Below are 48,605 nucleotides of genomic sequence, written 5' to 3'. Positions count from 1 at the left end.
CACGCGTACCCAGCCGGACCACTCGCGTGTCGTCCACCCAGGTACGCGTGTCGTCCACCCAGGTACGCGTGTCGTCCTTCCAGGTACGGGGGCCGGCTCTTCGGGTGGAGTTAAGCGGCCGGTTCCGTCGGGTTTTTCTTTCGGACGAACCAATCCACGCACGTCGCCACCATGGCGGCCGCGGCGAGCAGGAGGGCGGCTTGGGTGACCGGGCCGTAGGCCCACTCCTGGCCGTGGCCCAGGATGCGGCCCGTCACCGACACCGCCGCCGCCACGGCCATGCCGCCGAACGCCAGGTACCTCGGCGCCCGCTCCGAGAACTGGCGGGCCAGCAAGCACGCGATCAGCAGCACCACGGGCAACATCCCGCCCAGCGCCACCAGCAACCCGATCAGCACCACCGGGATCCAGGAACCGCCGGGCGAGATCGTGAACCGGCGGCGGCGGGCCGGCCAGGCGACGCCCACCAGCAACAGCAGCACCGCCGCCGCGCCGATCAACAGGCTCGACCGGTAGTGCGCGTCCGGTGTGAACGACAGCGACACCACGCCGCCCGCTCCCGCCGGGACGATCCAGGCCTGCTGCCAGCCGTCCACCCGGGTGCGGGTGAGCTGCTGTCCGTCCAAAGTGGCCGTCCAGCCCGCGTTGGCGTTCTCCGGGACCGCCAGCACCGCCTCCGCGCCCGGCCCCACCGTCACCGACCGCGACGCCGCGTCCCACGCACCCACCTGGACCGCCCGGTGCACCGGCGGCGACGTGCTCCCCGCCGGCTTCAGCCACAGGTCCTGGACGACGAACGACTCCGACCGGTCCGTCCGCAGCTCGTGCCCGCCCGCCGGCAGCGCGATGCCACCCTCCGAATCGCGGCACATCCCCAGCGTCAGCGACCGGTGCTCGGTGATGTCGGACAGCTTGCCCTGCACCGACGTCCGGTAGTCGAGCCCGTCCAGGTGGATGTTCGGCCCGGACCCGCACGGCACCGTGAACGCCGGGTCCGGCGCCGGCAGCAGGCCGTCGCTGCCCGACAGCGTCAGGCTGCCGACGCCCACCACCGCGCGCGCCGCGGGATCGTCGTCGTCGCCCGGCAGCACGAGCTGCAGCTGGTCGGTGTCCAGGGGCTCGAAGGACGCCGACCCGCTCGCGTCGAGCTGCACCGTCCGCGTCCCGGACCGGCCGGTCAGCTCCACCTGCCGGGGTGCCCGCGCGCCACTGGCCGGCGAAACCTCGATGTGCAGCCCCGAAATCCGCTTCGGCGACGGCCACCCGAGGGTCAGCGTCGGCCGCAGGTCGGTGACGTCGGGGCGCCACGTCGTGCCCGGATCGCCGTCCACCGCCGCGAACCCGGCCGCCGCCGGGTCGCCGCCCAGCTGGGACGTCGACGCCACGGTGACCCCCGGCAGCGCCACCGGGTTGCGGCCGCCGCCCGCCGGCAGCACCGAACCGCCGACCAGGTACGTCTGCTCCGCCGGGGTGCTGAACAGCCGCCGGATCCCGTCGGGTTCCTCGCCGTCGCGGGCGGCCGTGGCGTCACAGCGCACGGCGGCACCCAGCGGCAGGCACGCGTACCGCGGCTGCTGACCGCGGGTGAACGCGAACCCGGGGGCGGGCCCGGTCGGCAGGTCCGCGGGCACTTCCAGGGCACGCTGCGGCTCGGTGCCCGGGATCGTCAGCTCCGCAATGCCGACGTTCCCGTCCTGCCGCCCCACCACCAGCGACAGCAGCGTGATCCGCACCTTGCGGGTCAGGCCGGCGGCGACGGCGTACTCGTGCGGCCCGGCCCCGCGGATCACCGGCTGGTCGACCGAACCGTTGTCGGTCGTGATCCGGATCCGCGTCGGCGGCCAGCCCACCCGCAGGTCGTCCACCATCTGCAACTGAATGGTGTTCACCAGCCGCGGGGTGTCCAGTTCGACCTCGAGCCACTGGCCGATCGGCCCGGTGAACGACGACGAGTGCCACGCCGTGCGCGGGTCGCCGTCGATCGCCGCGAACGGCTGGTGCGAGGGATCGGACCCGCCGAAGGCGTCGGCGAACGACGCCGCCGTCGACGCCGTCACCGAGCGGATCCCCCGGTACGCGGCCACGGTCTGGTGCTCCTGGCCCGGGAACGGCAGCAGATCGCCCGCCGCGCGCTGCTGACGGTAGGCCTCGCCCGCGGTCAGCGTCTGGCTGAGGTTGTCGCGGACGCCGCCGACGTTCCGCTCGGCCCGGCGGAGGCCGTCGGTCACCAGCCGCGGGCCGCCGGGCGACCCGCCGTCGCCGGTGAGCACGGTCGGCGTCGCCGGGTCGAGCTGCCCGGAGTCGATCAGCGGCAGCAGGTTCTCCGGGCCGCCGCTCACCGTCGGGACGTCCGTGGTGGACGTCGCGGTGGCCAGCGGCACCGGCTTCCGGACCTCGTAGACCTCGAGGGGGCCGAACGCGGCCGCCTTGGCGATCCCCGGCGACCCGGCCAGCCCGGCGCGCAGGGTCGCGATCGGCGGGGCCGCGGTCCGTTCGCGGTCGATGTCGTTGCGCAGCAGCAGGAACCGGTAGCCGGAGCGCGCGAGCAGCGCGGCGAGCCCGGGGTCGCCGCGGCCGTCGGCGAGCGCCGCGTCCACCGAGTCCATCAGCCGCGTGTTCCCCTCGGACCCCAGCGGCACCTGGTTGCGGACCGCCCACGGGCTGCGCGCGATCGCCTGCGCGGGCTCGTCGACCGTGCGGCCCCAGTCGTATTCGCCGAAGCCGGTGGCCGGCAGCAGCAGCGTCCGCGCGTTCGGGTCGGCCTTGGCGACGTACCCCATCGCGTCGTACCAGTAGCCGGGAACTTCGTTCCAGCCCGGGCCGGACCGCAGGTTCAGCAGCCACGCCGGCGCGGCCATCACCAGCACCAGCAGCAGGCCCAGCGCGGGCCGCAGGAACCGCCGCGCGGACCGCACCGGACGGGGGCCGGAGATGCCGTGCACGAACGCCAGCATCAGCGGCAACCGCAGCACCGGCTCGAACTTGTGCACGTTGCGCAGCGGCGCGAGCGGCCCGTCGAGCAGGTGCCGGACCTGCTCGGCCAGGGGGCTGTCGAGCGTGCCGACGTACCCGATGGTCAGCAGGGTCAGCCCGGTGACCACGCCGAGCACGAGGAACCGCCGGTCCGGCAGGCCGCGCCGGGTCAGCCCGAACAGGCCGACGCCGGCGACGAGCCCGGTGGCGAGCATCAGCACCGGGTTGTCGATCAGCGACCAGCCCCCGGGCCACCACGGCGTGCCCTGGACGACGTAGGCGACCCACTGGTTGGTGCCGCGCAGCACCTCGAACAGCGACATCGGCGCGGTCGTGTTCGTCGCGGACTCGATGTAGTCCAGGAACGGCAGGCTGTACTCGCCGAGCAGCAGCAGCGGCAGGATCCACCACAGGGTCGCGCCGACGACGAAGACGAACCACCACAGCACGAGCTCGACGTGCGCCCGGGTCCACCGGCGGGTCAGCAGCCAGAGCCCGGGGAGGACGAGCGCCATCACGACCATCGCGCCGTTGACCCCGCCCATGCACAGCACGGCGAGCGCGGACAGCCCGGCGGCTCGCCGCGGTGAGCCGATCGCCCCGGCCCGCACGAGCGGCACCAGCACCCACGGCAGCAGCACCGCGGGCAGCATTTCCGCGGACAGGCCGCCGATTTCGGTCAGCATGCGCGGCGCGAGCGCGTACCCGAGCGCACCGATCAGCCGGGTGCGCTCGGAGCCGATCTTCATCGCCCGCGCGAGCAGCAGGGCGCCGCCGAACGCGGCCGAAAGCAGGACCGCACCCCACAGCCGTTGCGCGATCCACGCGGGGACGCCCACGGCCTGGCACAGCGCGAAGAACGGGCCCATCGGGAAGAGGTAGCCGTACGCCTGGTTCTGCAGCTCCCCCGCGGTCGCCTCCGGGTTCCACAGGTGCAGCGCGCGGCCGAGGAAGGCGAGCGGGTCGACCGCGAGGTCCAGTTTGGTGTCGAACGTCGTCTTCCCCGGCATCTGCAGGAAGGACAACGTGGTCAGGGCCAGCACGATCCAGGTGCTGGGCCGGCGGAAGAACGCGCCCACCGAGAACTTCCGGGCGCCGCCGGAGGGCGGGGCGTCGTCCCGGGTGCGTTCGCGGGTGGCGGTTACCATCCGGTAGATACTAGGCCGAAACCTGGCTACCATGTGCCGACGATTTTCCCGAGTCCCCCGAACCCCTGGCAGGTGCGCCATCTCCTTCGAAGATGCCTGGGCTCTGGCCGAGCCGGTCAAGGGCTGGATGACGCGCGCGCAGGGCGAAGCGCTGTGGGACGCCGCGTGCCGCCTCGAAAAGGGTGACGTCGTCCTGGAAATCGGCAGCCACCAGGGCCGGTCCACGATCGTCCTCGGCGCCGCGGCCCGCACGGTCGGGGCCACGGTGATCGCCGTCGACCCCTTCGTGGACGGCCGGTTGTTCGGCGGATCGCCGACGCGGCAGCTGTTCGAGCGCAACATCCGGCGGGCCGGGCTGGACGACGTCGTCGAGCTGGTCGCCGGCTACAGCACGAAACTGCGCCCTGACTGGGACCGGCCCATACAGCTGCTTTACATCGACGGCAAGCACGACTACTGGACCTACACCGACGACCTGCGCTGGTCGGCGCACCTGCCGCCGGGTGCGGAAATCCTGGTCCACGACTGCTTTTCGTCCATCGGCGTCACGCTCGGCACGATCGTGAAGGTCCTCTTCGGACGGCGGTACACCTATCTGGACCGGGCCACGTCGCTGGCGCGGTTCCGGCTGGCGCCACCGTCCACGGCGGACCGGCTGCGCGTCCTGGCGCAGCTGCCCTGGTTCCTGCGCAACGTGGTGCTCAAGGTGCTGCTGCGCCTGCGGTTGCGGCCGGTCGCGCGGCTGCTCGGCCACGACAGCCCGTACGACCCCTACTGAGTCACCGGCTTCCCGATCTCGATCTTCGCGAGGCACACGGGCGCGCCCGGGCTGGACAGCTGCACGCCGATGTGGTCGTACAGGCCGTCCACCGGCAGGTACAGCGAGTGCAGCCCGGCCTGGAACCACACCGGCGTCCGCTCGACCAGGCCTTCGCCACCGTCCGAAGTGTAGTAATCGAGCTTCAGTAGGTGCCGGCCGAGCACCGGGGTGTCCAGCGGGATGCGCACCAGCGTCTCGCCGATCGTGTTCCCGCAGTTCGGCACCGGTCCGGGCCGGCTGCGGGAAACCGGTTCCACGCCGGTGATCAGGTGCGGGGTACCGGTGGCGTCGAGCTGGTGCATCCGGTTCGCCGGCTGGTCGAAGTGGGTGCCGGGCAGCAGGCCCGCCACGCGCGACGCCCGCGAGTCCGCCCCGAACCATTCGTGGACCACATCGGACGGCACGAAGGTGTCGTAGAACACCAGATCCGGGTCCTCGGCGACGGCCGCGCGCACATTTCCCAGGTACTGCCCGGAATGCTCGAACCGCAGCGCCGGGGCGAGCCGGGAAAAGCCGATCGCGGAACTGACGAGCAGAAGCACGCACACGATTACGGCGATCGGCCGCTCACGCTTTCCGCCGGACGGCGCACCCGGCGACAGAAAAGCGAACGCGCCGCACAACGCGGCCACCAGCGCCAGATCGGCGACGTACCGGGGGTCGTCACCCGCCCCGGGGCCGACTTCGCGCAGCCGGGTCAGCGCGAGCAGAGCGACGTCCACGGCGAACACCGCCGCGAGCAGCGCCCAGGCGCCCCACGCCCGCCGTCCACCGGTCCGCACGCCGGCGACCACCACGGCCACCGTGGCCGCCAGCAGCGCGACGACGACCACGAACGGCGACGGCGCCCAGGTCGCGCCCGCCCCCGGGCCCGACCACGGCCCGCCGGCCAGCCCGGGCAGCAGGGTGTCGCCGAGCATCCGGCCGGTCAGGTCGGCGACGGTGCCGGCCGACATCGGCTGCTCCCCCTGGCCGACCTGGCTCGACGTCGCCACGAAGAAGACGATCACGAACGCGGCCAGCAGCAGGGCGTGCGCCGCCCAGTACCGGACGTGCTCGCGCCACGACCGTCCGAGCAGGACGGTCACGCCGGCCAGCAGCAGCGGGATCACCGCGGCCTTCTCGTAGAACGCCAGGCCGAACAGCGTCCAGGCGAAGACACCGAGCCACCAGCGCCCGCCGTCCTGCAGGTACCGGACGTGGGCGTGCAGCGCACCGGCGGCGGCCAGCACCACCGGCACCAGCTGGATGCCGTAGGACCACCACAGCGTCGGGACCAGCAGCAACGTCGACGCGGTGAACACGGTGAACGGCACCAGGATCGCCCAGCGGCGGCCGAAGCAGCGCACCAGCAGGCACCAGAACAGCACCGTCGCGACGGCCCGCATGAGCAGCAAAGGCGCCATCAGCAACGGGAAGTTCAGCGGCGCCCACCAGGTCAGCACGGCGGCCAGGAAGAACCCGCCGGGCTGCAGGTGGCCGTGGTAGTCCTGGAACAGGTAGCCGAGGTCGAACGGGCCGGCCGCGGCCGCCTGGTGGGTGACGACGAAGTCGTCCTGCGCGAGGCTGCCGTGCAGGGCCGCCCAGACGTGGAACGCGAACGGCACCACTCCGGCGACGAACGCGGCGATGACCACTGTGGACGGTCTTCGGACCACCCGGGGCGCGGGCGGTTCGGTCTGCACCAACACGGGGGTCCTCACTTCTTGCAGGCGGGCGGCTGGCACATGAGCTTGCTCAGTGCCTGGTAGAAGACGTCGGAGATCTTGCGCGGGTCCGGCGTGGTGAAGGATTCGCCGCCGGTCGCGGCCGAGATCTGCTTGAGCTCGCTCGAATCGATGTCCGGGCCGATGCCGATCCCGATCACCGGCAGCGGTTTCCGCGGGTCCTGCAGCCGGCCCAGCTCGGACAGCAGGCCGGGCAGCCCGATCGAGTCGCTGTCCTCGTTGCGGCCGTCGGTGAGCACGACGACGACGTTGATCCGGCCGAGCTGCCAGCTCTGCCGGGCGTTCTGGTACGCGGCGAGGATCGAGTCGTACAGCCCGGTCGCACCGCCGGGCTTCGGCTTGACCGCCTGCAGGGTCGCCACCCCGCCCGCGGCCAGCTGCTCGGCGATCGACCGCATCGGCAGCAGTTCCTTGTAGTCCTTGGTGCCGTCGAGCTTGGTCGAGAACAGCCAGAGACCGATCTCGGTGGTCGGCTTGAACAGCCCGAGCCCCTGGGTCGCGGCTTCCAGGGTCAGCGACATCCGGCTGCGGCCGGTGCCGGGCACGGTGGCGGCCATCGAGCCGGACACGTCGAGCAGCACCTGGACGCGGGCGCTGAGGTTGGCCCCGGCCCAGGCTTGGAGCACGCCGTACATCGCTTCGGGCGCGGGCGGGCCGGCCGGGCGCGGCCCGGCGTCCGTGCGGGTGTCGCGCGGACGATCGCCGAGCAGCTGCCCGGACGGCGTCCGGAACCCGCCGTCCGCGAACGCCTTGGTGGCGGTCTGGTCGAGCAGCAGCCGCAGGAACCGTTCGGCCGCCGAGCGCGAGGCCTCCGAAGCCCGCGGGAGCACGACGTACGGGTAGTCGAAGCTCGGCACCCCGGCAGCCGGGTAGGCGGCGACGAGCTTGCGCGCCAGCACCGACTGCTCCGAGGCCGGCCACGCGGTGTACGGCTGCTTCACCGCCGAGAGCTTGCGGATCTCCTCGGTGAACGCCGCGGCCGGATCGGGCGCGTTCTTGGTCACCTGCTGCAGGCCGATCAGCGCACCGATGGCGGCCGGGTCCCGGGCCGGGTCGGGCAGCCCGACCGGGCTCCCGGCCAGGACGTCGGCCCAGGACGGCGACTTCCCGGGCCAGCCGGCCCGCTTGGCGACGTCTTCGGTCAGCGCCAGCACCACCGGCGAGCTCGCCACCGGCTGGCCGGACTCGGGGAGGTTCCACGCGCCGCCGTCACGGGCCTGCAGCAGCCAGGTGCTCGACTCCGGCACCCAGACGTCCGGGCCGTTCGCGCCGTTGGCCTCCAGCGCGGTCGCGGTGGCCGTCGACGGGCTCGCGGTGACGTCGACGGAGTAGCAGTCCCGCGCCGGGACGGTCCGGGCGAGCTCGGTCAGCACCGGCGCGATGTCCGGCGCGGCCGTGAGGTGCACCGCGGTCGTCGTGTCGCAGCCGCCGCCGGCCAGCCGGTTCTTCAGGTAGTCGAACCCGGCCCACGCCAGCAGCGCGACCACCAGCAGCGCGCTCAGGACGACGACCCGCGCGTCGATCCGCCGGGCCCGCGCCGGGTGTGCCGCCATGCACGTCCTTCCGTGGTGAGGTGGTGGCAGCTTGCCAGCCGGGTGAGCGGGAAGCCAGTACCGGAAGCGGAACGTCACCACGGGTGCGTGAGCGTCCGGTGAAGGAATGACGTGCTGCGGCCGTTTTGGTGATTGACCGTGCGGTGACGCGGTTCGTGCTTGACCGCCGTCCCACACGGGTAATTGCACGATGGCGAATCCCGGAACGAAAGGCCAGCCCGTGCGCACCATGTACGACGCGGTGACGGCCGCGAACATCCCCGCGGACGCCCGGATGGTCGCCGGCTACATCGACCGGATCAAGCTGCCGCCCTGGACGCCCGCCGACTGGGCGCGGTTTCCCACCGCGGTCAAGGTGACCATCGTCAAGAAGGCCGTGACGAACGACGGGCACGTCCTCGACGTCGAGCCCGGCGACGCCACCCCGGCCGAAGCGCCGGGCTGGGTCCGGATGCGCCGCGCGGCGGGCGCGGACCCGACGATCTACTGCAACCTGTCGACCTGGCCGTCGGTGCGGGCGGCGTTCTCGTCCGCCGGTGTCGCCGAGCCGCACTACTGGATCGCGCACTACAACGGCGATCCCGCCATCCCGGCCGGCGCGATCGCCAAGCAGTACCGCGGGAACGTCGCCCCCGGCTACGACGTGTCGTCCGTCGCCGACTACTGGCCCGGCGTGGACGGCTCCGGCCCTTCGAGTGGAGTGGAGATCATGGAACGCATCACCGTGACCCCGCCGAACGCCGCGGAGAACGCGGTGCGGGTGTTCCTGTCCGGCAGTTCCGCCGCGGCGGTCATCATCCGCCCGCGCCTCGGCGGCGACGGCTTCGCGAAGCCGATGTGGGTCGGCGACATCTACGCCTGGGGCAGCGACCACCAGGGTGTCGGCCACAACCCGACGAAGACGGGCGGGTACAACTCGAAGCTGACGTCGCACCGGCGGTACGACCTGCCGGGCGCGGTGTGGGCGGACATCAACTACAGCGCGGCCGAGCCGTTCGAGATCGACATCGTCGGGTAGGCCGGCTCGGGAGCGGTCCGGTGTCGCGGGTTCAGTGTCGCCAATGACTCATTCGGGACCGCGGAGGTCCCGAATGAGTCATTCGAGACAGTGCAGGTTCGCGTGGGCCCGCACCTGGCCGCCGGGTAGGTCTCACGCGGGCGGCAGCGCGCGGCACAGCGCGTCGACGGCCGCGGGGTAGGCGTGTTCCGGCGGGGTCGCGTAGCCGACCACCAACCCGTCCATTGTGGACATCGTGCTGTCCGGGTGCCGGAACGCGGCCAGGCCGTCCAGCGCCAGTCCCTGCCAGGCCGCGGCCTTCAGCGCGGCTTTCTCGGTGCCCGGCGGAAGCCGCAGCACGGCGTGCAGGCCGGCGGCGATCCCGGTCGGCGTCACGTGCGGTGCCCGCTCGGCGAGCGCGGTGACCAGGTGGTCGCGCCGGCGGCGGTAGTGCTGGCGCATCCGGCGGATGTGCCGGTCGTACCCGCCCGCGGTCAGGAATTCGGCCAGCGTGAGCTGGTCGAGCACACTCGCCCAGGCCTCGCGCTCGCCTTTCGCGGCCAGCACCGGGTCGACCAGGTGCCCCGGCAGCACCAGCCAGCCCAGGCGCAGCGCGGGCGAAAGGCTTTTGCTCACCGAGCCGACGTAGACGACGTGCTCGGGGTCGAGGCCCTGGACCGCGCCGACCGGCTTGCGGTCGTAGCGGAACTCGCCGTCGTAGTCGTCCTCGATGAGCACGCCCCCGGTCGCGCGAACGTGCCCGAGGACCGCGGTGCGGCGGTCGTGGTGCAGCGGGCCGCCGGTCGGGAACTGGTGCGCGGGCGTCAGGAGCACCCTCGGGACGTCGAGGTCCTCGACGCGCGCGCCGCGTTCGTCCAGGTCCAGCGGGATCGTCCGGACGCCGGCGGTGGCGAAGATCGAGCGGTGGAACGCGAGGCCGTAGGACTCGACGGCGAGCGGCCCGCGCAGCACGGCCGGGAACAGCAGCCACAGGGCGTGCGCGAAGCCCGAGCAGACGACGATCCGTTCCGGCGACGTCCGCACACCGCGGGCGCGCGCGAGGTACTGGACGAGGGCTTCCCGCAGTTCCGGGCGGCCGCGCGGGTCGCCGGGGCCGAAGGCGTCGTGGGGCGCCACGCCGAGCGCGCGCCGGGCGGCGGCGAGCCATTCGGTGCGCGGGAACGCCGTCGCGTCCGGCTGCCCTTGGCGGAGGTTGTACGCCGGTTTCGCCGCGGCCGGTCTCCGGGCCGGGGCCCGGACCGGTTTCAGCGGCTCGGCCCGCTCGGCGACCCGGGTACCGGAGCCCTGGACGGCGGTGAGCCACCCTTCGGCGACCAGCTCCGCGTAGGCGTCGGCAACGGTGTTGCGGGCCAGCCCGAGGTCGGTGGCGAGGGAGCGATAGGGCGGCAACCGGGTGCCGGGGGCGAGCCGTCCGGCGCGGACGGCGTCCCGCAGCGCGGCGATGAGCGCGGCCCGCTTGCTGCCGGGTCCCAGCTCCAGGTGGAGGTCGCGTTCGCCGGAATTGACCCAGTTTTTTGCCACGGAAATGCACCATACAGGTGGGTCAAACCGGCCGTAGATTTCTGGTCATGACGAACTCCCGCATCAACTTCGCCAAGACCGCCCCGAAGGCCTTCAAGGCCCTGATCGGCTTCGACGCCGCGGCTCGCGCCGGGCTCGACCCCGCGCTGGTCGAGCTGGTCCAGATCCGCGCGTCGCAGGTCAACCGCTGCGCGTACTGCCTGCACATGCACACCTCGGACGCCCGCAAGGCCGGCGAAAGCGAGGAGCGGCTGCACATGGTCGCGGTGTGGCACGAGGCCGGCCACTTCTTCAGCGCGAAGGAGCGGGCGGCGCTGGCGCTGACCGAAGCCGTCACGCAGATCGCGGGTGGCGTCCCCGACGACGTCTACGCCCGGGCGCTCGAGGAGTTCGGCGAGGAGGAACTGGCCCAGCTCCTCGCGCTGATCTTCACGATCAACACGTGGAACCGCATCGCCATCGCGACGGCGAAGGTGCCGGGCACGGACGAGCGGGTCGCCCGGTGAAGCGCCTGGCCTTGCCGGAGAAGGGCCACCATCCCCCCGGCTGGTGGCCCTTCCGCGGTCCCCTCGGCCGGCTCAGTCCGCGAGGGCCAGCAGGTCCTCCTGCGGCACGACCGGCTCCTCGGCCGGCCGCTTCCGGGCCACCAGGCCGCTGATCGCGATCAGCAGGCCCAGCACCGCGATCCCGGTGACCACGCTCAACGCCGGCGTCAGCCCGGTCAGCAGCGCGGCGGGCGAGGCTTCACGGCCGCCGTTGGCGGTCAGGACCGCCATCACCACCGCGAGCCCGATCGCGCCGCCGACCTGCAGGGACGTGTTCAGCAGGCCGCCGGCCAGACCCTGCTCGTCGTCCGCGATGCCGGCCGTGGCCTGGATGTTGAGCGACGAGAAGGCCAGCGTGAAACCGATGCCCAGCAGGATCATGCTCGGCAGCACGCTGCCCGCGTACCCCGAGTGCTCGTCGATGCGCAGGAACAGCGCGTACCCGATGACGTGGGAGACCACGCCCGCGAAGATCGTGCGGGGCGTGCCGACCCGGTCGATCAGCGGCTCGATGCGCGGGGAGCCGAACGCCACGATCAGCGCCGCCGGCAGGAAACCCAGCGCCGTCTGCAGCGCCGACCAGCCCAGGACCCGCTGCAGGTACAGCATCACGACGAACTGGAAACCGATGTACGCGCCGAAGAACAGGGCGCCACCGAGGTTCGCGCGGGCCAGCGGGCCCGAGCGCAGGATGCCCAGGCGCAGCAACGGGTGGCGGCTGCGCTTCTCGATGACCACGAACGTCACCAGCAGGGCGAGGGCGACGGCGAACGTGATCAGCGTGCGCGGGGCCGCCCAGCCGATCTCCGGCGCCTCGACGACGCCGAACACCAGCAGCAGCGAGCCGGCCGCGCCGGTGACGGCGCCCGGGAAGTCGTAGCCGCGGCCTTCTTCGGCGCGGTACGACGGGATCAGCTTCCACGCCGCCACCAGCGCGACCAGCGCGATCGGGGCGGGCAGCAGGAACGTCCAGCGCCAGCCGACCTCGGTCAGCAGGCCGGAGAACACCAGGCCGGCGGAGTAGCCGCTGGCGCCGAACACGGCGAAGATGCTGATCGCCTTGTTGCGGGCCGGGCCTTCTTGGAAGGTCGTGGTGATGATGGACAGCGCGGCCGGTGCAGTGAACGCGGCGGCCAGGCCCTTGATGAACCGGCTCGCGATGAGCAGGGCACCGTCGTCGACCAGGCCGCCGAGCAGCGAAGCCAGCGCGAACACGGCCACGGCGACGAGGAACACCCGGCGGCGGCCGAGCAGGTCGGCGGTGCGGCCGCCGAGCAGCAGCAGGCCGCCGTAGCCGAGGACGTACCCGCTGACGACCCATTGCAGCGCGTTGGTGGACAGGCCGAGGTCGGCCTGGATGGCCGGGAGCGCGACCCCGACCATCGACACGTCGAGCGCGTCGAGGCCGATGACGATCGAGACGGTGAGCAGGACACCCCAGAGACGTGCGTCCCACCGCGTTGAAGTGGTGGACAAGGACACGGAAGAGCTCATGGCGGCGACATTACATGCACGCGCATCTAATGTCCAAGCATTTAATGTGTTTGCATCTGATGTCTGCGCATGCTAAGTTGGTCGCCGTGAGCGACGTCGCCGAGAAGGAACTGGTCCAGGAGTGGCACGAGCTGCTGGCCCGCTACTCGGCCGTGTTCAGCAAGCTGGAGTGCCGCCTCCAAGAGCGCCACGGCATCGGCGCGAACGAGTTCGAAGCCCTGGAGCGCGTCGCGACCGGCGAGTCCAAGTGCCGCTCGGCGGACCTCACCGAGGCCATTCACCTGAGCCAGAGCGCCACGTCCAGGCTGGTCGCCCGCCTGGAGAAGGAGGGCCTGGTCGAGCGAGCCCTGTGCGAGATGGACCGGCGCGGCATCTTCGTGACGATCACGGAGGCGGGCCGGGAGAAGTACCTCGCGGCGAAGCAGACGCACCGCGAGGTACTGGCGGAATTCCTGCGCTAGCCGGTCGGGCCCGCCCCGGGCAATCGGCCCCCGCGCGGGCTGCCCACGAAAGTTGGCACCGCCACCTCGACGGCCTCGTCCCCACAGCGGCCACCGGCCCGCGAGCAGCCAGCGCGCGAAGCGGTCAGCCGGTCGGGCCCTCGATCGCCTTCACCTGGATCTGCTGCTGCCCACCCGTAGCCCGGGTCACCGTCAACGTCAGCTGGTCGCCCGGGTGGTGGGTGTCCATCACGTTCGTCAACGTCGTCGCCGAGGTGACCGGCTTGCCGTCGATGGCCGTGATCACGTCGCCCGCCGCGAGGCCGGCCTTCTGGGCCGGGCCGCGCTGGACCACCTCGCGGACCCTGGCCCCTCCCTGGCCGTCCGTCACCGAGACGCCGATGAACGCCGTCTTGCCGATGTGGATCTTGTCCGTGGCCTGGCCCGCGACGATCTTGTGGGCGATGTCGACCGCCTGGTTGATCGGGATCGCGAAGCCCTGGCCCGTGCCGCCGCTGCGGCGGCCGTTCAGCTGGTAGCCGGTCGATGCCGCCGTGTTGACGCCGATGACCTGGGCGTTCGCGTTGACCAGCGGGCCACCGGAGTCCCCCGACTCGATGTTCGCCCGGACCTGGATGAGCCCGGTGAGCTGCTCGGACGAGCCACTGGACTCGTCCGACGCCGTGATCGACTGGTCCAGGGCCGTCACCGTGCCCGGGGCCGGCACCGGGTCGCCGCCGCGGCCGCCCGCGTTGCCGAGGCCGAGGATCTGATCGCCCACCTGGGTCGTCGACGAGTCGCCGATCGACGCCGTCGGCAGGCCGGAGGCGTCCTGCAGCTGCAGGACCGCGACGTCCTCGGTGCGGTCGTAGCCGACGACCTCCGCCTGGTACGTGTCGCCGGTGCCGATGCTGGTCACCTTGATGCTGGTCGCGCCGGCCACGACGTGGTTGTTGGTCAGCACCTCGCCGTCGGCGGTGAGCACGATGCCGGTGCCCGCCGCGGCGGCGCCCTGCAGCCCGAGCTCGGTGTTGATGTTCACGATGGCCGGGTTGACCTTGGCCGAGACGGCGTCGACGTCCAGGACCGCCTTGGTCTCGCTCGGCTGCCCGGAGAAGCCGAAGTTCTGGTTGCCGCTCGCGGTGGGCGCGTTCGCCCCGGAGATCAGGTGCCCGATCCCGAGCCCGGCGACCACGGCCAGCGCGATCGCGACGATCGCGAAGCTCAGCGCGCGGAACGGGTGACGTTTGCGCGGCGGCGGCTGGTAGGCGGGCTGCGGGTAGGCGTAAGCCGGGTACGGGCGTCCCCACTGGTCACGCGGCTGCTCGTAGTAGCCCTGCTCCCCGGGCTGCCGGTACTGCTCGTAGCCGTGGTCCTGCGGATACCCGTTCCGGCCGTAGAAGTCCGGCGAGTACCCGCCCTGGCCGTAGCCGTACGGGTACTCGCCGCCGCCCTGCGGTCCTCGGTCGTACTCGCTCATGCACAGCTCCAGCTCTCGACAAGCCTCCGGCCTCACCAGGAAACGCCTCGATCCTGAGAATTTCCTGGTGCGCTTCCATGGACTTGCTGTGGATTACCCGTTCGAGAGCCGAGCGTGACCCGACGTGATCGGCGTTACGCCACTCAGCGCCGGATCCGTTCCATGCCGGGGTCGACCAGTGGCTCGGCGGCCACGGTGGCCGCGACCCGGCGGCCGAAGTACTCGATCTCCACCCGGCTGCCGATGTCCGCCGACGCCGGGAGCCACGCGTAGGCAATCGGCCGCCCGACGGTGTACCCGTACGCCGCACTCGTGACGTACCCCGAGGCCACGCCGTCGACGAACACCGGTTCCTTGCCGAGCACGACCGTGCGGCCGTCGTCGATCATCAGGCACCGCAGCCGCCGCGACGGTGTCCGGCCCTCGATCGCCTCCCGGCCCAGGAAGTCGCCCTTCGCCAGGCGCACGGCGAAGTCGACGCCCGCCTCGTACGGGTCGTGCTCGGTCGTCATGTCCGTGCCCCACAGCCGGTAGCCTTTCTCCAGCCGCAGGCTGTTGAACGCCGCCCGCCCGGCCGCGATGACGCCGAGGGGCTGCCCGGCCGCCCACAGCGCGTCCCACAGCCGCAGGCCGTTGTCCGCGCCGGTGTAGATCTCCCAGCCGAGTTCGCCCACATAGGACAGTCGCATCGCGACCACCGGCACCCCGGCGATCCGCGCCTTCCGGGCCCGGAAGTACTTCAGCCCGGTGTGCGAGAAGTCCTCGCGTGAGAGCGGCTGCACGAGGTCCCGCGCCAGCGGCCCCCAGACGCCGATGCAGCACGTCCCGCCGGTGGTGTCCCGGACCCGCACCCCGGCCGGCGCGTGCTTGACGAAGTGGTCGACGTCGATGTTGCCGTTGATGCCGACCTGGAACACGTCGGGCTCGAGCCGCGCCACCGTGACGTCGCTGCGGATGCCGCCGGCGTTGTCGAGCATCAGCGTGTACGTCACCGAGCCGACCGATTTGTCCAGCTGGTTGGTGGTCAGCGACTGCAGGAACCCCAGGGACCCCGGGCCGCTGATCTCCACGCGTTTGAGCGGCGTCATGTCGTAGAGCGCGACGCCGTTGCGCGTCTGCCACGCCTCGGCCGCCGCGATCGGCGAGTGGAACTGCGCCGACCACGCGTCCCGCGCCGGCGGGTGGGCCTCATGCGGCAGCTTCTTGAGCAGGGGCGCGTTCGCTTCGAACCAGTGCGGCCGCTCCCAGCCGCCCGCCTCCAGGAACACCGCGTCCAGCTCCCGCTGCCGGGCGTGGAACGGCGTCACGCGCAGGTCACGCGGGGACAGCTTGGGCTGCACCGGGTGCAGGATGTCGTAGACCTCGACGAAGTTCTGCTGCGCCGTCTCGCTGACGTACGACGGCGCGAGCTGCACCTCTTCGAAGCGGTGGACGTCGATGTCGTGGGTGTCCACTTCGGAATGCCCGTCGACGAGCAGTTCGGCGACCGCCTTGGCGATGCCGGCGGAGTGCGTCACCCAGATCGCCTCGGCGAGCCAGAACCCGCGGACGTCGGCCGACTCGCCGACCAGCGACTGGCCGTCCGGGGTGAAGGAGAAAATGCCGTTGAAGCCCTCTTCCACCTTGGTCTGACGCAGTGCGGGCAGGAGCAGCTGGCTCTGCTCCCACGAAGGCGCGAAGTCGTCCTCGGTGAAGGGCAGCATGGAGGGCATGGCCGTCTCGGTCACCACGGGATCCAAAGTGGACTCGTCGACGGGCATGGGCCGGTGGGCGTAGGAGCCGATGCCGAGCCGGTCGACGTGCTCGCGGAAGTACAGGTCCTGGTCCTGGTGCCGCAGGATCGGCAGGCTCGCTTCGACGTCTTCGGTGTTGCGCCCGGCGAGTTCCGCGACCTGCCCGGTCTTGACGTACTGGTGGGCCAGTGGCAGCAGCGGGACGTCCATGCCGGCCATCGCGCCGATCTCCCGGCCCCAGAACCCGGCGCACGAGACGACGACGTCGGCCGGGAAGTCGCCCTGGTCGGTCCGGACGCCGGTGACGCGCCCACCCTCTTGGAGCACGTCGGTCACCCGCGTGGAACCGATGAACCGGGCCCCCCGCGAACTCGCGCGTGCGGCCAGCACTTCGACGGCCTTGGCGGCCCGCGCGAGCCCGTCGGTCGGGACGTGCAGCGCCCCGAAGATCCGCGAACCGTCCAGGAGCGGCCAGCGCCGGACGCATTCGTCGGCGTCGATCAGCGAGCCGAGCACGCCCCACGACGTCGCCCAGCCGTGCTTGCGCTTGAGGTCCTCCCAGCGCGCCGGGGTGGTCGCCACCTCCATGCCGCCGACCTGGAGGAAGCAGTCCAGCTCCAGGAACTTCGACACGGTGTACTTCGCGAAGTCCGTCATCGCCTTGGACGCGTTGGTCTGGAACACCAGGCCGGGCGCGTGCGAGGTGGACCCGCCGGTGCGCGGCAGCGGGCCCCGGTCGAGCACGGTGACGTCGGTCCAGCCGCGGGCGGTCAGCTCGTCGGCCAGGTTCGCGCCGACGATGCCGGCGCCGATGATCACGACCTTCGGTGCACTCATGGCGGAACTCCTTCTACCGGAAGACGACGGTGCTGTTGCCGTTGAGCAGGACGCGGCGTTCGCAGTGCCAGCGGACCGCGCGCGAGAGGGCGAGCGCTTCGGCGTCGCGGCCGACGGTCACGAGCTCGCGCGGCGAGTACGTGTGGTCGACGCGCTGGACCTCCTGCTCGATGATCGGGCCCTCGTCGAGGTCGGGCGTGACGTAGTGCGCGGTCGCGCCGACGTACTTGACGCCGCGGTCGTAGGCCTGGTGGTAGGGCTTGGCGCCCTTGAACCCCGGCAGGAACGAGTGGTGGATGTTGATCGCGCGGCCTTCGAGCTTCTGGCACAGCTCGTTCGACAGCACCTGCATGTACCGGGCGAGCACGACGAGATCGGCGGAGTACGCCCCGACCAGGTCGAGCAGCCGCTGCTCGGCTTCCGGCTTGGTGTCCGGCGTGACCGGGACGTGCACGAACGGCACCCCGGCCGCCTCGGCCATCGGCCGGAGGTCCTCGTGGTTGGAGACGACCACCGCGATCTCGGCGCCGAGGCCGCCCGCGCGCCAGCGGAAGAGCAGGTCGTTGAGGCAGTGCCCGAACTTCGACACCATCACGAGGATCCGGGGCGGGGTGCCGTCGGAGAAGCCGAACTCCATGCCGAAGTCCCCGGCCACCGGGGCGAACGCGCGGGTCAGGTCGTCCACTGTGGCCGGTTCGGCGCAGGTGAAGGACGTGCGCAGGAAGAGCGAGCCGCGGACGTCGTCGTCGAACTGCTGGTGCTCGACGATGTCGCAGCCCTGCCCGACCAGGAACGTCGTGACGGCGTGGACGATGCCCGAGCGTTCCGGGCACTTCAGCGTCAGGGTGAAGGTCACGGGACGTACTCCAGGCTCGCGTCGGCCAGCCACGCCCGGAAGTAGTCCGAAAAGGACTGGCGCACGAGGATCGTGTAGCCGTCTTCCCGGACCATCAGCACGATGCCGGTGCGCGCGAACAACGTCTGGACGCAGGTGCCGGGCGGCGACACCTCCAGGTCGATCGAGCACCCGTGCGCCAGCACTTCAGCGGCGTGCGACCCGGTGAGCCGGTAGACGTTGCGCTGGGCCGAGACGTCCACCACGGCGTCGCATTCACGGGAGAGCGCCGCTTCCAGTTCGGCCTGGCGGCCGGGTTCGGCGAGGACGAGGTATTCGTCGGGGCCCATCCAGAGGATTTCGACGTCGTTGCCGCTGGTGAAGGTGCACGCACCGGGCAGCGGGACGCCGAGGAGCGACTCGCCCTCGCGGAGGCGGACGGTGAGCTGGGTGCGGAACTTCTCTTCGGTGAGGTCAACCGTCACGGCGGGCTCCTTCCTTGTCGAAGAGGACGGATTCGGTCACGGTCACCGGCACCACCTGGTCCCCGACCGGCACGTACAGCGTTTCGCCGATCCGCTCCCGGCCGGAGCGCACCAGGGCGAGCGCGAAGGTGCGGCCGAGGGCGGCGCTGTCGTAGCTGGAGGTGACGTGGCCGAGCATCCGCACCGGCGGCTCCGGCACCGTCTCGGATTCGATGATCTGCGAGCCTTCGGGCAGCAGCACCGCCGGATCGACCGGGAGCAATCCGACCAGGTGCTTGCGATCCGGCCGGTTGTTCTCCGCGCGGGCGAACGAGCGCTTGCCGATGAAGTCGGCTTTCTTCTTCGACACCGCCCAGGACATGCCGAGGTCCTGCGGGGTGACCGTGCCGTCGGTGTCCTGGCCGATGATCGGGTAGCCCTTCTCGGCGCGCAGGACGTGCATGGTCTCGGTGCCGTACGGCGTCGCCCCTTGGTCCACGACGGCCTGCCAGAGGGCGGGCCCGTGCCAGGACGGGACGTTGATCTCGTAGGCCAGCTCGCCGGAGAAGCTGATCCGGCAGACACGCGCCCGCAGGCCGGCGACCTCGGCGTCCTGCCAGGTCATGAACCCGAAGGCCTCGTTGGAGACGTCGAGGCCCGGGGCCAGGCGGCCGAGGACTTCCCGCGAGCGCGGGCCGACCAGCGGGATCGTGGTCCAGTGCTCGGTGACCGACGTCGCGAAGACGCGCAGCTGCGGCCACTCCGTCTGGAGCCACTCCTCCATCCACTCGAGGACCTTCGCCGCGTTGCCGGTGGTCGTGGTGACCAGGAACCGCTCCTCGCCGACGCGGATGACGGTTCCGTCGTCGAGCACCATGCCGTCGACGCCGCACATCACGCCGTAGCGGATGCGGCCGACCTTGAGGGTGCTCATCAGGTTCGTGTAGAGCATGTCGAGGAACCAGCCGGCGTCCGGGCCCTGGACGTCGATCTTGCCCAGGGTGGACCCGTCCATGCATGCGACGTCGTTGCGGGCCGCCCGGCACTCGCGTTTCACGGCGTCGGCCATCGGCTCGCCGGGCCGCGGGTAGTACCACGGCCGCTTCCACTGGCCGACGTTCTCGAACTCGGCGCCGTGCTCGACGTGCCACGGGTGGATCGTCGTGACGCGCACGGGATCGTGCAGGTCGCCGCGATTCCGCCCGGCCAGCGCGGCGAACGGCACCGGCGTGTACGGCGGCCGGAACGTCGTCGGACGGCGGTGGGCGAGGTCGACGCCCAGCGCCTCGGCGGTGATGCCGGCGGCGAGCATGCCGGACGTCTTGCCCTGGTCGTGCGCGGTGCCGATGGTCGTGTACCGCTTGACGTGCTCCAGCGAGCGCAGACCGGCACCGGTGGCGCGCAGGACGTCGGACACCGTGGCGTCCCGTTGCTGGTCGACGAACCGCGTGTCCACTTCGGACTCGGGTGCCGGCACCTGCCAGAGCACCTTGGTCTCCGGCAGTCCTTCGCCCGCGGCCGCGCCCACGACGGTCACGTCCGGCAGATCGCCGGCCGGGACGTAGGCACCGAGTTCCGGGGCGTACCGGAGGGTGCCGCGAGCCTGGCTGTAGAGGTGCACGGCCGGGTTCCAGCCGCCGGACACGAGCAGCAGGTCGCACGCGACGCGCTCACCCTGCAGCTCGCCCAGCTTGGCGACGTGGGCGGCCGTGATGTGGGTGTCGCCGTCGGTGCCGATGACGCCGTGGCCCTCGCGGGCGTCGACGATCCGCACGATCTCGGCTCCGGCCGCCGCCAGGTCGGAGGCGGCTTCGTAGGCGGAGTCGTTGGTGGTGAACACGACCACCCGCCGCCCGGCGAGAACGCCGTACCGGTTCAGGTACGTGCGCGCGGCCGAAGCGAGCATGATGCCGGGGCGGTCGTTGTCCGGGAAGACGATCGGCCGTTCGTGCGCACCGGTGGCGACGACGATCCGCTTCGCCCGGATCCGCCACACCCGCTGTCGCGAGATGCGCTCGGGAGGTTCGCCGCGGCGCTCGAGGGCGAGCACGAAACCGTCGTCGTAGACACCGAACGCCGTCGTGCGCGAGAGGAACCGGACTCCTTCCGGCGCCTCGCCGTCGGGCTGGTCGTCCACGAGCAGGACCCGGCCTTCCGCCGCAGCGGCGGCGGCTCGCCCGGCGGGGCCGGCGCCGATGACCAGGACGTCGCAGTGGGCGTGCTTGGCGTCGTACCGCGCCGGGTCCGGCTCGGTGGCGAGCCGTCCCTGGCCGCGCAGGCCGCGGGCTTCCAGACCGTCGTACAGCTCGACCGTCGTGGCCGAAAGCATCGGCTCGGGGAACGGCTTTTCGATCTGCACCAAGGCGTTCGAGTCCTCGACACCGGCGCCGACGATGCCTCGCGGCCGGCCGTACTTGATGCTGGTCGCGACGTGGTGGACGCCGTTGGCCAGCAAGGCGGACGCCAGGGTGTCGCCGAGGTAGCCGGTCAGCTCCCGGCCGTCGAAGGTGAACTTGAGCGGGACGCCGGACAGTCGGGTCACGGGATCACCGGCCTGGGCTCGTCGAGGCGGTAGACCGCCAGGAGGTCGTGGGTGCGGGTGTCGCGGACGGCGTTGAACCACCGGCGGCAACCCGCGGAGTGGCTCCACCGCTCGGCGAACGGCCCGCTCGGGTTCTCGCGGAAGAAGACGAACTTCGCCCACTCCTCGTCCGACAGCGCCGAGGGATCCGCCGGGTAGGCGACGTGCGCTTGGCCGCCGTAGTGGAACTCGGCTTCCTCACGGGGGCCGCACCAGGGGCAGGGGATCAGTTGCATGGCAGTACTCCTAGTGCGCGACGGCGGCGGCGCCGTGCTCGTCGACGAGGGCGCCGGTGGTGAACCGGTCCAAGCTGAACGGTTCGGCGTACTCATGGGGCTTGCCGCGCGCGATGGTCGCGGCGAAGACGTCCCCGACACCGGGGGTGGCCTTGAAACCACCGGTGCCCCAGCCGCAGTTGAGGAACAGGTTCTCGACCGGCGTGAGGCCGATGATCGGCGAGGCGTCCGGGCTGGTGTCGACGATCCCGGCCCAGGTCCGCAGCAGGTGCGCCCGTGCGAACACCGGGAACAGCTCCAGTGCGGCCGCCATCTGCTGCTCGATGATGTGGAACGAACCGCGCTGCCCGTATCCGTGGTAGCTGTCGATGCCCGCACCCATCACCAGTTCGCCTTTGTGCGCCTGGGAAACGTAGACGTGCACGGCGTTCGACATGACGACCGTCGGGTGGATCGGTTCGAGCAGCTCGGACACCAGCGCCTGCAACGGGTGCGACGTCAGCGGCAGGTCGAGACCCACCATGCGGGCCAGCACCGACGTGTGCCCGGCCGCGCACAACCCCACCTTGCCCGCGGCGATCCGGCCCCTCGACGTCTCGACGCCGGTGACCCGCCCGCTGCTCGTGGTGATGCCGGTGACCTCGCAGTTCTGGATGAGGTCGACGCCCATCTCGTGCGCCGCGCGGGCGAACCCCCAGGCCACGTAGTCGTGCTTCGCGATGCCCGCGCGCGGCTGGAAGGTCGCGCCGAGCACCGGGTAGCGGACGTCCGGCGAGGTGTTGACGATCGGGCAGATCTCCTTGACGCCGTCGGCGTCCACCCATTCGGCGTCGATGCCGTTGAGCTTGTTGGCCTCGACGCGCCGGACGCTGTCGCGGACGTCCTGCAGGCTGTGCGCCAGGTTCAGCACCCCGCGCTGGCTGAACAGGATGGGGTAGCCGAGGTCCTCTTCGAGGCCTTCCCAGAGCTTGAGGGAGTGCTCGTAGATCCCGGAGCTCTCGTCCCAGAGGTAGTTGGAGCGGATGATCGTGGTGTTGCGGGCCATGTTCCCGCCGGCCAGCCAGCCCTTCTCCAGCACGGCCACGTTCGTGATGCCCTGCTTGGCCAGGTAGTAGGCGGTGGCGAGGCCGTGCCCGCCGCCACCGACGATGACCACGTCGTAGCTCTTGCGAGGCTCGGGGTTGTCCCAGAGGAAGTCCGGGTGCTCCGGCAGATCGGTCATCGAGCGTCCTCCGAGGACTGGTCGACTTCTGATATATCAATCGTCGATGTAGGCTAAGCGCCATGCATCCGCAGGTCAATCCCCCGTCGCTGGCCGAACAGGCGTACCTGTTCGTCCGTGATCGCCTGGTCATGCTGGACATCCCGCCGGGCTCCCCGCTCAACGAAGAGGAGCTCGGCACCGCACTCGGCATGGGCCGGACGCCGATCCGCGAAGCGCTGAAGCGGCTGGAGTCCGAACGCCTGGTCGTCGCCTACCCGCGGCGCGGGACGTTCGCCACCGACGTCAACATCTCCGACCTCGCGCACATCTCCGAGGTCCGGCGCACCCTCGAACCGATGGCGACGGCCGCCGCGGCCGAACGCGCGACCGACGCCGACCGGGCCGCGCTGACCGAGCTGCGCGCGCAGCTCGACGCGGGCGCCCCGGACCGGGGCAACGCCGAGCTGCTGCGCACCGATCTCGCCCTGCACCGGGCCATTTACCGGTGCGTGCACAACCCGTTCCTCGAAGACACGCTGATCCAGTACGACAACCTGGCCACCCGGATCTGGTGCGTGTTCGTGCCCCGGCTGTCCGGGATGGCCGGCCACGTCGACGAGCACGTCCCGCTCCTCACCGCGATCATCGAGGGTGACGCCGAGAAGGCGGCCGCGCTGACTCATGCGCACGTCACCGGGTTCGAGGCCGCCATCCGGGCGCTGATCTAAGCCAGCCTCGCCCGGACCCAGTCGTGGAACGCGCCGATGTGGTGCTCGCTGGGCACGAGCACACCCCCGTTGGCGTACGACCGCGAGTCCATCGCCAGCTGGCAGCGTTCGCACGCCTCGAAGTCCTGCAGGTTGACGCGGTGGAACAGCTCGACCGACCGGCTGAGGTCGCGGCCCGATGAAACCACCTCGGGCAGGTAGAGCCAGTCGCAGCGGACCAGCGTCCGGTCCGGGGCCAGGGGGAACATCCGGTGCAGGATGACGTGGTCCGGGACGAGGTTGACGAAGACGCCCGGTTTGATGGTGATCGCGTAGTACTTGCGGTCCTGGGCTTCGGTGACGCCGGGGAGGCGGTCGACGCCTTCGCTGCCGTCGACGGTGAAGCCCTTGATGTCGCCGCCGAACTCGGCGCCGTGGCCGACGTAGTACTGCGCGGCGTACCCGTCGGCGAACTCCGGGAGGACCTCGGTGAGCTCGGGGTGGATCGTCGCGCAGTGGTAGCACTCCATGAAGTTTTCGATGATCTGCTTCCAGTTCGCCTTCACGTCGTACTCGATGCGCTTGCCCAGCGCCAGGCCGTCGATGCCGTAGGCGTCGATCTCGGCCGGGCCGCCGAGCCGCTCGGTGACCGCCCCGATCACGGTCTCCTCGAACGACGGCGGCTCGTCGGCCAGGCAGACCCAGGCGTAGCCGAGCCATTCCCGCAGGTGGACCTTGGTCAGCCCGAATTCGGTGCGGTCGACGTCCGGCATCCCGGTGAGGTTGGGCGCGGCGATCAGCTTGCCGTCGAGGCCGTACGTCCAGGCGTGGTACGGGCACTGGAAGGCGCGCTTGACGGTACCGGTTTCGGACGTGCACAGCCGGGCGCCGCGGTGGCGGCAGACGTTGAGGAACGCGTTGAGCTTGCCGTCGCGGCCCCGCGAAACGAGCACGCTCTCCTTACCGATCTGGACGGTCTCGAACGCCCCGGGCCCGGTGAGGTCGGCGCTGCGCACGGCGCAGAACCAGTCCGCCTCGAAGATCTTCGCCTGTTCGGCCGCGAAGATCGCCGGGTCGGTGTAGGCGGCGCCGGGCAGGGTGGCGAGCAGGCTCGGCGGGAGATCGATTGCGGTCACCGGCGTGGTCCTCTCCGCGGATCAGTTCGGGAGTAGTTGCGCAGAACGCGTCTTGTTGCTCACTCCGGAACAGAGTGACTGCCGCCACGCGCGGCTGTCAACAAGTTCAGGCCGCCGGTCCCTCGATCGCCCGCCGGAACAGTGTTTCGATCTCGTCGCGGGTGGGGCGCGGGTCGGCCAGGGCCGCCTGCATCAGCAGGCCGCAGAACAACCCGGCCAGCAGCCGCCCGGTGAGCGGGTCCGTCCGGGAGCCGAAGAACGCGATCAGGGCGTCGTCCCAGGCCGCGCTCGCCTTACGCAGGGCCGGCCGGTGCAGGGCCGCGACGTACAGGTCGTACTCGACGACGGTGTCCCGGTACTGCTCGTTGATGTAGCCCATCACCAGGTCGGCGAGCGCGGCGGCGAAGTCGGCGTCCGGCGGGAGCGCGGACTCCCACTCCTTCAGCGCGTGCACGTTCTTCTCGGCCGCCTCGTGCAGGGCGACCTCCAGAAGGTCGTCCAAGGTCGCGAAGTGGTAGGTCGTCGAGCCGAGCGGGACGCCCGCCGCGGCCGCCACCGACCGGTGCGTGACGCCGTCGATCCCGCGCTTGGCGACCACCTCGATCGCCGCCTTGGCGATCCGCGCCCGCCGCTCGGGATCGTTCGGACCGCGGCGCCGCGTCGCGCCGGGTTCGCTCTTCGCCATCGAGCCCCCTTGTGGACATCTGTACACACTTCGCGTACAAATGTACGCACTCTTGACGCGAAGCAGCCACCACCGCTCCGGGAAGGGCCGCATGTTCGATGTGCTCAACCCCGCCACCGGCCAGGTCATCGAGACCCTCGCCGAGGCGGGCGACCAGGAGGTCGGCGCCGCGGTCGAAGCTGCCCGAACGGCCTTCGACCGGGGTCCCTGGCGCCGGACCACCGCCGGCGAACGCGGCCAGCTCCTCCGCAGGACCGCCGATCTGCTGGTCCGCGACCGCGAGGAGCTGGCCCGCACGGAGAGCCTCGACACGGGCAAGACGCTCGGTGAAGGCCGGATCGACATCGACGACGTGACGAACGTCTTCCGCTACTACGCCGACCTCGCCGACAAGGAGGCCGGACGCCTGGTCGACGCGGGCAGCGCGACCGTCGTCAGCCGGATCGTGCACGAACCGGTCGGCGTCTGCGCCCTCATCGCCCCCTGGAACTACCCGCTGCTCCAGATGTCCTGGAAGGTCGCGCCCGCCCTCGCTGCCGGCAACACCGTGGTGCTCAAACCCAGCGAAGTCACCCCGCTGACCACCATCAAGCTGGTCGCCCTGCTGGACGAGGCGGGCGTGCCGGACGGCGTGGTCAACCTCCTGCTCGGCGACGGCCGCGTCGGCGCGGCGATGGTCGAGCACCCGGGCGTCGACCTGGTCTCGTTCACCGGCGGCTACTCGACCGGCGAGAAGATCATGACGGCCGCCGCGAAGGGCGTCCGCCGGGTCGCCCTCGAGCTCGGCGGCAAGAACCCGAACGTCGTCTTCGACGACGCCGACTACGAAACCGCCCTCGACTACGCCCTGATGGCCGCCTTCGTCCACTCCGGACAGGTGTGCTCGGCGGGCGCCCGGCTGATCGTCCAGGAGGGAATCCACGACCGGTTCGTCGCGGACCTCGCCGCGCGCGCCGACCGCATCCGCGTCGGCGACGGGCTGGACCCGAAAACCGAGACGGGCCCGCTCGTCTCGGCGCAGCACCGCGCCAAGGTCGAGGGCTATATCGAAAGCGCTCTCGCCGAAGGTGCGACGCTCCGGGCGGGCGGCCGGCGACCCGAGGGACCGGAGTACGAAACCGGTTTCTTCCTGCGCCCCACGGTGTTCTCCGGCTGCACCCGGGACATGACGATCGTCCGGGAAGAGGTCTTCGGCCCGGTCGTCACCGTGGAACGCTTCACCGACGAGGCCGACGCGATCGCGCTGGCCAACGACACCGAGTACGGGCTCGCCGGAGCCGTGTGGACGTCGGACGCGTCCCGCGCCCAGCGGGTCGCCGGGGCGCTGCGCCACGGCACCGTGTGGATCAACGACTACCACCCCTACCTGCCGCAGGCGGAGTGGGGTGGTTTCGGCAGATCGGGCATCGGCCGCGAACTCGGGCCGTCCGGGCTGGCCGAGTACCAGGAGAGCAAGCACATTTACCAGAACATCGATCCCGCTCCGCAGCACTGGTTCAAGGGCTGAGACCACCCCTTCCCCCACCACGTGAGGACGCACGCGATGACCACTCAGGAAAAACCGGCGGGCGGGGGGCCTGCTCCGGACGACAGCTCCGAACTCGAGAAGTTCGGCTACCGCCAGGAACTCGAGCGCTCGCTCGGCTCGTTCTCCAGCTTCGCCGCCGGGTTCAGCTACATCTCGATCCTGACCGGCGTGTTCCAGCTCTTCTTCTTCGGCTTCGGGTCGGGTGGCCCGGCCTTCATCTGGACCTGGCCGCTGGTCTTCATCGGCCAGTTCGCCGTCGCCCTGTGCTTCGCCGAACTCGCCGGGCAGTACCCGCTCGCCGGCTCGGTCTACCAGTGGGCCAAGCAGATCGCGAAACCGGCGACGTCGTGGCTGGCCGGCTGGATCATGATCATCGGTGCGATCGTCACGGCGGCGGCCGTCGCGGTCGCCTACCAGATCATCCTGCCGCAGGTCTCGACCGCGTTCCAGATCGTCGGCAGCGACGAAGACGCCGGCCTGACGTCGACCCCGGGCGGCGCGCAGAACGCCATCATCCTGGCCCTGGTGCTGGTCGTGTTCGCCACGATCGTCAACATCATCGGCGTCAAGCTGATGGCGAAGATCAACAACTTCGGGGTCGCGGTGGAGCTCGGCGCGAGCATCCTGCTCGTGATCGCGCTGGCCATCCACATCAAGCGCGGCCCCGGCCTGGTCTTCGACACCGCCGGTACCGGTGAGGGTCACTCGTTCGGGTACCTCGGGGCGTTCCTGGTGGCGTCGCTGATGAGCGCGTACGTCTTCTACGGCTTCGACACCGCGGGCTCGCTGGCCGAGGAGACCACCCAGCCGCGGCGGCACGCGCCCCGCGCGATCCTGCGCGCCATCACCGCGGCGTTCATCGTCGGCGGGCTGATCATGCTGTTCGGCATGATGGCCGTCGGCGACCTGAGCGCCAAGGAGCTGAGCACGTCCGGCATGCCGTACCTGCTGAAGAGCACCCTCGGCGAAGGGCTCGGCGACGCCTTCCTGATCTGCTCGGCGATCGCGATCACCGTGTGCTGCCTGGCCGTGCAGACCGCGGCGATCCGGATGACCTGGGCGATGGCCCGCGACGGCCGGCTGCCGTTCAGCACCGCGATGGCGAAGGTGTCGCCGCGGTCCAAGACGCCGGTGCTGCCCGCGCTGCTGACCGGCGGCCTCACCGTCGTCGTGCTGCTGATCAACCTCGGCAACCAGCGGGCGTTCTTCATCCTGACCTCGACGGCGATCATCCTGTTCTACATCCCCTACCTGATGGTCACCGGCCCGATGCTGGTGCGCCGCCTGCGCGGCCACTGGCCGCGGCCGGAGCACGGGCCGTACTTCAAGCTGGGCCGCTGGGGCACGCTGGTGAACCTGGTCGCGGTGCTCTACGGCGCGGCCATGACGATCAACCTGATCTGGCCGCGCGCCGAGGTCTACGGCGACGACCACTGGTACTTCCAGTGGGGCGCGGTGATCGTCACCGCGCTGATCGTGATCATCGGTGCGATCATGCTCTACGTCCGGCGCCGCACCTGGGGTTCGTCGCACACGAGCCCCGAGCACATGCCCGACAACGCCCCGGACACCCTGCCCGGCTAGGAGGCTCGATGAGTTCCGATACCTACGACTTCGTCATCGTCGGCGGTGGCTCGGCGGGCTGCGCGCTGGCGAACCGGCTCTCGGCCGACCCGTCGAACAAGGTCCTCGTCCTGGAAGCGGGCCGGTCGGACTACAAGTGGGACGTCTTCATCCACATGCCGGCCGCGCTGACCTTCCCGATCGGGTCGAAGTTCTACGACTGGGGCTACCGCAGCGAACCCGAGCCGTACATGAACCGCCGTCGCATCTACCACGCGCGCGGCAAGGTGCTCGGCGGGTCGTCCAGCATCAACGGGATGATCTTCCAGCGCGGCAACCCGATGGACTACGAGCGCTGGGCGAGCGATCCCGGGATGTCCACTTGGGACTACGCGCACTGCCTGCCGTACTTCAACCGGATGGAGAACTGCCTCGCCGACCCGCCGGACGGGCCGTGGCGCGGCCACGACGGCCCGCTCGAACTGGAGCGCGGCCCGGCGTCGAACCCGTTGTTCCAGGCCTTCTTCGACGCCGCCGAGCAGGCGGGCTACCCGCGCACCGACGACGTCAACGGCTACCGGCAGGAAGGGTTCGCCGCCTTCGACCGGAACGTCCGGAAAGGACGGCGGCTGTCGGCGGCGGGCGCGTACCTGCACCCGGTGCTGGACCGGCCCAACCTCACGGTGAAGACGCACGCGTTCGTGTCGCAGATCCTCTTCGACGGCACGCGCGCGGTCGGCGTCGAGTACGCGCAGGGCCGGGGCGTGCCGGGTGAGGTGTACGGCAAGGAGATCATCCTCTGCGGCGGCGCGATCAACAGCCCGCAGCTGCTGCAGCTGTCCGGCGTCGGGAACGCGGCGGAGCTGGAGAAGCTCGGCATCGACGTCGTGAAGGACCTGCCGGGCGTCGGCGAAAACCTCCAGGACCACCTGGAGGTGTACATCCAGTACGCCTGCAAGCAGCCGGTGTCGATGCAGCCGTCGCTGGCGAAGTGGAAGCGGCCCTACATCGGCGCCCAGTGGCTGTTCCTGCGGTCCGGGCCGGCCGCCACGAACCACTTCGAGGGCGGCGGGTTCGTCCGGTCCAACGACGAGGTGAAGTACCCGAACCTGATGTTCCACTTCCTGCCGGTGGCGATCCGCTACGACGGCTCGGCGCCCACCGAAGGGCACGGCTACCAGGTGCACGTCGGGCCGATGTACGCCGACACCCGCGGCTCGGTGAAGATCAAGTCGACCGACCCGCGGGAACACCCGGCGATCAGGTTCAACTACCTGTCGACCGAGACCGACCGCAAGGAATGGGTCGAAGCGGTGCGGGTGGCGCGGAAGATCCTCAACCAGTCCGCGCTCGACCCGTACAACGGCGGGGAGATCTCGCCGGGGCCGTCCGTGGAGACCGACGAAGAGATCCTCGACTGGGTGGCCAAGGACGCCGAAACGGCGTTGCACCCGTCGTGCACGACGAAGATGGGCGTGGACGACATGTCCGTCGTCGACCCGCAGAGCATGCGGGTGCACGGCACCGAGGGCCTGCGCGTGGTCGACGCGTCGGTGATGCCCTACATCACCAACGGCAACATCTACGCCCCGGTGATGATGACCGCCGAGAAGGCCGCCGACCTGATCCTCGGCAACACCCCGCTCGCCCCGATCAAGACGCCGTTCTACCGGCACGGGGAGAACTAGCCGCCAGCGCCGTCGCGCCCGTGCCACCATCCCCGGTACGGGCGTTTCGGCGTGCCCGGATACCCGTTATCCGGTAACGAAAACTACCGGGGCGTACCCCCTTGACGCACCCCGTCACGGAACTCAGACTTGTTGCGTATCGCAGTTGATGTTCCCCAATGCGCAACTTTTCCCGGAGGCGTCATGATTCGCGCGTGCACGGTGGACGAGCTGCCCCCCGGCGAGTCCGTCCGGATCCCCGGACCGCCCGCCATCGCGGTGTTCCGCACCGAGGAGGGCGAGCTGTACGCCATCGGCGACACGTGCACCCACCAGGACGCCTCCCTGGCCGACGGCTGGCTCGAAGGCTGTTTCGTCGAATGCCCGCTGCACGCGGCGCTGTTCGACCTGCGCACGGGCATGCCGACCTGCCTGCCGGCGAAGGACCCGGTGCCCACGTACGCCGTGGTCGTCGAGGACGGCGTCGTCTACGTCCGGGGCGTGGCCGGCGAGGACGCCGCGTGAAGCGGGTCGCGGTCGTCGGCGCGTCGCTCGCCGGGGTCCGCGCGGCGCAGGAGCTGCGCGCGCAGGGGTACGACGGCGGGATCGTGCTGATCGGCGACGAGGTGCACCTGCCCTACGACCGGCCGCCGCTGTCCAAGGGCTTCCTCGCCGGGACGGCGTCGCGGGAGTCCCTCGACCTGCTCGACGCCGGTGACCTGGCGTCGCTGGCCCTGGACTTCCGGCTCGGCGTCCGGGCGACGGCGCTGGCGCCGGCCGATCGGCGCGTGCTGCTGTCGGACGGCACGTCGGTGCACGCGGACGGCGTCGTGATCGCCACCGGCGGCCGCGCGCGCACGCTGCCGGGCTTCGAGGGCGCGTTCGTGTTGCGGACGCTCGACGACGCTCTCGCTCTGCGCGCCGCACTGGTCCCGGGGGTCCGCGTGGCCATCGTCGGAGCCGGGTTCATCGGGGCCGAGGTGGCGTCGACCTGCCGTTCGCTGGGCCTCGACGTGGTCGTCCTGGAAGCGCTGGCCGCGCCGCTGGCGCCGGTGCTGGGCCCTTCGCTGGCCGAAGTCTGCGCCCGGCTGCACCTCGACCACGGCACGGACCTGCGCTGCGGCGTCCAGGTCACCGGGCTCTCCCCGGCCGGCGTCTCGCTGGCGTCCGGTGCGGTCGTCCCGGCCGACGTGGTGGTGACGGGCGTCGGGATGACGCCGTCCACCGAGTGGCTCGAGGGTTCGGGTTTGAAGGTCGGCAACGGCGTCCACACGGACGAAGGACTGGTCACTTCGCTCCCGCAGGTGGTGGCGGTCGGGGACGTGGCCCGGTACGGCGGGCGGCGGCACGAACACTGGACGAACGCCTCGGAGCAGGCCCCGGTCGCGGTGGCCAACCTGCTGGCCGGGCACACCACGCGGACGTACACGCCGAGCGGGTACGTCTGGTCGGACCAGTATTCGGGGACGTTGCAGCTGGCCGGCCACCCACGCCCGGACGACGAGCTCACGTTCGTGGCCGGCGACCCTGCGTCGGCCTCGTTCGTGGCCACGTTCTCCCGCGACGGCGCCACGGTGGGGGTGTTCGCGTTGAACGACGCGAAGCTGTTCAACCGCCTGCGCCGCCAGGCCCTGCGCCGCCCCGAGTTTCAACCGGCGGTTCAAGGATAAGCTTCAGGGGCATGGAGCTGGACCTCGACGAACTGCGGGCCTTGACGAGCTGGGCCGCCGCCTGCGCCGAACGCGTGTTGCCGCTGATCCCGGACGACCCCCGCCCGGCCGCGGCGATCACGGCGGCCCGGGAGTTCGCCGCGGGCGGTCCGCGCACCAAGGCCCTGCGCACTGCGGCGTGGGCCGCACTGGCGGCCGCAGGCTCGGCCCCCGACCCGGCGGCTTCCGCGGCGGCGCGGGCCGCGGTCGGCGCGGCGGGTGCGGCGTACCTGCATCCGCTGGAGTCACCGCACCAGGTGAAGCACATCGTGGGCCCGGCCCAGCAGGCGGCGTTGGCGCGCGAACTGGCGGGCGGCTCCGCGGAGGCGGAGGTCGAGTGGGCGCTTTCGCAGGCCCCACCGGAGGTCCGCGTCCTCCTGCACAAGTTCCCGCCGGGCAAACCGGGCAAAACCCGCCTCGGCGAGCTGCACCACCGGCTGGAGTCGGCCCTCCGCGACTGAACCGCCTACAGCGAGAGGTCGTCCAAGTCGGACTCCAGCCTCGCCCGCCAGGTCCACCGCCGTTCCGTCGTGTCCGCGTCCTCGCCCGCGGGCGGGCCCAGCGGCAGGGCCGGGTCGGCGACCCCGAACGTCACCCGGTACGCCAGCACCGACGCGGCCGTCCGGATCCAGGCGTCACCCGATGTCCCCGACGGCGGCGCCACCCCCAGCGCGTGCCCGAACCACGTCGGCAGCAGCGCGTTCGAGCCCAGCGCGTCCGTGATCCGCGTCCGCAACCGGACCTGCAGGTCGTGCCACGCGCGCTCGGCCCGCTCCAGCTGCGGGACCACGCGCGCCTCGACCGCGTCCGCCTCGCGCAGCGCCAGCCGCGCCTTCTCCGCCGCCGCCGAGGCCGCCGGGATCTCCTCGTCCAGCAGCGTCCGGCGCCGCGTCGACAAGGCCCGCAACGACGACTCCGCGTCGCCCCGGGCCCGGGACGCTCGCTCCGTCGACGCCAGGACGCGCACCACCTCCAGCAGGTCGGTGTCGCACCGGGAAAGCGCCGATCGCACCGAGCCGAGGTGCGCGATCTCCTCCTCGTACCGCGCGCGCTGCTCCTTCGTGACCAGCTCCTTGTGCAGATCGTCCCAGCGCGCCGCCTCCGCCGCGAGGGCCCGCGTCTCCGGGCCGACGTCGTCGAGGTTCACCTGCGGGACGCCGTCGGACACGCGGACCGCGCGCTCCAGGACGCGGACCTGCTGCTGCAGCCGCTCCAGCTGCCGGCCGAGGCGGTCGATCCGGTCGTCCTGGCGGTCCGGGCCGCCGCTCTCGAGCCGCTCGGTCAGCTCGGCGACGTCCTGGCCCAGGCGGTCGCCGGCCTCGCGCAGCCCGTCGACCGCCGTGAACAGCTCGTCGAGGTCGCGCCGGGTGGGGTCGACGGCGTCCGGGTAGTCGTACTCCTGCGTGAACTCCGGGTCGTCGCCGTAAGTCGCGTAGCCGTGGCTCATGGCGTCCGGCTTTCCCGCCACAGCAGCGCGATCGTGCCCGCGGCACCCAGCGCCGCCAGGACCGTGCAGACCACCGCCCCGGACCACGGGACCAGGGCGAGCACCAGCACTGACGCCGTGACGCTGCCCGCCCACGCCGCCCGGGTCCGTTCGCGGATCACCGCCCCGGCCCGGCGGACCGGCGCGAAGCCGACCCACAGGCCCGCACCGAACAGCGGGGCCAGGACCAGCAGCCACACCGGCGAAAGCACTTCGAACAGCACCAGCGCCGCGGAAACCAGCGGCACCAGCACCGGCGCGGCCGCGAGCCAGACGACCGCACGCTGGGTCGCCGCGTGCCGGGATTCGAGCTCGGCGTCGGCGAGCCGCCGCTTGGCCTCGTCGAACGCCAGCTCGGCGTCGAGCAGCCGGTGGGCGTTCGCCACGAGCTCGTCCATCGCCTCGACGTCCCCGGGCGGGGTCGCGAGCCCGTCCCGCAGGTCCTGCTTGAGCCGGGCGACGCGCCCCTCCGCGAGGTCGCGGTCGTGCTGGGCCGGTGTCGTCACGCGACCACTGTAAGTGCCACGGCCGTCACGACCGGCCAATGCGCCCGGTGCGTCTACAAATCACCGAGGGCGGTGACCGGCGACTCCACGCAGTCGGCGACGAATCGCAGGAACCCGCCCGCCGTGCCGCCGTCGCAGACGCGGTGGTCGAACGCCAGGGTCAGCTCGCAGATCTTCCGCGCCGCCAAGGCGCCGTCGACCACCCACGGCCGGTCGATGATCCGGCCGATGCCGAGGATCGCCGCCTCGGGGTGGTTGATGATCGCGGCCGAGCCGTCGACGCCGAACACGCCGTAGTTGTTGACGGTGAAGGTGCCGCCGGTGAGGTCCGCGGGCGCGAGCTTGCCCTCCCGCGCGGTGCGGGCGCGGTCGCCGATCGCCGCCGACAGGTCCCGCGTCGACAGCGCCCCGGCGTCCCGCACCACCGGCACGACCAGGCCGCGGTCGGTCTGCGCGGCGAAGCCGAGGTGGATCTCGTCCAGCAGGACGATCTCGTCGCCCTCGACGCGGGAATTCAGCTCGGGGTACCGGCGCAGCCCCGCGACGGCGAACCGCGCGATCAGGCCGAGCAGGCTGACCGGCCGGTCGCTCTTGGCGTTCAGCGCGGCCCGCGCGGCGACCAGCTCAGTCGCGTCGACGTCCACCCAGACCGTGGCTTCCGGGATTTCGCGCCGGGACGTCGAAAGCTTGTCGGCGACGGCTTTGCGCACGCCGGTGAGCGGGATGCGCCGGCCCTTCGAGCCGGTCTTCTTCAGCGCCGCTTCGACGTCGGCGCGGCGGATGATGCCGTCCGGACCGCCCGGGGTGACCTTCGCGAGGTCGATCCCGTTGTCGGCGGCCAGTTTCCGGACGAACGGCGAGATCACGCCGGGCTGCTTCGGCCGCGTGGGCGCGGTGCCGCTCACCGGACGCCGGGCCCGCTTGCGCCGGGTCGTCGGCGCGGTGCCGTAGCCGATGAGGACGTTGCCGCTCCCGGAAGACGTCGTGACGCCTGGTTCCGCGAAGCCGCCGACGGTCAGCAGCGGCGCGCCGACCGGCAGCAGCTGCCCCGGCTCGCCGTGCAGCGCGGACACCACGCCGGCGAACGGCACCGGCACCTCGACGGCCGCCTTCGCCGTCTCGACCTCGACGACGACCTGGTCGACGGCGACGGTGTCGCCGACCTCGACCCGCCAGTCCACGATCGCCGCCTCGGTCAGGCCTTCGCCGAGGTCCGGCAGCAGGAAGTCAGGCACCGGCCACCACCGGCGTGTCGTCCCACTGCAGGCGCGCGATCGTGTCGAGGATCCGGTCGACGTCGGGCAGCTGGTGGCGCTCGAGCTTCGGCGCCGGGTACGGGATGTCGAGCCCGGTGACCCGCAGGACGGGCGCGTGCAGCTGGTGGAAGCACTGCTCGGTGACCCGCGCGACGACCTCGGCGCCGTACCCGCCGAACCCGGCGGCCTCGTGCACCACGACCGCCCGCCCGGTGCGGCGGACCGAAGCCGTGACGGTCTCGTCGTCGAACGGCGCCAGCGAGCGCAGGTCGACGACCTCGACGTCCCAGCCCTCGGCCTTCGCCGCTTCGGCGGTTTCCAGCGCGGTGGCGACCATCGGGCCGTAGGCGATGAGCGTGACGTCCTTGCCGTGGCGGCGGACCAGGGCCTGGTCCATGGCCGGGCCGGAGCGGGTGAAGGTGACCTCTTCGCTCGACCAGTAGCGGCACTTCGGCTCGAGGAAGATGACCGGGTCGGGTGACTCGATGGCGTCGCGGAGCAGGTCGTAGGCGTCCTGCGCGGTGCCCGGCGTGACGACGCGCAGGCCGGGTGTGTGCGTGTAGTAGGCCTCGCTGGAGTCGCAGTGGTGCTCGACGCCGCCGATGCCGCCGGCGTACGGGATCCGGATGACCATGGGCAGGTGCAGCGCACCCCGGGTGCGGTTGCGCAGCTTCGCGACGTGCGAGGTGATCTGCTCGAACGCGGGGTAGGCGAAGGCGTCGAACTGCATTTCGACGACCGGGCGGAAGCCGCCCATGGCCATTCCGACGGCGAACCCGACGATGCCGGACTCGGCCAGGGGGGTGTCGAAGCAGCGGTCCTCGCCGAAGTCGGCGGTGATGCCGTCGGTGACGCGGAAGACGCCGCCGAGGGTGCCGACGTCCTCGCCGAAGACGAGGACGCGGTCGTCGTCCTTGAGGGCGTCGCGCAGGGCGGCGTTGAGGGCCTGCGCCATGGTGGTCGTCATCAGGCCTCCAGTTCGGCTGCGAGGGTGGCGCGCTGGGCTTCGAGCTGACGGGTCGGTTCGGCGTAGACGTGGTCGAACAGCGACAGCGGGTCGAGCTCGGGCTCGGCGTTGAGGGTGTCGCGGACGGACTGGGCGAACACCTCGGCGTCGGCCGCGAACCGCTCGATTTCGTCGTCCTGGAGGACGTTTCGGCTCTTGAGGTAGGTCTCGAGCCGCTTGAGCGGGTCCGCTTCGCGCCACTTCGCGACTTCGTCGGCGTCGCGGTAGCGGGTGGCGTCGTCGGCGTTGGTGTGGGCGTCGATGCGGTAGGTGTGCGCCTCGACGAGGACGGGGCCGTGGCCTTCGCGCGCGTGCTTCACGGCGTCGTCGAGGACGGCCAGCACGGCGACGGCGTCGTTGCCGTCAACCTGCTCGGAGCGCATGCCGTAGCCGACACCCTTGTACGCCAGCGCTTCGGCGGCGCTCTGCTTCTCGAAGGGCACCGAGATGGCGAAGCGGTTGTTCTGCACGAAGAAGACGACAGGCGCCTTGAAGACGGCCGCGAAGTTGAGCGCTTCGTGGAAGTCGCCTTCGCTGGTGGCGCCGTCTCCGATGAAGGCCAGCGCGACGGCGTCTTCGCCGCGTCGTTGCATCGCGTGCGCGAGGCCGGCGGCGTGGAGCGTCTGCGTCGCGAGCGGAGTGCATTGAGGCGCTACGCGCGTCTCGACCGGGTTGTAGCCGCAGTGCGCGTCGCCGCGAAGGAGCGTCAGGACTTCGCCGGGCTTCAGGCCGCGGGCGACGAGGGCGACGGAGTCGCGGTAGGTCGGGAAGAGCCAGTCCTGGGTGTCGAGGGCCAGCGCGGCGGCGACCTGGCAGGCTTCCTGGCCGGCGCTGGAGGGGTACACGGCGAGGCGGCCCTGCTTGGTGAGCGCGGTCGCCTGCACGTCGAACCGGCGGCCCAGGACCATCAGCCGGTAGGCCTCCTTGAGCCGCTCTCCGGCCGGTTCGCCGTAGCCGCCGGCTTGGTCGGCACGGCTTCCGTCCTCGGCGACGAACCGCACCGGGGCAGCGGACGGCAGCAGGGTCTCCACAGCCATGACGCACACCACCTCTCCCAGACATATGATGCTGAAATGGTGGTTCGCGGCGGCGTTGTGTTCAAGGGTTGGCGGAAATGAGCGACAAAAGGTCTCCTGCGACGGCTTCTGGTGACCAAACGTCCACGGGGGTCCTGGCTCACGGGGGTCTCCCGGGACGAACGGTCCCGGCGCTGGACGACGTCGACCGGGCGATGCTGGTGGAGCTGTCGGCGGACGGCCGCCTGGCGGTGCGCGCGCTGGCGGAACGGCTCCACATCTCGCGGACGAACGCGTACGCGCGACTGGAGCGGCTGATGGCGGAGGGGGTGATCACGGGCTTCGGCGCGCGGATCGATCCCCGCCGGGCGGGTCTGGGGACGTCGGCGTACATCATGGTGACGGTGGAGCAGACGTCCTGGCGCACGATGGCGACGGACCTGCACGAGATCCCGTACGTGGACCACGTGGCCCTGGTGGGTGGCGACTTCGACATCCTGCTGCTGGTCCGGACGCCGGACAACTCGACGTTGCGGGACGTGGTCCTGGAGCGGCTGCAGGCACTGGAGGGGGTCCGGTCGACGCGGACGTGGCTGATCTTCGAGGAGCTGCCGGGCTCGGTGCTGAGCTGAGGTCCGCGCGGCCGAATTCGTCGATTTCACCACCGCACCTCCGCCGAACGGGCAAAACCCCTGCCCGCAAGCACCCTTGCCGCCGAAACCGCCGAGAGCTAGACAGGACAGCAAGTCACCAGGTCGCCGGACGACTCTTATTTTATGTCGAGAAATAACTACCCCGAAACCTATTGACTCCCTCCCCGTCGCCCGGTGAGGATCGGCCGGTCCGCCGTTCATCGCAGAATGGACCAGACCTATGGCCAGAAGATCCCGCGCGTGGTCCCGTGCGCGCCGAAGTTCGCTCGTCACACTGGTGAGCCTGAGCCTGCTGGGCGGGGTCGCCCAGGCGGCGCCCGTCCAGGCCGCCGAGCCGCCGCAGCCCGTCATCGGGCAGCCCGCCAAGGACAAGGACGGCTGCGCCCGGATCGAGAAGAGCCTGCCGACCCTCGCGGACTGGCCGAAGGTCGACAGCCGGTTCAAGGGGAAGGCCGGCGACGAGCAGCGGATCGCCGAAATCCTCAAAGGCATGACTCTGGAGGAAAAAGTCGGGCAGATGACGCAGCCCGAGATCGCCGCCATCACGCCCGACGAGGTCCGCCAGTACGCCATCGGCTCGGTCCTCAACGGCGGCGGCTCGTGGCCCGGCGGCAAGAAGAACGCCACCCAGCAGGACTGGCTGAACCTCGCCGACGCCTTCTGGAACGCCTCCAAGACCAGCCGGACGAAGATCCCCGTGATCTGGGGCATCGACGCCGTGCACGGCAACAACAACGTCTACGGCGCCACCGTCTTCCCGCACAACATCGGCCTCGGCGCCGCGCACGACCCGTGCCTGGTCCGGGACGTCGCCGGCGCCACCGCCCGGCAGATCCGCGCCACCGGCCAGGACTGGGCCTTCTCGCCCACCCTCGCCGTCGTCCAGGACGACCGCTGGGGCCGCACCTACGAGGGCTTCTCCGAGGACCCGCGCATCACGCGCTCCTACGGCTTCGAGGCCATCAACGGCCTCCAGGACGGCGCCACCAAGCGCATCGGCTACAACGGCGTCATCGCCACCGCCAAGCACTTCATCGGCGACGGCGGCACGCTGAAGGGCCAGGACCAGGGCGTCAACCCGTCGTCCGAAGCGGACATGATCAACATCCACGGCCAGGGCTACTACGGCGCGCTCGCCGCCGGCTCCCAGACCGTGATGGTGTCGTTCAACAGCTGGACCAACGCCGACCTCGGCATCAACGAGGGCAAGCTGCACGGCAGCGATAAGGCGCTGAACCAGATCCTCAAGGGCAAGATGGGCTTCGACGGCCTGGTCGTGTCCGACTGGAACGGCATCGGCCAGGTCACCGGCTGCACGAACTCCTCGTGCCCGCAGGCGATCAACGCCGGCATCGACATCGTGATGGTGCCGAACGACTGGAAGGCGTTCATCACCAACACCGTCGCCCAGGTGCAGAGCGGCCAGATCCCGATGTCCCGGATCGACGACGCCGTCACCCGCATCCTGCGCGTCAAGCTGCGTGACGGCCTGTTCGAGTCGCAGAAGCCGTCCGACCGGTCCTACGCGAACTCCGACGAGGCGCTGAAGGACAACTGGCTGGCGCGCGACGCCGTCCGCGAGTCGCAGACGCTGCTGAAGAACAACGGCAACGTGCTGCCGCTCAAGCCGGCGTCGAAGGTCCTGGTGGTCGGCAAGAGCGCCGACAACATCCAGAACCAGACCGGCGGCTGGACGCTCAGCTGGCAGGGCACCGGCAACACGAACGCCGACTTCCCGAACGCCACGTCGATCCTGACCGGCATCAAGCAGAACCTGGGCGACGCCAACGTCACCTTCGACGCCACCGGCAACGTCGACCCGAAGGGCTTCGACGCGGTCATCGCGGTCATCGGCGAGACGCCGTACGCCGAGGGTGTCGGCGACCTGACCCGCAAGTCGCTCGAAGCGGCGCGGCTCTACCCCGAGGACCTGGCCGTGCTGGACAAGGTCAGCGGCAAGGGCACCCCGGTCGTCACCGTGTACGTCGGCGGCCGCCCGCTGTACATGAACAAGGAGATCAACCGCTCTGACGCGTTCGTGGCGGCCTGGCTGCCCGGCACCGAGGGCGGCGGCGTCGCGGACATGCTGGTCAAGGGCAAGGACGGCACGGGCTACCAGGGCACGCTGTCGTACTCGTGGCCGAAGAGCGCCTGCCAGTCGCCGCTCAACCCGTGGTCGCCGGACTACGACCCGCTGTTCAAGCTGGGCTACGGCCTGAAGAGCGGCCAGCGCGTCACGGTCGGCCAGCTGGACGAGACGTCCGGCCCGGCGTCCTGCGGGGCGACCGGTGGCGGCGGGACCGCGACCGAGGACCTGTCGATCTACGACCGCACCGACGTGCCGCCGTACACGAGCCAGATCGGCTCGGCGGAGAACTGGGGCGGCACGGTGATCGGCCCGGACGGCACGGCGTCGCACACCGAGATCAACGTCGTCCCGACGGACGTCAACGTGCAGGGCGACGGCCTGAAGGCCACCTGGACGGGGGCGGGAGCGGCCCAGCTGTACATGCAGAACACGGCGGGCACCAACGACCTGCGCGGCTACCTCAACGCGAACGCGGCGCTGGAGTTCGACACGACCGTGCAGCAGGCCCCGGCCAATAGGACGGTGATCAGCATGCACTGCGTGTACCCGTGCTTCAGCGAGGTGAACGCGACCAAGCTGTTCACCGATCTGGCGGGCGGCCCGAAGACGACGGTGAAGATCCCGGTGTCCTGCTTCGACAACGGGCTGGACTTCGAGCACATCAACACCCCGTTCCTGGTGTACACGGACGGCCCGTTCCAGGCGTCGTTCGCGAACGTGCGATGGGTGCCGCAAGGGGCGAAGGATCCTGATGCGAGACCTTGTTCGAGCTTGACCTGACGGCGACCGGGCCGGGAGCGATCCGCTCCCGGCCCGGTTCGTTTCCGGCACGATGAAGAAGTGACCCTCGCCGACGAGCTCCTCCACGTCCTGGCCACCTGGTCCCCCCTCGAAGCGACCTACGCCGGTATCCCCGGGTACGACCACGAACTCCCCGACCCCAGCGAACCCGGCCACGCCCGCCTGCGCGCGGAAGCCGCCGGCATCCTCGACCGGGCCCGGGCCGCCACCGACCCCGATCGCGTGACGCTGGGCGTCGTCGTGCAGCAGGCCGAAGCGCTCATCACCCGGATCGACACCCGCCTCGTCGAGTGCACCCTCGCCGATCCCCTGTACGCCGCCGGCATGTCGCACCTGGCCTTCCTGCCGCAGCTCGAGCCCGCCGGCGCGCAGGCCGAGGAGGACTTCCTGACCCGGCTCGCCGCCTTCCCCGCCTTCTACGGCGCCCTCGCCGAACGGCAACGCGGCGGGCGGCCGCCCGTCGACCGCATGGCGCGGAACGCGATCGGCTTCCTCGACCGGTTCCTCGCGCTGGACACGCCCTTCCCCCAGGAGCTCGGTGCGCGCCGCGACGAACTGGTCGACGGCGCGGTGCGGCCGTCGCTGGCCCGCTACCGCGAGTTCCTCGCCACCGAGGTCGCCGGCCGCGGCCGGTCCGACGAGGAGTCCGGCCTCTGCTGGCTCGAAGACGGCGAAGCGGACTACGCCGCCCTGGTGCGCATGCACACGACGACCGGCCACACCCCCGCCGAACTGCACCAGCTGGGCCGGGACGTGCTGGCGGAGCTCGATGCCGAGTACGCCGAGCTCGGCGGCCGGGTGTTCGGGCTGACCGACCCGGCCGAGGTGCGCCGCCGGCTGCGCAGCGACGAGAGCCTCCGCTGGCGCGACGCCGAGGAGATGCTCGAAACCGCGCGGAACGCCGTCGCCCGCGCGACCGCCGCCGCGCCCGGCTGGTTCCCGCGCGTGCCGAAGGCCGAGTGCGTCGTGAAGAAGGTGCCGGACGCCGAAGCCCCGGTCGCCGCGGCCGCGTACTACATGCCGCCCGCACCCGACGGTTCCCGCCCGGGCGTCTACTTCACCAACACCCACGACGTGCACACGCGCGACCGGTTCATCGCCGAGACCGTCGCGTTCCACGAAGCCGTGCCCGGCCACCACTTCGCGGAGTCGCTGGCGCTCGAGCTGCCCGGGCTGCCGCGGCTGCGGCGGATCGCGCTGGTCACCGCCTACGACGAAGGCTGGGCGCTCTACACCGAGCGGCTCGCCGCCGAAATGGGCCTGTTCTCCAGCGATCTGATGCGGCTCGGCATGGTCGCCGAGGAGTCGGTCCGCGCGGCCCGGCTGGTGGCCGACACCGGCCTGAACGCCCTGCGCTGGACGCGGGAGCGGTGCACCGCGTTCCTGCGCGCGCACACCGTGCTCAGCGAGGTCGAAGTGCAGTCCGAGGCGGACCGGTACGTCGAAGAGCCCGGCCAGGCCCTGGCCTACCTGACCGGCCGGCGCGAGATCCAGCGCCTGCGCCGGTTCGCCGAAGAAACCCTCGGCGACGGCTTCGACCTCAAGGAGTTCCACGGCGTCGTGCTCGGCAGCGGGAAGCTGCCGCTCACCGTGCTGGACGACGTCGTCCGCGGCTGGGTCGGCCGCGCCAAGGTGTGAAGATCCGGTCAGGATGCGGTGGCCGCGGTGTCAAGACGCCTACCCTCGACGCCGTGTGCGCACGTGTACTGGTCGCGGAGGACGACGAGAAGCAGGCCGAGGTCCTCCGGCTCTACCTCGAAAGCGAAGGCCACACCGTGGTGCTGGCCCCCGACGGCCGGGCGGCGCTCGACGAGGCCCGCCGCGACCGGCCCGACCTGCTGGTCCTCGACGTGATGATGCCGAAGGTCGACGGCCTCGACGTCTGCCGGATCCTGCGGCAGGAGTCCGACGTCGCCGTGCTGATGCTCACCGCCCGCGCCACCGAGGACGACCTGCTGCTCGGCCTCGACCTCGGCGCCGACGACTACCTGACCAAGCCGTACAGCCCGCGCGAGCTGATGGCCCGGGTCCGGACGCTGCTGCGGCGCACCGCCGGCCGCCGCGAACCGCCCGACACGGCGTTGCGCGCCGGCGGCCTGCGGCTCGACCCGGTGCGGCACGAGGTGTCGGTCGGCGGCCGCCCGGTCGAGACGACCCCCGGCGAGTTCCAGCTGCTGGAGACGCTGATCCGGCAGCCGGGCCGGGTGTTCACCCGCCGCCAGCTGCTCGAGCTGACCCGCGGCGACGACCGGTTCGTCAGCACCCGGATCATCGACGTCCACGTGCTCAACCTGCGCAAGAAGCTCGAACCGGACCCGCAGAAGCCGGTGTACCTGCGGACCGTCTTCGGCGTCGGCTACAAGCTGACGGCGGAAAATGACACGTAGCTTCCCCCGCCGGCGCAGTCTCGTCGTCCGGCTCACCGCCGTCTCGCTGCTCATCGCGCTCGCCTCCATCGCGGCGACCGCGTGGCTCGCCGTGCAGACGACCACCCGGGCGATCCAGCAGGAGCAGGGCCAGGCGCTCTCCGGCGACGCGACGATCTACACCGAGCTGCTCGGCTTCGCCGCGGTGAACCACACGTGGGACCAGGTCGGCCCCCGGCTGCGGGCGCTGTCGGAGCAGACCGGCCGCCGGGTCGTGCTGACCACCCTCGACCGGCACGTCCTCGGCGACTCCGGCGGCGCGCCGGTCACCCTGCCGGTCAAGGCGACCGCGTCGGTCGACCCGCTGCACGTCGACCCGGTGCTGCTGCCCCAGGCCGGGACGAGCGGCATCGACCCGCGCGCGGTCGGCCCGTTCAAGCTGCCGCCGTCCGAACGCGAGGAACTGACCGCGCTGGCCAGGAAGGCCACCGCCTGCCTCGCCTCGCTCGGCCTCCCCGGCCAGGTGCAGGACTCACCGAGCGGGCGGCCGCAGCTGGCCGGGCTCGACCCGCTGTCCGCCCGCTACTACGCGGCCAAGTGCGGGCTGTTCGAGCTGGCCTTCCCCACCCCGACCGAGCAGGCCGCGCTCACGAGCCTGAACGAGGCCGTCAACCGCTGCCTGCAGAACCAGGGCGGCGGAGAGGTGAAACTGGACCTCGACCTGCAGGCTCGCGACGTCCCCGACCAGCGGCCCACTCAGGGCTGCCTCGACTCGGCCCGGCGCGATCAGCTCACGCCGTACGTCGCGCCGCCGGCGCTGCTGTTCACGCTCGGCCCGGGCGGGTCGCCGCTGCCGACGTTCACGCTGTCGAAGGAGAACCTGACCCGGATCCTCGCGGTGACCGGGGGCGTGCTGGCGCTGGCCGTCGCGCTCACCGCGCTGGTCGCGCTCCGGCTGTCCCGCCCGCTGCGGGCCCTGACCGAGGCCGCGAAGCAGGACCGGCCGGCGCCGGTGAAGTCCCGCGACGAGGTCGGCTACCTCGCCGCCGCGTTCAACGACCTCACCGCGCGACGTGAACGCATCGAGGAGCAGCGCAAGGCGATGGTCAGCGACATCGCCCACGAGCTGCGCAACCCGCTCAACGTCATCCGCGGCCGGCTGGAGGCCGCCGAAGACGGGCACCTGCCGTTCGATCGGGCCCTGACCGCGTCGCTGCTCGAAGAGACCGTGCTGCTGCAGCACATCGTCGACGACCTGCAGGACCTCGCGGCGGCCGACGCCGGGCAGCTGCGCCTGCACCCCGAGCCCGTCGACGCGGCGGAGCTCGCGGGCCACGTCGCCGCGGCACTCGCCGACCGCGCCGCCGCGGCCGGGGTCACCCTCACCGTGTCCGCCACCGGCGACTGCGCGCTGGAGGCCGACCCGGTGCGGCTGCGGCAGGTCGTCGGCAACCTGGTGACGAACGCGATCCGCCACACGCCGGCCGGCGGCCGGGTGACGATCCGGGTTTCGTCCACTGTGGACGAGGTGACGCTCGCCGTGGCGGACACCGGGACCGGCATCGCCGCCGAGGACCTGCCGCACGTGTTCGACCGGTTCTGGCGGGCCGAGAAGTCCCGCAGCCGCCAGACCGGCGGCAGCGGGCTCGGCCTCGCCATCGTGCGCCACCTGGTGCAGGCCCACGCCGGGACGGTGACCGCGGAGTCCGAAGTGGACGCCGGATCGACGTTCACCGTCCGGCTGCCGGTGTCCTACAGGGGCAGGCCGGCGTAGTTCTCGGCCAGCTCGGTCTTCGCGGCCGCCGAGGTCACCGTGCGGTGCAGCTGCGAGAGCTGGAGCTGGGCGTCGAAGTCGTCGCCGTGGCGGTGCAGCATCGAGGTCATCCACCAGGAGAAGTGCGTGCAGCGCCAGACCCGCCGCAAGGCCGTCTCCGAATAGGCGGCCACGAGTTCGTCGTTCCCGCGGAAGGACGCCGTCAGCGCCTTGGCCAGCAGGGCGACGTCCGCGACCGCCAGGTTCAGCCCCTTCGCCCCGGTCGGCGGCACGATGTGCGCCGCGTCCCCGGCCAGGTAGAGGTTCCCGTGCCGCATCGGGGTGGTCACGAAGCTGCGCATCGGCAGGACGCTCTTCTCCGTGATCGGCCCGGTTTCCAGGGTCCACCCCGGGACGCCGAGCCGTTCGGACAGCGCCGTCCAGATCCGGTCGTCGCTCCACCCGGCGATGTCTTCGTCCGGGGCGACCTGCAGGTAGAAGCGGCTCACCCGCGGCGAACGCATGCTGTGCATCGCGAACCCGTCCGGGTGCCAGGCGTAGATCAGCTCGTCGGTCGACGGGGCGACGTCGGCCAGCACGCCCAGCCACGCGAACGGGTAGGCCCGCTCCCAGACCCGCGGCTCGGGGATCGACGCGCGGCTCGGCCCGTGGAAGCCGTCGCAGCCGACGACGACGTCGGCGTCGATCCGCCGCGCCCGGCCGTCACTGTCCACAAAGGTCACGTGCGGTTCGCCGGTGACGTCGTGGAGCGTGACGTCGGCGGCCGAGTAGTACGCCGGGCGGCCGGCCTTTTCCCGCGCCGCCATCAGGTCCTTGGTCACCTCGGTCTGCCCGTAGACGGTCACCGACCGGCCGATGAGGTCGGTGAAGTCGACGTGGTGCCGGTTTCCCGGCCACTGGAGGTGGATGCCGCGGTGTTCCATGCCCTCGACGTCGAGCCGGGCGCCGAGACCGACCTGCCGCAGCAGTTCGACCGTGCCGGCCTCGAGGATGCCGGCGCGGATGCGCGCCTGGACGTACTCGGCGGTCTGCCGCTCGAGCAGCACCGAGTCGATGCCTTCGAGCCCGAGCAGGTGGGACAGCAGCAGCCCGGCCGGGCCGGCGCCGACGATGACGACCTGGGTGCGCACTGGAGGAGGTCCTTTCCCGCGGGAGAGCCCGAGCATGGATCGGCGGCCCCGCCCGACACTACGGCATTCTCATTCAGTGAGAGAAATTCCCCATCGCCCGTGAAATGCCCCGCGCGGCGGCCTGCAGGGCGGGGATCGGCGCCCGCGCGTTCCGGTCGTTGGGCACGATCACCGACAGCGCGGCGACGACGTCCCCGCCGGGCCCCCGCAGCGGGACGGCGATGCCCGTGGTCTCTTCGTCGATGAAGCCGGCGCAGAACGCGTAGCCGGTGCGCCGGACGTCGGCGAGGAACCGGCGCAGCCGCGCGGGCTCGGTCAGCGTCGTCCGCCGGAACGCTTCCAACGGGCCGGCCAGCACCTGTTCCTGCAGGTCAGCGGGCGCATGGGCGAGCAGCACGAGCCCGGACGAGGAGGCGTGCAGCGGCAGCCGCCCGGCCACCCGCGTCACGTTGAGCGTCGCCCCGGGCGCGGAGAGCCGCTCGACGAACAGCACCTCCCGGTCTTCCAGCACGGCGAGCTGGGTGTGGTGCCCGACGACGGCGTGCAGGTCCTCCATGAACGGCATCGCGGCTTCGCGCAGCCCGAGGGTCGGTGAGGCGCGGGAGGCCAGCTCCCACAGCCGCAGGCCGACGCGCACCCGCCGGTCGGGATCGCGCCGCAGCCAGCCGTGCCCGACGAGCTCTTCGACCAGCCGCGACGCCGTGGCGACGGGCAGGCCGGCCCGCCGGGCGATGTCGGTGACGCGCAGGGCGGGCGTGTCCGGCCCGAAGGTCTCGAAGATCCGGACGACGCGGCTCAGCACGGATTCGCCCTGCGCCGGCTTGACCACGTCGGACAGTGTGCCCCACCCGGGCGGCGGGGCACACTGCCCGCGTCAGGGAAGCGCGTTCAGGAACGGTTCGTGGCTGTTCTGGAACTCCCAGCCGTAGTACTTGTCCCAGTTGATCGACCACGTCATCAGCCCGCGCAGGGCGGGCGAGGTGCCCCCGCGCAGCGTGTACGAGCCACAGCCACTGCCCTTGACCAGGCAGTTCACCGCCGTCTGGACATCGCCGGGCGAGGTGTAGCCGTTGCCGGCACTGACGGCGGCGGGCAGCCCGATGGCGATCTGATCGGGTCGCAGCCCGGGGAAGAACTGCCCGGTGTTGGCCACCGTGAAGCCGGCCTTGAGCATGTCGGTCATGGCGATGTGGAACTCGGCGCCGCCCATGTTGTGGTACTGGTTGTCGAGCCCCATGACGGGGCCGGAGTTGTAGTCCTGGACGTGCAGGACGGTGAGCGAGTCCCGCAGGGCGTGGATGACGGGCAGGTAGGCGCCGGTGCGCGCGTCACCGGCGCCCGAGCCGCCGTAGAACTGGTAGCCGACCTGCACGAAGAAGGTTTCCGGCGCCATGGTGAGCACGAAACCGGAGCCGTACTTGGCCTTGAGCGTCTTCAGCGCGGAGATCAGGTTGACGATGACGGGCGTGGTCGGGTTCCGGAAGTCGGTGTCCCCGGCGTTGAGCGACAGCGAGTGCCCCTCGAAGTCGACGTCGAGGCCGTTGAGGCCGTACTTGTCGATGATGGCGGAGACGGAGCTGACGAACTTGTCCCGCGCGGCGGTGGTCGTCAGCTGCACCTGGCCGTTCTGCCCGCCGATGGAGATGAGCACCTTCTTGCCCTGGGCCTGCTTGGCCTTGATGGCGGCGATGAAGTCGGCGTCGCTCTCGACGTTCGGGCATTCGCCGGCGGGGCACCGGGTGAACCGGATGTCCCCGGAGGTGACGGAGGTCGGTTCCCCGAAGGCGAGATCGATGATGTCCCAGGCCGAGGGGACATCGGCCATCCGGACGTAGCCGGAGCCGTTGGCGAAGCTGGCGTGCAGGTAGCCGACGAGCGCGTGCTTGGGCAGGCCGGTATCGACGCAGCCGGCGGTGCTCCCGGTGGCGGCGGGGCTGCGAGGTGATTCACCGGCACTGTTGTAGGCGGCGACGGTGTAGGTGTGGGTGGTGCAGGGGGTGAGTCCGCCGACGGTGGCGCTGGTACCGGTGACCGTGGCGACGGCGGTGGAGCCTTCGTAGACGCGGTACCCGCTGACGGTCCCGGTGCTTGCCGCCCAGCTCAGGGCGATGGAACTGGTCGTGACGCCGGTGACTTGTGGCGCACCGGGTGAGGAGGGGGTCCCGGGAGTGTTGCCACCGGGGCCGTCGAAGACGACGTCGTCGGCGTAGTAGGTACCGGCGCCGTACCAGCCGTGGAGGTAGAGCTGGGCGGAGGTCTGGTTACCGGTGGTGAAGGTGAGCTGGAGCTGGTTGTAGCCGGAGTTGCCCGACCAGGTCGAGGGGCCGCCGGTGACACCGAGGTAGACGGGATTCCCCCGAACCCAGGCGGAGACGGAGTAGCTGGTGTTGGGTTGAACGGCAACGGTCTGCGAGCACTGAGCGTAATCGGCCCCGACGGGGGTCCCAGCGAGGGCATAGCTGCCGGAGTGGACGGGCGTGCTCACGGCGGTGGCGTTGGCGCAGGTCCAGCCGGAGAGAGAGCCGCCTTCGAACCCGGGGTTGGCGAGAAGGTTGGCGGCCTCGGCCGGGACGGCGAGAAGCCCGGAGAGGGCAAGCAGCAAGGCGGCGAGGATGGCGGAAAGTCGGGAACGCCTCATCGGTCCTCCAGTCGAGGGGAGGCCCTAATTGTCTGGACCAATACGCAAGTTGTCCAGACCAAAAGGAAGGGTTCGCCGCAGGACCGGCCCCCAGCCCGACGCACCAGCCGCCGCCAGGCGGCCGCACAAACCCGCCGCCAGGCGCCCCACCAACCCGCCGCTCGGCGGCCCCACCACCAGGCGCCACCGCCACCCCCGGCACCCCTCCGGCCACACCCCCCTGCCGACCCGATACGCAGCCGCCTCAGCGGCCGGCACGCCGTGTCAAGGCACGCTTTCC

General features: G+C 71.3%; 38 protein-coding genes. 16 read left to right on the top strand and 22 right to left on the bottom strand.

Translation table 11 applies throughout. The features are described 5' to 3' along the window. Positions 1-110: 110 nt before the first annotated feature. Positions 111-4,121, bottom strand: a complete 4,011-nt coding sequence (locus ACWDN5_RS25010) for an alpha-(1->3)-arabinofuranosyltransferase domain-containing protein (RefSeq protein WP_449677946.1) — start codon at positions 4,119-4,121, stop codon at positions 111-113. 127 nt (positions 4,122-4,248) lie between these two features. Here ACWDN5_RS25010 and ACWDN5_RS25005 point away from each other — a divergent pair, with 127 nt between their 5' ends. Next, positions 4,249-4,899, top strand: a complete 651-nt coding sequence (locus ACWDN5_RS25005; RefSeq protein ID WP_310967330.1) for a class I SAM-dependent methyltransferase — start codon at positions 4,249-4,251, stop codon at positions 4,897-4,899. On the opposite strand, the gene ACWDN5_RS25000 is transcribed toward ACWDN5_RS25005, so the two are convergent. Then, complete coding sequence (locus tag ACWDN5_RS25000) at positions 4,893-6,629, bottom strand: hypothetical protein (protein WP_449677945.1); 1,737 nt, start codon at positions 6,627-6,629, stop codon at positions 4,893-4,895. The genes ACWDN5_RS25005 and ACWDN5_RS25000 overlap by 7 nt on opposite strands. An 11-nt stretch (positions 6,630-6,640) precedes the next feature. After that, on the bottom strand, positions 6,641-8,221 hold the full coding sequence (locus ACWDN5_RS24995; protein ID WP_310967329.1) for a substrate-binding and VWA domain-containing protein: 1,581 nt from the start codon (positions 8,219-8,221) through the stop codon (positions 6,641-6,643). Positions 8,222-8,441: 220 nt separating this feature from the next. On the opposite strand from ACWDN5_RS24995, the gene ACWDN5_RS24990 reads away from it, so the two are divergent. Then, positions 8,442-9,239, top strand: coding sequence for a glycoside hydrolase family 25 domain-containing protein (locus tag ACWDN5_RS24990; RefSeq protein WP_310967327.1), 798 nt, complete (start codon positions 8,442-8,444; stop codon positions 9,237-9,239). 132 nt (positions 9,240-9,371) lie between these two features. On the opposite strand, the gene pdxR is transcribed toward ACWDN5_RS24990, so the two are convergent. Continuing rightward, entirely contained in the window at positions 9,372-10,760 is a 1,389-nt protein-coding gene (gene pdxR / locus ACWDN5_RS24985) for a MocR-like pyridoxine biosynthesis transcription factor PdxR (protein ID WP_449677944.1), read from the bottom strand. A 47-nt stretch (positions 10,761-10,807) separates the two neighbouring features. Between pdxR and ACWDN5_RS24980 the strand changes: the two genes are divergently transcribed. After that, the gene (locus ACWDN5_RS24980) at positions 10,808-11,266 is read left to right on the top strand and encodes a carboxymuconolactone decarboxylase family protein (RefSeq protein ID WP_449677943.1); all 459 of its coding nucleotides are present in this window, start codon (positions 10,808-10,810) and stop codon (positions 11,264-11,266) included. A gap of 72 nt (positions 11,267-11,338) precedes the next feature. On the opposite strand, the gene ACWDN5_RS24975 is transcribed toward ACWDN5_RS24980, so the two are convergent. Beyond that, positions 11,339-12,799: an MFS transporter gene (locus tag ACWDN5_RS24975; RefSeq protein WP_449677942.1), complete on the bottom strand. Its 1,461-nt coding sequence runs from the start codon at positions 12,797-12,799 to the stop codon at positions 11,339-11,341. Between the two features lie 86 nt (positions 12,800-12,885). Here ACWDN5_RS24975 and ACWDN5_RS24970 point away from each other — a divergent pair, with 86 nt between their 5' ends. Further along, the gene (locus ACWDN5_RS24970) at positions 12,886-13,260 is read left to right on the top strand and encodes a MarR family winged helix-turn-helix transcriptional regulator (protein ID WP_310967321.1); all 375 of its coding nucleotides are present in this window, start codon (positions 12,886-12,888) and stop codon (positions 13,258-13,260) included. Between the two features lie 124 nt (positions 13,261-13,384). On the opposite strand, the gene ACWDN5_RS24965 is transcribed toward ACWDN5_RS24970, so the two are convergent. The 7 genes from ACWDN5_RS24965 to ACWDN5_RS24935 form a co-directional block, all read right to left on the bottom strand. Continuing rightward, entirely contained in the window at positions 13,385-14,719 is a 1,335-nt protein-coding gene (locus tag ACWDN5_RS24965) for a S1C family serine protease (protein WP_449677941.1), read from the bottom strand. A 143-nt stretch (positions 14,720-14,862) separates the two neighbouring features. Next, positions 14,863-17,289, bottom strand: coding sequence for a GcvT family protein (locus tag ACWDN5_RS24960; RefSeq protein WP_449677940.1), 2,427 nt, complete (start codon positions 17,287-17,289; stop codon positions 14,863-14,865). Positions 17,290-17,302: 13 nt separating this feature from the next. Then, a complete protein-coding gene (purU, locus tag ACWDN5_RS24955; RefSeq protein ID WP_449677939.1) occupies positions 17,303-18,145 on the bottom strand; it encodes a formyltetrahydrofolate deformylase in 843 nt (280 codons plus the stop codon). Continuing rightward, the gene (locus ACWDN5_RS24950; RefSeq protein ID WP_449677938.1) at positions 18,142-18,609 is read right to left on the bottom strand and encodes a sarcosine oxidase subunit gamma; all 468 of its coding nucleotides are present in this window, start codon (positions 18,607-18,609) and stop codon (positions 18,142-18,144) included. Before ACWDN5_RS24950 ends, purU begins: the two co-directional genes overlap by 4 nt. Further along, complete coding sequence (locus ACWDN5_RS24945) at positions 18,599-21,130, bottom strand: 2Fe-2S iron-sulfur cluster-binding protein (RefSeq protein WP_449677937.1); 2,532 nt, start codon at positions 21,128-21,130, stop codon at positions 18,599-18,601. The genes ACWDN5_RS24950 and ACWDN5_RS24945 overlap by 11 nt, the downstream gene beginning before the upstream one ends. Continuing rightward, on the bottom strand, positions 21,127-21,405 hold the full coding sequence (locus ACWDN5_RS24940; protein WP_310967313.1) for a sarcosine oxidase subunit delta: 279 nt from the start codon (positions 21,403-21,405) through the stop codon (positions 21,127-21,129). The genes ACWDN5_RS24945 and ACWDN5_RS24940 overlap by 4 nt, the downstream gene beginning before the upstream one ends. Positions 21,406-21,415: 10 nt before the next feature. Then, entirely contained in the window at positions 21,416-22,627 is a 1,212-nt protein-coding gene (locus ACWDN5_RS24935; protein ID WP_449677936.1) for a sarcosine oxidase subunit beta family protein, read from the bottom strand. A 62-nt stretch (positions 22,628-22,689) separates the two neighbouring features. Between ACWDN5_RS24935 and ACWDN5_RS24930 the strand changes: the two genes are divergently transcribed. Next, entirely contained in the window at positions 22,690-23,337 is a 648-nt protein-coding gene (locus ACWDN5_RS24930; RefSeq protein ID WP_449677935.1) for a GntR family transcriptional regulator, read from the top strand. On the opposite strand, the gene ACWDN5_RS24925 is transcribed toward ACWDN5_RS24930, so the two are convergent. Both ACWDN5_RS24925 and ACWDN5_RS24920 read right to left on the bottom strand, forming a co-directional pair. Further along, entirely contained in the window at positions 23,334-24,452 is a 1,119-nt protein-coding gene (locus tag ACWDN5_RS24925) for an aromatic ring-hydroxylating oxygenase subunit alpha (protein WP_449677934.1), read from the bottom strand. The genes ACWDN5_RS24930 and ACWDN5_RS24925 overlap by 4 nt on opposite strands. A 106-nt stretch (positions 24,453-24,558) precedes the next feature. Then, complete coding sequence (locus tag ACWDN5_RS24920; protein WP_310967307.1) at positions 24,559-25,137, bottom strand: TetR/AcrR family transcriptional regulator; 579 nt, start codon at positions 25,135-25,137, stop codon at positions 24,559-24,561. A gap of 91 nt (positions 25,138-25,228) precedes the next feature. Between ACWDN5_RS24920 and ACWDN5_RS24915 the strand changes: the two genes are divergently transcribed. The 6 genes from ACWDN5_RS24915 to ACWDN5_RS24890 all read left to right on the top strand — a co-directional run bounded on the left by ACWDN5_RS24915 (position 25,229) and on the right by ACWDN5_RS24890 (position 32,065). Next, a complete protein-coding gene (locus ACWDN5_RS24915) occupies positions 25,229-26,644 on the top strand; it encodes an aldehyde dehydrogenase family protein (protein WP_449677933.1) in 1,416 nt (471 codons plus the stop codon). A 36-nt stretch (positions 26,645-26,680) separates the two neighbouring features. After that, complete coding sequence (locus ACWDN5_RS24910; RefSeq protein ID WP_310967303.1) at positions 26,681-28,249, top strand: amino acid permease; 1,569 nt, start codon at positions 26,681-26,683, stop codon at positions 28,247-28,249. 8 nt (positions 28,250-28,257) lie between these two features. Next, complete coding sequence (betA, locus tag ACWDN5_RS24905; RefSeq protein WP_310967301.1) at positions 28,258-29,916, top strand: choline dehydrogenase; 1,659 nt, start codon at positions 28,258-28,260, stop codon at positions 29,914-29,916. 183 nt (positions 29,917-30,099) lie between these two features. Continuing rightward, complete coding sequence (locus ACWDN5_RS24900) at positions 30,100-30,420, top strand: bifunctional 3-phenylpropionate/cinnamic acid dioxygenase ferredoxin subunit (RefSeq protein WP_310967300.1); 321 nt, start codon at positions 30,100-30,102, stop codon at positions 30,418-30,420. Beyond that, positions 30,417-31,565 carry an NAD(P)/FAD-dependent oxidoreductase gene (locus tag ACWDN5_RS24895; RefSeq protein ID WP_449677932.1) on the top strand — a complete coding sequence of 383 codons (1,149 nt, stop codon included), beginning with the start codon at positions 30,417-30,419 and terminating at the stop codon, positions 31,563-31,565. The genes ACWDN5_RS24900 and ACWDN5_RS24895 overlap by 4 nt, the downstream gene beginning before the upstream one ends. A gap of 11 nt (positions 31,566-31,576) precedes the next feature. After that, the gene (locus tag ACWDN5_RS24890; protein ID WP_449677931.1) at positions 31,577-32,065 is read left to right on the top strand and encodes a putative immunity protein; all 489 of its coding nucleotides are present in this window, start codon (positions 31,577-31,579) and stop codon (positions 32,063-32,065) included. Positions 32,066-32,070: 5 nt separating this feature from the next. Here the strand turns inward: ACWDN5_RS24890 and ACWDN5_RS24885 are convergent, their stop codons facing one another. Genes ACWDN5_RS24885 through pdhA form a run of 5 tightly spaced genes read right to left on the bottom strand, consistent with a single transcriptional unit; the run spans position 32,071 to position 36,895 of the window. Beyond that, positions 32,071-33,072: a hypothetical protein gene (locus tag ACWDN5_RS24885; RefSeq protein WP_449677930.1), complete on the bottom strand. Its 1,002-nt coding sequence runs from the start codon at positions 33,070-33,072 to the stop codon at positions 32,071-32,073. After that, on the bottom strand, positions 33,048-33,596 hold the full coding sequence (locus ACWDN5_RS24880) for a hypothetical protein (RefSeq protein ID WP_449677929.1): 549 nt from the start codon (positions 33,594-33,596) through the stop codon (positions 33,048-33,050). Before ACWDN5_RS24880 ends, ACWDN5_RS24885 begins: the two co-directional genes overlap by 25 nt. Before the next feature lie 53 nt (positions 33,597-33,649). Beyond that, the gene (locus tag ACWDN5_RS24875; protein WP_449677928.1) at positions 33,650-34,831 is read right to left on the bottom strand and encodes a dihydrolipoamide acetyltransferase family protein; all 1,182 of its coding nucleotides are present in this window, start codon (positions 34,829-34,831) and stop codon (positions 33,650-33,652) included. Next, positions 34,824-35,819: an alpha-ketoacid dehydrogenase subunit beta gene (locus tag ACWDN5_RS24870; RefSeq protein WP_449677927.1), complete on the bottom strand. Its 996-nt coding sequence runs from the start codon at positions 35,817-35,819 to the stop codon at positions 34,824-34,826. The genes ACWDN5_RS24875 and ACWDN5_RS24870 overlap by 8 nt, the downstream gene beginning before the upstream one ends. Beyond that, positions 35,819-36,895 carry a pyruvate dehydrogenase (acetyl-transferring) E1 component subunit alpha gene (gene pdhA, locus ACWDN5_RS24865; protein WP_449677926.1) on the bottom strand — a complete coding sequence of 359 codons (1,077 nt, stop codon included), beginning with the start codon at positions 36,893-36,895 and terminating at the stop codon, positions 35,819-35,821. Before pdhA ends, ACWDN5_RS24870 begins: the two co-directional genes overlap by 1 nt. A 134-nt stretch (positions 36,896-37,029) precedes the next feature. Between pdhA and ACWDN5_RS24860 the strand changes: the two genes are divergently transcribed. The 5 genes from ACWDN5_RS24860 (at position 37,030) to ACWDN5_RS24840 (ending at position 44,557) form a co-directional block, all read left to right on the top strand. Next, the gene (locus tag ACWDN5_RS24860; RefSeq protein WP_449677947.1) at positions 37,030-37,506 is read left to right on the top strand and encodes an Lrp/AsnC family transcriptional regulator; all 477 of its coding nucleotides are present in this window, start codon (positions 37,030-37,032) and stop codon (positions 37,504-37,506) included. A gap of 298 nt (positions 37,507-37,804) precedes the next feature. Next, a complete protein-coding gene (locus tag ACWDN5_RS24855; protein ID WP_310967289.1) occupies positions 37,805-40,396 on the top strand; it encodes a glycoside hydrolase family 3 protein in 2,592 nt (863 codons plus the stop codon). Positions 40,397-40,456: 60 nt separating this feature from the next. Further along, complete coding sequence (locus tag ACWDN5_RS24850; protein ID WP_449677925.1) at positions 40,457-42,055, top strand: DUF885 domain-containing protein; 1,599 nt, start codon at positions 40,457-40,459, stop codon at positions 42,053-42,055. A 53-nt stretch (positions 42,056-42,108) separates the two neighbouring features. After that, the gene (locus tag ACWDN5_RS24845) at positions 42,109-42,804 is read left to right on the top strand and encodes a response regulator transcription factor (RefSeq protein WP_310967286.1); all 696 of its coding nucleotides are present in this window, start codon (positions 42,109-42,111) and stop codon (positions 42,802-42,804) included. Further along, on the top strand, positions 42,794-44,557 hold the full coding sequence (locus ACWDN5_RS24840; RefSeq protein WP_449677924.1) for a sensor histidine kinase: 1,764 nt from the start codon (positions 42,794-42,796) through the stop codon (positions 44,555-44,557). Before ACWDN5_RS24845 ends, ACWDN5_RS24840 begins: the two co-directional genes overlap by 11 nt. On the opposite strand, the gene ACWDN5_RS24835 is transcribed toward ACWDN5_RS24840, so the two are convergent. The 3 genes from ACWDN5_RS24835 to ACWDN5_RS24825 form a co-directional block, all read right to left on the bottom strand. After that, entirely contained in the window at positions 44,536-45,687 is a 1,152-nt protein-coding gene (locus ACWDN5_RS24835) for a 4-hydroxybenzoate 3-monooxygenase (protein WP_449677923.1), read from the bottom strand. The genes ACWDN5_RS24840 and ACWDN5_RS24835 overlap by 22 nt on opposite strands. Positions 45,688-45,760: 73 nt before the next feature. Further along, the gene (locus ACWDN5_RS24830) at positions 45,761-46,516 is read right to left on the bottom strand and encodes an IclR family transcriptional regulator (protein ID WP_449677922.1); all 756 of its coding nucleotides are present in this window, start codon (positions 46,514-46,516) and stop codon (positions 45,761-45,763) included. 45 nt (positions 46,517-46,561) lie between these two features. Beyond that, complete coding sequence (locus tag ACWDN5_RS24825) at positions 46,562-48,325, bottom strand: chitinase (RefSeq protein ID WP_310967278.1); 1,764 nt, start codon at positions 48,323-48,325, stop codon at positions 46,562-46,564. Between the last annotated feature and the right edge of the window lie 280 nt (positions 48,326-48,605).

The sequence above is a fragment of the Amycolatopsis sp. NPDC003731 genome (assembly GCF_053586895.1).
Note: the sequence above shows the minus strand (reverse complement) of the source record. Positions and strands in the feature narration are given on the sequence as shown.

What these genes read in the sequence shown, in the direction of transcription:
- ACWDN5_RS25010 (WP_449677946.1), bottom strand. Translation starts at nt 4,121, where the DNA reads ATGGTAACCGCCACCCGCGAACGCACCCGGGACGACGCCCCGCCCTCC.
- ACWDN5_RS25005 (WP_310967330.1), top strand. Translation starts at nt 4,249, where the DNA reads ATGACGCGCGCGCAGGGCGAAGCGCTGTGGGACGCCGCGTGCCGCCTC.
- ACWDN5_RS24995 (WP_310967329.1), bottom strand. Translation starts at nt 8,221, where the DNA reads ATGGCGGCACACCCGGCGCGGGCCCGGCGGATCGACGCGCGGGTCGTC.
- ACWDN5_RS24980 (WP_449677943.1), top strand. Translation starts at nt 10,808, where the DNA reads ATGACGAACTCCCGCATCAACTTCGCCAAGACCGCCCCGAAGGCCTTC.
- ACWDN5_RS24975 (WP_449677942.1), bottom strand. Translation starts at nt 12,799, where the DNA reads ATGAGCTCTTCCGTGTCCTTGTCCACCACTTCAACGCGGTGGGACGCA.
- ACWDN5_RS24965 (WP_449677941.1), bottom strand. Translation starts at nt 14,719, where the DNA reads ATGAGCGAGTACGACCGAGGACCGCAGGGCGGCGGCGAGTACCCGTAC.
- ACWDN5_RS24960 (WP_449677940.1), bottom strand. Translation starts at nt 17,289, where the DNA reads ATGAGTGCACCGAAGGTCGTGATCATCGGCGCCGGCATCGTCGGCGCG.
- ACWDN5_RS24940 (WP_310967313.1), bottom strand. Translation starts at nt 21,405, where the DNA reads ATGCAACTGATCCCCTGCCCCTGGTGCGGCCCCCGTGAGGAAGCCGAG.
- ACWDN5_RS24935 (WP_449677936.1), bottom strand. Translation starts at nt 22,627, where the DNA reads ATGACCGATCTGCCGGAGCACCCGGACTTCCTCTGGGACAACCCCGAG.
- ACWDN5_RS24930 (WP_449677935.1), top strand. Translation starts at nt 22,690, where the DNA reads ATGCATCCGCAGGTCAATCCCCCGTCGCTGGCCGAACAGGCGTACCTG.
- ACWDN5_RS24920 (WP_310967307.1), bottom strand. Translation starts at nt 25,137, where the DNA reads ATGGCGAAGAGCGAACCCGGCGCGACGCGGCGCCGCGGTCCGAACGAT.
- ACWDN5_RS24915 (WP_449677933.1), top strand. Translation starts at nt 25,229, where the DNA reads ATGTTCGATGTGCTCAACCCCGCCACCGGCCAGGTCATCGAGACCCTC.
- ACWDN5_RS24910 (WP_310967303.1), top strand. Translation starts at nt 26,681, where the DNA reads ATGACCACTCAGGAAAAACCGGCGGGCGGGGGGCCTGCTCCGGACGAC.
- betA (WP_310967301.1), top strand. Translation starts at nt 28,258, where the DNA reads ATGAGTTCCGATACCTACGACTTCGTCATCGTCGGCGGTGGCTCGGCG.
- ACWDN5_RS24900 (WP_310967300.1), top strand. Translation starts at nt 30,100, where the DNA reads ATGATTCGCGCGTGCACGGTGGACGAGCTGCCCCCCGGCGAGTCCGTC.
- ACWDN5_RS24890 (WP_449677931.1), top strand. Translation starts at nt 31,577, where the DNA reads ATGGAGCTGGACCTCGACGAACTGCGGGCCTTGACGAGCTGGGCCGCC.
- ACWDN5_RS24870 (WP_449677927.1), bottom strand. Translation starts at nt 35,819, where the DNA reads ATGACGACCACCATGGCGCAGGCCCTCAACGCCGCCCTGCGCGACGCC.
- pdhA (WP_449677926.1), bottom strand. Translation starts at nt 36,895, where the DNA reads ATGGCTGTGGAGACCCTGCTGCCGTCCGCTGCCCCGGTGCGGTTCGTC.
- ACWDN5_RS24840 (WP_449677924.1), top strand. Translation starts at nt 42,794, where the DNA reads ATGACACGTAGCTTCCCCCGCCGGCGCAGTCTCGTCGTCCGGCTCACC.
- ACWDN5_RS24825 (WP_310967278.1), bottom strand. Translation starts at nt 48,325, where the DNA reads ATGAGGCGTTCCCGACTTTCCGCCATCCTCGCCGCCTTGCTGCTTGCC.